58 protein-coding genes and 1 pseudogene (1 of these 59 only partly in view) are annotated in these 55,884 nt (G+C 71.9%); 30 read left to right on the top strand and 29 right to left on the bottom strand.

Annotated features, from left to right (window positions below; genetic code table 11):
* A protein-coding gene (locus ABZ215_RS17555) for a dihydrofolate reductase family protein (protein ID WP_354950286.1) crosses the window boundary here: on the top strand, positions 1-50 show its final stretch. 1,024 nt of this gene lie to the left of the window's left edge; only the last 50 of its 1,074 coding nucleotides appear in the window; its start codon lies beyond the left edge, outside the window; its stop codon occupies positions 48-50.
* Here the strand turns inward: ABZ215_RS17555 and ABZ215_RS17550 are convergent.
* The 5 genes from ABZ215_RS17550 to nadA are packed head-to-tail and all read right to left on the bottom strand — an operon-like array spanning position 47 to position 5,407.
* Positions 47-586, bottom strand: coding sequence for a hypothetical protein (locus ABZ215_RS17550; RefSeq protein WP_354950285.1), 540 nt, complete (start codon positions 584-586; stop codon positions 47-49). The two genes, ABZ215_RS17555 and ABZ215_RS17550, sit on opposite strands and share 4 nt — an antisense overlap.
* Positions 571-1,851, bottom strand: coding sequence for an ATP-binding protein (locus ABZ215_RS17545; RefSeq protein ID WP_354950284.1), 1,281 nt, complete (start codon positions 1,849-1,851; stop codon positions 571-573). Before ABZ215_RS17545 ends, ABZ215_RS17550 begins: the two co-directional genes overlap by 16 nt.
* Before the next feature lie 60 nt (positions 1,852-1,911).
* The gene (gene nadC, locus ABZ215_RS17540; RefSeq protein WP_354950283.1) at positions 1,912-2,760 is read right to left on the bottom strand and encodes a carboxylating nicotinate-nucleotide diphosphorylase; all 849 of its coding nucleotides are present in this window, start codon (positions 2,758-2,760) and stop codon (positions 1,912-1,914) included.
* Positions 2,757-4,403 (bottom strand): L-aspartate oxidase, encoded by a 1,647-nt coding sequence (locus ABZ215_RS17535; protein ID WP_354950282.1) that lies wholly within the window; start codon positions 4,401-4,403, stop codon positions 2,757-2,759. The genes nadC and ABZ215_RS17535 overlap by 4 nt, the downstream gene beginning before the upstream one ends.
* On the bottom strand, positions 4,400-5,407 hold the full coding sequence (nadA, locus tag ABZ215_RS17530; protein ID WP_354950281.1) for a quinolinate synthase NadA: 1,008 nt from the start codon (positions 5,405-5,407) through the stop codon (positions 4,400-4,402). The genes ABZ215_RS17535 and nadA overlap by 4 nt, the downstream gene beginning before the upstream one ends.
* A 110-nt stretch (positions 5,408-5,517) precedes the next feature.
* On the opposite strand from nadA, the gene ABZ215_RS17525 reads away from it, so the two are divergent.
* From ABZ215_RS17525 to ABZ215_RS17515, 3 genes are all read left to right on the top strand, one after another.
* Positions 5,518-6,156, top strand: a complete 639-nt coding sequence (locus ABZ215_RS17525; RefSeq protein ID WP_354950280.1) for an NUDIX domain-containing protein — start codon at positions 5,518-5,520, stop codon at positions 6,154-6,156.
* A 33-nt stretch (positions 6,157-6,189) separates the two neighbouring features.
* A complete protein-coding gene (locus tag ABZ215_RS17520; RefSeq protein ID WP_354950279.1) occupies positions 6,190-6,903 on the top strand; it encodes an LON peptidase substrate-binding domain-containing protein in 714 nt (237 codons plus the stop codon).
* A gap of 246 nt (positions 6,904-7,149) precedes the next feature.
* Positions 7,150-7,410 (top strand): WhiB family transcriptional regulator, encoded by a 261-nt coding sequence (locus ABZ215_RS17515; RefSeq protein WP_017984038.1) that lies wholly within the window; start codon positions 7,150-7,152, stop codon positions 7,408-7,410.
* A 420-nt stretch (positions 7,411-7,830) separates the two neighbouring features.
* On the opposite strand, the gene ABZ215_RS17510 is transcribed toward ABZ215_RS17515, so the two are convergent.
* From ABZ215_RS17510 to ABZ215_RS17495, 4 genes are all read right to left on the bottom strand, one after another.
* Complete coding sequence (locus ABZ215_RS17510; RefSeq protein WP_354950295.1) at positions 7,831-8,376, bottom strand: DUF2567 domain-containing protein; 546 nt, start codon at positions 8,374-8,376, stop codon at positions 7,831-7,833.
* Between the two features lie 172 nt (positions 8,377-8,548).
* The gene (bioD, locus tag ABZ215_RS17505) at positions 8,549-9,283 is read right to left on the bottom strand and encodes a dethiobiotin synthase (protein WP_354950278.1); all 735 of its coding nucleotides are present in this window, start codon (positions 9,281-9,283) and stop codon (positions 8,549-8,551) included.
* Positions 9,284-9,321: 38 nt separating this feature from the next.
* Complete coding sequence (locus ABZ215_RS17500; protein ID WP_354950277.1) at positions 9,322-11,634, bottom strand: bifunctional SulP family inorganic anion transporter/carbonic anhydrase; 2,313 nt, start codon at positions 11,632-11,634, stop codon at positions 9,322-9,324.
* A gap of 906 nt (positions 11,635-12,540) precedes the next feature.
* Positions 12,541-13,167, bottom strand: coding sequence for a MerR family transcriptional regulator (locus ABZ215_RS17495; RefSeq protein ID WP_237338187.1), 627 nt, complete (start codon positions 13,165-13,167; stop codon positions 12,541-12,543).
* A gap of 88 nt (positions 13,168-13,255) precedes the next feature.
* Between ABZ215_RS17495 and ABZ215_RS17490 the strand changes: the two genes are divergently transcribed.
* A complete protein-coding gene (locus ABZ215_RS17490) occupies positions 13,256-13,657 on the top strand; it encodes a hypothetical protein (protein WP_354950276.1) in 402 nt (133 codons plus the stop codon).
* A 4-nt stretch (positions 13,658-13,661) separates the two neighbouring features.
* Here the strand turns inward: ABZ215_RS17490 and ABZ215_RS17485 are convergent, their stop codons facing one another.
* Together ABZ215_RS17485 and ABZ215_RS17480 are read right to left on the bottom strand one after the other, a co-directional pair.
* Complete coding sequence (locus ABZ215_RS17485) at positions 13,662-14,882, bottom strand: cytochrome P450 (RefSeq protein ID WP_354950275.1); 1,221 nt, start codon at positions 14,880-14,882, stop codon at positions 13,662-13,664.
* Positions 14,883-14,954: 72 nt separating this feature from the next.
* A complete protein-coding gene (locus ABZ215_RS17480; protein ID WP_354950274.1) occupies positions 14,955-15,362 on the bottom strand; it encodes an SRPBCC domain-containing protein in 408 nt (135 codons plus the stop codon).
* Between the two features lie 62 nt (positions 15,363-15,424).
* Here ABZ215_RS17480 and ABZ215_RS17475 point away from each other — a divergent pair, with 62 nt between their 5' ends.
* Positions 15,425-16,048, top strand: a complete 624-nt coding sequence (locus ABZ215_RS17475; protein WP_354950273.1) for a uridine kinase — start codon at positions 15,425-15,427, stop codon at positions 16,046-16,048.
* Positions 16,049-16,051: 3 nt separating this feature from the next.
* Here the strand turns inward: ABZ215_RS17475 and ABZ215_RS17470 are convergent, their stop codons facing one another.
* The 4 genes from ABZ215_RS17470 to ABZ215_RS17455 form a co-directional block, all read right to left on the bottom strand.
* On the bottom strand, positions 16,052-17,206 hold the full coding sequence (locus tag ABZ215_RS17470; protein ID WP_354950272.1) for a glycosyltransferase family 4 protein: 1,155 nt from the start codon (positions 17,204-17,206) through the stop codon (positions 16,052-16,054).
* A 111-nt stretch (positions 17,207-17,317) separates the two neighbouring features.
* On the bottom strand, positions 17,318-18,373 hold the full coding sequence (locus ABZ215_RS17465) for a C40 family peptidase (RefSeq protein WP_020421858.1): 1,056 nt from the start codon (positions 18,371-18,373) through the stop codon (positions 17,318-17,320).
* Positions 18,374-19,359: 986 nt separating this feature from the next.
* On the bottom strand, positions 19,360-19,590 hold the full coding sequence (locus ABZ215_RS17460; RefSeq protein WP_020421859.1) for a hypothetical protein: 231 nt from the start codon (positions 19,588-19,590) through the stop codon (positions 19,360-19,362).
* A gap of 134 nt (positions 19,591-19,724) precedes the next feature.
* Complete coding sequence (locus ABZ215_RS17455; protein WP_235716261.1) at positions 19,725-21,095, bottom strand: NYN domain-containing protein; 1,371 nt, start codon at positions 21,093-21,095, stop codon at positions 19,725-19,727.
* A gap of 72 nt (positions 21,096-21,167) precedes the next feature.
* Here ABZ215_RS17455 and ABZ215_RS17450 point away from each other — a divergent pair, with 72 nt between their 5' ends.
* A complete protein-coding gene (locus ABZ215_RS17450) occupies positions 21,168-22,889 on the top strand; it encodes a DEDD exonuclease domain-containing protein (protein ID WP_354950271.1) in 1,722 nt (573 codons plus the stop codon).
* Positions 22,890-22,942: 53 nt separating this feature from the next.
* A complete protein-coding gene (locus tag ABZ215_RS17445) occupies positions 22,943-23,230 on the top strand; it encodes an Lrp/AsnC ligand binding domain-containing protein (protein ID WP_020421862.1) in 288 nt (95 codons plus the stop codon).
* A 58-nt stretch (positions 23,231-23,288) separates the two neighbouring features.
* Here ABZ215_RS17445 and ABZ215_RS17440 read toward each other — a convergent pair whose 3' ends face one another.
* Genes ABZ215_RS17440 through ABZ215_RS17425 form a run of 4 tightly spaced genes read right to left on the bottom strand, consistent with a single transcriptional unit; the run spans position 23,289 to position 27,627 of the window.
* Positions 23,289-24,959, bottom strand: a complete 1,671-nt coding sequence (locus ABZ215_RS17440; RefSeq protein WP_027936433.1) for a cytochrome bc complex cytochrome b subunit — start codon at positions 24,957-24,959, stop codon at positions 23,289-23,291.
* On the bottom strand, positions 24,956-26,119 hold the full coding sequence (locus tag ABZ215_RS17435) for a ubiquinol-cytochrome c reductase iron-sulfur subunit (RefSeq protein ID WP_020421864.1): 1,164 nt from the start codon (positions 26,117-26,119) through the stop codon (positions 24,956-24,958). The genes ABZ215_RS17440 and ABZ215_RS17435 overlap by 4 nt, the downstream gene beginning before the upstream one ends.
* Positions 26,120-26,124: 5 nt before the next feature.
* Positions 26,125-26,943: a cytochrome c gene (locus tag ABZ215_RS17430; protein WP_017984055.1), complete on the bottom strand. Its 819-nt coding sequence runs from the start codon at positions 26,941-26,943 to the stop codon at positions 26,125-26,127.
* 54 nt (positions 26,944-26,997) lie between these two features.
* Positions 26,998-27,627 carry a heme-copper oxidase subunit III gene (locus ABZ215_RS17425; protein WP_039791891.1) on the bottom strand — a complete coding sequence of 210 codons (630 nt, stop codon included), beginning with the start codon at positions 27,625-27,627 and terminating at the stop codon, positions 26,998-27,000.
* Positions 27,628-27,723: 96 nt separating this feature from the next.
* On the opposite strand from ABZ215_RS17425, the gene ABZ215_RS17420 reads away from it, so the two are divergent.
* Genes ABZ215_RS17420 through trpD form a run of 3 tightly spaced genes read left to right on the top strand, consistent with a single transcriptional unit; the run spans position 27,724 to position 29,680 of the window.
* Entirely contained in the window at positions 27,724-28,155 is a 432-nt protein-coding gene (locus ABZ215_RS17420) for a hypothetical protein (protein WP_354950270.1), read from the top strand.
* A 41-nt stretch (positions 28,156-28,196) separates the two neighbouring features.
* Complete coding sequence (locus tag ABZ215_RS17415; RefSeq protein ID WP_354950269.1) at positions 28,197-28,607, top strand: hypothetical protein; 411 nt, start codon at positions 28,197-28,199, stop codon at positions 28,605-28,607.
* 47 nt (positions 28,608-28,654) lie between these two features.
* A complete protein-coding gene (gene trpD, locus ABZ215_RS17410) occupies positions 28,655-29,680 on the top strand; it encodes an anthranilate phosphoribosyltransferase (RefSeq protein WP_237338193.1) in 1,026 nt (341 codons plus the stop codon).
* Positions 29,681-29,762: 82 nt separating this feature from the next.
* Here trpD and ABZ215_RS17405 read toward each other — a convergent pair whose 3' ends face one another.
* Entirely contained in the window at positions 29,763-30,182 is a 420-nt protein-coding gene (locus tag ABZ215_RS17405) for a cytochrome c oxidase subunit 4 (protein ID WP_017984060.1), read from the bottom strand.
* 52 nt (positions 30,183-30,234) lie between these two features.
* Complete coding sequence (locus ABZ215_RS17400; RefSeq protein WP_027936435.1) at positions 30,235-31,176, bottom strand: cytochrome c oxidase subunit II; 942 nt, start codon at positions 31,174-31,176, stop codon at positions 30,235-30,237.
* A gap of 166 nt (positions 31,177-31,342) precedes the next feature.
* Between ABZ215_RS17400 and asnB the strand changes: the two genes are divergently transcribed.
* A complete protein-coding gene (gene asnB / locus ABZ215_RS17395) occupies positions 31,343-33,277 on the top strand; it encodes an asparagine synthase (glutamine-hydrolyzing) (protein ID WP_027936436.1) in 1,935 nt (644 codons plus the stop codon).
* A gap of 349 nt (positions 33,278-33,626) precedes the next feature.
* Here the strand turns inward: asnB and ABZ215_RS17390 are convergent, their stop codons facing one another.
* Entirely contained in the window at positions 33,627-34,616 is a 990-nt protein-coding gene (locus ABZ215_RS17390) for a carbohydrate kinase family protein (protein WP_354709744.1), read from the bottom strand.
* Between the two features lie 140 nt (positions 34,617-34,756).
* Here ABZ215_RS17390 and ABZ215_RS17385 point away from each other — a divergent pair, with 140 nt between their 5' ends.
* A complete protein-coding gene (locus ABZ215_RS17385; RefSeq protein WP_017984064.1) occupies positions 34,757-34,927 on the top strand; it encodes a hypothetical protein in 171 nt (56 codons plus the stop codon).
* Positions 34,928-34,990: 63 nt separating this feature from the next.
* Here the strand turns inward: ABZ215_RS17385 and ABZ215_RS17380 are convergent, their stop codons facing one another.
* Complete coding sequence (locus ABZ215_RS17380) at positions 34,991-35,362, bottom strand: iron-sulfur cluster assembly accessory protein (RefSeq protein WP_017984065.1); 372 nt, start codon at positions 35,360-35,362, stop codon at positions 34,991-34,993.
* A gap of 172 nt (positions 35,363-35,534) precedes the next feature.
* Here ABZ215_RS17380 and ABZ215_RS17375 point away from each other — a divergent pair, with 172 nt between their 5' ends.
* From ABZ215_RS17375 to ABZ215_RS17360, 4 genes are all read left to right on the top strand, one after another.
* Entirely contained in the window at positions 35,535-36,191 is a 657-nt protein-coding gene (locus tag ABZ215_RS17375) for a DUF3043 domain-containing protein (RefSeq protein WP_026153367.1), read from the top strand.
* A 60-nt stretch (positions 36,192-36,251) separates the two neighbouring features.
* The gene (locus tag ABZ215_RS17370) at positions 36,252-37,241 is read left to right on the top strand and encodes an aldo/keto reductase family protein (RefSeq protein WP_020421871.1); all 990 of its coding nucleotides are present in this window, start codon (positions 36,252-36,254) and stop codon (positions 37,239-37,241) included.
* 16 nt (positions 37,242-37,257) lie between these two features.
* A complete protein-coding gene (gene cobT, locus ABZ215_RS17365; RefSeq protein ID WP_354950268.1) occupies positions 37,258-38,301 on the top strand; it encodes a nicotinate-nucleotide--dimethylbenzimidazole phosphoribosyltransferase in 1,044 nt (347 codons plus the stop codon).
* A gap of 71 nt (positions 38,302-38,372) precedes the next feature.
* A complete protein-coding gene (locus tag ABZ215_RS17360) occupies positions 38,373-39,089 on the top strand; it encodes a MerR family transcriptional regulator (protein WP_354950267.1) in 717 nt (238 codons plus the stop codon).
* A gap of 50 nt (positions 39,090-39,139) precedes the next feature.
* Here the strand turns inward: ABZ215_RS17360 and ABZ215_RS17355 are convergent, their stop codons facing one another.
* Positions 39,140-40,243 (bottom strand): branched-chain amino acid aminotransferase, encoded by a 1,104-nt coding sequence (locus tag ABZ215_RS17355; protein WP_020421874.1) that lies wholly within the window; start codon positions 40,241-40,243, stop codon positions 39,140-39,142.
* A gap of 52 nt (positions 40,244-40,295) precedes the next feature.
* Here ABZ215_RS17355 and ABZ215_RS17350 point away from each other — a divergent pair, with 52 nt between their 5' ends.
* On the top strand, positions 40,296-40,613 hold the full coding sequence (locus ABZ215_RS17350; protein WP_354709741.1) for a hypothetical protein: 318 nt from the start codon (positions 40,296-40,298) through the stop codon (positions 40,611-40,613).
* On the opposite strand, the gene ABZ215_RS17345 is transcribed toward ABZ215_RS17350, so the two are convergent.
* The gene (locus ABZ215_RS17345; RefSeq protein WP_354950266.1) at positions 40,582-41,559 is read right to left on the bottom strand and encodes a hypothetical protein; all 978 of its coding nucleotides are present in this window, start codon (positions 41,557-41,559) and stop codon (positions 40,582-40,584) included. The genes ABZ215_RS17350 and ABZ215_RS17345 overlap by 32 nt on opposite strands.
* Positions 41,560-41,658: 99 nt before the next feature.
* Here ABZ215_RS17345 and ABZ215_RS17340 point away from each other — a divergent pair, with 99 nt between their 5' ends.
* Positions 41,659-43,164, top strand: a complete 1,506-nt coding sequence (locus ABZ215_RS17340) for a leucyl aminopeptidase (protein ID WP_354950265.1) — start codon at positions 41,659-41,661, stop codon at positions 43,162-43,164.
* A gap of 156 nt (positions 43,165-43,320) precedes the next feature.
* Here ABZ215_RS17340 and ABZ215_RS17335 read toward each other — a convergent pair whose 3' ends face one another.
* The gene (locus ABZ215_RS17335; protein WP_354950264.1) at positions 43,321-43,908 is read right to left on the bottom strand and encodes a TetR family transcriptional regulator; all 588 of its coding nucleotides are present in this window, start codon (positions 43,906-43,908) and stop codon (positions 43,321-43,323) included.
* On the opposite strand from ABZ215_RS17335, the gene ABZ215_RS17330 reads away from it, so the two are divergent.
* A complete protein-coding gene (locus tag ABZ215_RS17330; protein ID WP_354950263.1) occupies positions 43,907-44,935 on the top strand; it encodes an NAD(P)-dependent alcohol dehydrogenase in 1,029 nt (342 codons plus the stop codon). The two genes, ABZ215_RS17335 and ABZ215_RS17330, sit on opposite strands and share 2 nt — an antisense overlap.
* Before the next feature lie 3 nt (positions 44,936-44,938).
* On the opposite strand, the gene ABZ215_RS17325 is transcribed toward ABZ215_RS17330, so the two are convergent.
* Positions 44,939-45,280: a hypothetical protein gene (locus ABZ215_RS17325; protein WP_020421879.1), complete on the bottom strand. Its 342-nt coding sequence runs from the start codon at positions 45,278-45,280 to the stop codon at positions 44,939-44,941.
* 138 nt (positions 45,281-45,418) lie between these two features.
* On the opposite strand from ABZ215_RS17325, the gene lpdA reads away from it, so the two are divergent.
* The 7 genes from lpdA to lipB all read left to right on the top strand — a co-directional run bounded on the left by lpdA (position 45,419) and on the right by lipB (position 52,563).
* Complete coding sequence (gene lpdA / locus ABZ215_RS17320; protein ID WP_237338200.1) at positions 45,419-46,792, top strand: dihydrolipoyl dehydrogenase; 1,374 nt, start codon at positions 45,419-45,421, stop codon at positions 46,790-46,792.
* Positions 46,793-46,833: 41 nt separating this feature from the next.
* Positions 46,834-48,654, top strand: a complete 1,821-nt coding sequence (gene sucB / locus ABZ215_RS17315; RefSeq protein ID WP_354950262.1) for a 2-oxoglutarate dehydrogenase, E2 component, dihydrolipoamide succinyltransferase — start codon at positions 46,834-46,836, stop codon at positions 48,652-48,654.
* A gap of 66 nt (positions 48,655-48,720) precedes the next feature.
* Positions 48,721-49,791: a serine hydrolase gene (locus ABZ215_RS17310; RefSeq protein ID WP_354709733.1), complete on the top strand. Its 1,071-nt coding sequence runs from the start codon at positions 48,721-48,723 to the stop codon at positions 49,789-49,791.
* 16 nt (positions 49,792-49,807) lie between these two features.
* Positions 49,808-50,260, top strand: a complete 453-nt coding sequence (locus tag ABZ215_RS17305; protein ID WP_354709731.1) for a helix-turn-helix domain-containing protein — start codon at positions 49,808-49,810, stop codon at positions 50,258-50,260.
* 41 nt (positions 50,261-50,301) lie between these two features.
* A complete protein-coding gene (locus ABZ215_RS17300) occupies positions 50,302-51,180 on the top strand; it encodes a TIGR01777 family oxidoreductase (protein ID WP_354950261.1) in 879 nt (292 codons plus the stop codon).
* Complete coding sequence (locus ABZ215_RS17295; RefSeq protein WP_354709730.1) at positions 51,177-51,809, top strand: phosphatase PAP2 family protein; 633 nt, start codon at positions 51,177-51,179, stop codon at positions 51,807-51,809. Before ABZ215_RS17300 ends, ABZ215_RS17295 begins: the two co-directional genes overlap by 4 nt.
* A 1-nt stretch (position 51,810) precedes the next feature.
* Positions 51,811-52,563 (top strand): lipoyl(octanoyl) transferase LipB, encoded by a 753-nt coding sequence (lipB, locus tag ABZ215_RS17290; RefSeq protein WP_157358847.1) that lies wholly within the window; start codon positions 51,811-51,813, stop codon positions 52,561-52,563.
* A gap of 28 nt (positions 52,564-52,591) precedes the next feature.
* Here lipB and ABZ215_RS17285 read toward each other — a convergent pair whose 3' ends face one another.
* Complete coding sequence (locus ABZ215_RS17285) at positions 52,592-53,524, bottom strand: LLM class F420-dependent oxidoreductase (protein WP_020423087.1); 933 nt, start codon at positions 53,522-53,524, stop codon at positions 52,592-52,594.
* A 17-nt stretch (positions 53,525-53,541) separates the two neighbouring features.
* On the bottom strand, positions 53,542-54,132 hold the full coding sequence (locus ABZ215_RS17280) for a TetR/AcrR family transcriptional regulator (RefSeq protein ID WP_237338205.1): 591 nt from the start codon (positions 54,130-54,132) through the stop codon (positions 53,542-53,544).
* 129 nt (positions 54,133-54,261) lie between these two features.
* Here ABZ215_RS17280 and ABZ215_RS17275 point away from each other — a divergent pair, with 129 nt between their 5' ends.
* From ABZ215_RS17275 to ABZ215_RS17265, 3 genes and pseudogenes are all read left to right on the top strand, one after another.
* On the top strand, positions 54,262-54,768 hold the full coding sequence (locus tag ABZ215_RS17275; RefSeq protein ID WP_354950260.1) for a hypothetical protein: 507 nt from the start codon (positions 54,262-54,264) through the stop codon (positions 54,766-54,768).
* 19 nt (positions 54,769-54,787) lie between these two features.
* On the top strand, positions 54,788-55,732 hold the full coding sequence (locus ABZ215_RS17270; RefSeq protein ID WP_354950259.1) for an oxidoreductase: 945 nt from the start codon (positions 54,788-54,790) through the stop codon (positions 55,730-55,732).
* Positions 55,733-55,768: 36 nt separating this feature from the next.
* Positions 55,769-55,884: pseudogene (locus ABZ215_RS17265) on the top strand (lipoyl synthase); the annotation flags it as partial.

Raw genomic sequence — 55,884 nt, 5'->3', positions numbered from 1 at the left:
TGACACCCCTCGTCAAGGCGACGAACGCGCACCTGCCGCTGGGGGACTAGATAGCGCCCGGCAAGGTGAACAAGAGCCGATCGAGCTGCGGCACCGACTGCCGGAGGCGGTCCTTCCAGTGGCGGTGCCGCTGTCGGAGAACTTCCACATCTGCCGCTTTCGGCAACGGCAGCAGTCGCTCGGTCTCAGGCAGCAGGGCTGTGATGTCAGGTTCGAGCGCCTGTGCGCGCGGACGCGGTCGCGGCCAGCAGCCTCTGGACGCCGCCTGTTGCCAGGACTCGTTCGGGCTGCGGAGGCTCCCCAGCACACGCCCGGCGCGCCGCACGTCTGAAGGTGGCTGCCACGAGCCGGGTTCACCCCGCTCCCGGTACTCTTTCGCGGCGAGGATGTCCCGGAGCACCATGACCGGGAGATCGGCAAGAAGGGGCGCGATGCTCTCCGGAGTGGCGTACGGACCGAGGTTGCGCGCAGTGATGTACGCACTCGTGAGCTCCGCACGGTCCTCGAGGTCAATGCTCCTGGAGTGGAACTCCTCGTCGTATTCCTTGGGTAGAGCACGGCTGAGATCGATTAGCGCGGCACCCACAACGTCACCCGCGTGCCGTGGCCTGGTTTGGAGTCGATTCGGCACCAGCCACCGGCCTCGGTGAGGCGCGCTTTCATCGACGAGCTCACCCCGAAGCCCGCCGGGCGTGCGTCCTCGTCGTAGCCGACTCCGTGGTCCCGGATCACCACCGCGATTCCGCCCTCGTGCTCGGCGAGGCGCATCACGACCTCCCGGGTGCCCGCGTGCTTCAGCGTGTTCCGCAACGCCTCGCGCGCCGCGTCGCGGACCGCCGCTCTCCGGGCCTCCGTCAGGGTGTCGTCGGCCAGGTCGGACAGCGCCAGCTGCGCCCGCAACCCCTCCCGCGCCATCTCCGTCGCCAGCCCGGTCAGCTCCCCCGCGAGCCCCTGGCCGCCACCGCCCGGCGTGCCCAGCCCCCGCCGCAGCTCGGCCGCCTGCGCCCGCGCCTGCGCACGCACCCGGTCCAGCTCGGCGGCCGGATCCCCGCCCCGGTGCATCGCCATCGCTTCGAGCGCCTGCAGCACCGTGTCGTGCAGCGCCCGCTCCGTGCGTGCCCGCTCCCCGGCCACGCCGAGCCGCATCCCGATCGCCAGCGCCAAGCGCGTCGCCACCCCGAGCAGCACCAGCGTCCCGGCCGCCGTCACCACCGCGACCAGCATCGTCCCGGTCCCGCTGACCAGCGGTGGCACCCACATCGACAGCTGCCCGCCGAGCGCGAGCGACCCCACCTGGAACGGCACCCCGAGCACCACCAGCGCGAGCCCGGCCGGCACGCCCCGGCACATCGTCCACAACCCGACCGTCGCGGTCAGGTTCAGGAACGGCACCCACGCCGCGGCCCAGTACAGCTCCGCCGGGGCCGTCGCGCTGACCGCCACGCCCGCCGCGACCGCGAACACCAGATCGGCCGCCAGCAGCAACCCCGTGGTGCGGCCGCTGCGGTCCGGCACGCGCAGCACCCACACCAGCGCGGTCAGGTTCGCCAGCACACCCACCCAGGCGACCACCGTCGCCGAGAGCACGAAACCGTGCGCGGCCACCAGCCACACCCAAGCGATCGGCAGCACCCCGATCCGGTAGACCAGCGGCAGCAGCACCGCGTACCGGGTCGCGCGCAGCATCAGCGAGGAGCGCGGCCCGTCGGTGCTGCTCGCCGCGACGGCGTCCATCCGCTTGAGCGCGGACACCGGCTCCGGATCGTCGATCTCCGCCGGCAGCTCGCCCGGCGTGGACGCCAGCACCCCCGCCCCCTTGCGCAGCAAGGTGAGCAGGAAGTTGCCAGCCATGCCCGTTCCTTCCTCCCCCGGACCCCAGTCATAGCAAGCCGGGGGAGGCCGGAACAAGGTTCAGCGGAGATCCATGCCGAGGTCGAGCGCGGGCGAGGAGTGGGTCAGCGCGCCGACCGCCAGGTAGTCCACGCCGGTCTCGGCGTATGCCCGCGCGTTCGCCAGCTTCAGCCCGCCGGAGGCCTCCAGCCGCGTCTTCGGCGACACCTCGTCCTTGCGGCGCACGGCTTCCGCGCACTGCCCTGGCGTGAAGTTGTCCAGCAGGACCTCGTCGGCGCCCGCGGCCAGCGCCTCGTCGAGCTGGTCGAGCGTGTCGACCTCGACCTCGCACGGCAGCGCCGGCGCGTGCTCCCGGGCCGCGGCCAGGGCGGCGGTGACCGAACCGGCGGCCACCACGTGGTTGTCCTTGATCAGCACCGCGTCGCCGAGGCCCATCCGGTGGTTGACGCCGCCGCCGCAGCGCACCGCGTACTTCTCCAGCAGCCGCAGGCCGGGCAGCGTCTTCCGGGAGTCCCGGATCGCGCAGCCGGTGCCGTCCACAGCGGACATCCACGCGGCCGTCGCGGTCGCCACGCCGGAGAGGTGGCACAGCAGGTTCAGCGCCGTCCGCTCCGCGGTGAGCAGCCCGCGCACCGGTCCCCGCACGACGAGCGCGGGCTTGCCCGCCACGAGCCGGGTGCCGTCCTCGGCGCGGTCGAGCACCTCGTACCCGTCGCCGAGCACCGCGTCGAACACCAGCAGCGCCACCGGCACACCGGCGAGCGTCCCGTCCACGCGCGGGGTGATCTCCGCAGTCGCGGTCGCCGACTCGGGCACCGTGGCGGCGGTCGTCGCGTCCGGTCCGTACCGCAAGTCCTCCGCCAGCGCGATCTCCACGACGCGCCGGGCGTCCTCCAGGTCCAGGTTCATGCCACTTCCTCCGTGCACACGGGGTCGGCCAGCACCGGCTGCCCCGACGGGTTGAGCCGGATCAGCTGACTGCGCTGCCACGTCACGTCGTCCCGGCCGGGGTGGTCGGCGCGGACGTGGCAGCCGCGCGATTCGGTGCGGCGCGCGGCCGCGGCCAGCAACGCCTGCGCCACCAAGGTGAGCGACGCGTTCTCGACGTCCGCGTGGGTCCGGAGTGGACCGTCCGATGTCGACAGATCGAGGACCGCGCCGGCCACCGCCAGCCCCTCGGCGTCCCGCCCGATGGCCGCGTAACGGCTCATCGCGCGCTGCAGCGCGTCCCGCTCAGCCATCCGCACCCGCCCCCACGCGGGTGCCGACGCCTGCTTCGGGTCGGCCAGCAGGCCGGCGGCGAGGTCGGCGGCCACCGCCTCGGCGGCGGCGCGCCCGGTGACCAGGCCTTCCAGCAGGCTGTTGGACGCCAGCCGGTTCGCGCCGTGCAACCCGGTCCGCGCCACCTCGCCGGCCGCGTAGAGGCCGGCGACACCGGTGCGGCCGTCGGTGCCCGCGACGATCCCGCCGCACGCGAAGTGCGCCGCCGGGGTCACCGGGATCGGATCACGCGCCGGGTCGACGCCGATCGCCCGGCAGGCCGCGAAGACCGTCGGGAACCGCTTGGGGAACCCGGGCACGCCGGTCGCGTCGAGGAACACGTGGTCGTCGATCCCGCCGGGTGCCGAGGCGAGCCGCCGCGTGATCGCGCCGGAGACGACGTCGCGCGGCGCCAGGTCGCCAAGCGGGTGCACGCCCTGCATGACGGACGCCCCCGCGCCGTCGACGAGCACCGCGCCCTCGCCGCGCACGGCCTCGGTGACCAGCGGGCACCGGCCGCGGGCGCCTGGCGTGTACAGCACGGTCGGGTGGAACTGCACGAATTCCAGGTCCGCGGCCACCGCACCGGCCCGCAACCCGAGCGCGACACCGTCACCGGTGGCGATCTCCGGGTTCGACGTGGCCTGGTAGAGCTGCCCCATACCGCCGGTGGCGAGCAGCACCGCCGGCGCGCGCAGCACACCCGGCCGCCCCTCCGGGTCGAGCACCGTCACCCCGGCCACGTCGCCCCGCGGCGTGCGCAACGCGTCGACCGCGATGTGCCGCTCCAGCACGGGCAGCCGGCGGCCGGTCGCCTCGGCGACGAGCGTCCGCTCGACCTCGGCCCCGGTCGCGTCACCACCGGCGTGGATCACGCGGAACGCGCTGTGCCCGCCCTCACGGGTGCGGGCGAGCAGCCCGGAGGCGCCCGGGTCGAACCGCGCGCCCACCGACCGCAGCCACGACACGGCACGTGGGCCGTCGGCGAGGATCGCCGCGACCGCATCGGCATCGCACAGCCCGGCACCCGCGATCAACGTGTCGTCGACGTGCCGCGCGACTGAGTCGCCCTCGTCGTGCTGGTCCTCCATGACCACGGCGACGCCGCCCTGCGCCCAGCGGGTGTTGCCGTCCTCGACCGCCGCCTTCGTCACGACCAGCACCCGCAGACCGAGCTCCTGCGCGCGGATCGCCGCGGTCAGCCCGGCGACACCGGTGCCGAGCACCACCAGATCCGCGCGAGCCTCCCAGCAGGCGGTTTTCGTCTGTTCGTCGATAACCCGGCCGGTCATTCGCCGCCGCCGGGCTGCCCGATCTCGATCATCCGCTGCACCGAGGCGCGGGCCCTGGCAGCGATCTCCGGGTCGACGTGCACCTCGTCGGCGCCCTCGCGCAGCGCGCGCAGCAGGGCGGCCGGGGTGATCATCTTCATGTAGGCGCACGACGCCCGGTCGTTCACCGCGCGGAAGTCGATGCCCGGCGCGGCCTTGCGCAGCTGGTGCAGCATGCCCACCTCGGTGGCCACCAGCACCGACTTCGCCTTCGTCGCGCGGGCCTCGTGCACCATGTCCCCAGTGGACAGGATCTTCACCTTGTCCGCGGGCACCGCGCCCTCACCGGCCAGGTAGAGCGCCGAGGTGGCGCAACCGCACTCGGGGTGGATGAACAGGTCCGCGTCCGGGTGGTCGGCCGCACGCTGCGCCAGCTCGGGACCGTTGATCCCGGCGTGCACGTGGCACTCGCCTGCCCAGATGTGCATGTTCTCGCGCCCGGTCTTGCGCTTGACGTGCGCGCCCAGGAACTGGTCCGGACCGAACAGGACCTCGCGATCGGCCGGGATCGAGGCCACCACGTCGACCGCGTTGGACGACGTGCAACAGATGTCCGTCTCCGCCTTGACCTCCGCGGTGGTGTTCACATAGGACACCACGACCGCGCCGGGGTGCTGCGCCTTCCACTCGCGCAGCTGGGCGCCGGTGATGGAGTCGGCGAGCGAGCAGCCGGCGCGGGCGTCGGGGATCAGCACCGTCTTGTCCGGCGACAGGATCTTCGCGGTCTCGGCCATGAAGTGCACGCCGCAGAACACGATGGTCGACGCGTCGCTGGCGGCGGCGATCCGCGACAGCGCGAGGGAGTCCCCCGTGTGGTCGGCGATGTCCTGGATCGCCGGAGCCTGGTAGTTGTGCGCCAGCAGCACGGCATCCCGCTCGCGCGCCAGCTTGCGCACCTCTTCCACCCACGCCTCGTCCGGCTCCACGCCGCCGTACGGGGTCAGGTCCACAGTCGCTGCAGTCATCGGCCCTCCTGGACCAGTCGCTGGTTTTCGCCTTACAATCGAAAACCGTGCGAAGCCATATTAACAGCAGCGCCCCCCTGGCACACGAGGTTTTGGCGGCGGTATTGCAGGTGCGTTGCGCCACACTGCAGGTCCTGCTGTGGCGCCGGGCGCTGGATCCGCACGTCGGGCGGTGGTCGCTGCCCGGCGGGCGGCTGCGGCCGGACGAGGACGTGGAGACCTCGATCCGCCGCCAGCTCGCGGAGAAGGTCGATGTCCGGCAGCTGAGCCACGTCGAGCAGCTGGCGGTGTTCAGCGCACCGGACCGCGTGCCGGGGCCACGCGTGGTCGCCACGGCGTTCCTCGGGCTGGTCCCCTCGGACGTCGACCCCGAGGTCCCCGAGGACACGCGCTGGCACCCGGTGGACGACCTGCCGCGCACCGCGTTCGACCACCGCGACATCGTGCTGCGCGCCCGCGACCGCCTGCGCTCCAAGCTGTCCTACACCAACGTCGGCTTCGCGCTCGCGCCACGCGAGTTCACCATCTCGGCGCTGCGCGAGCTGTACTCGGCCGCGCTGGGTTACAAGGTCGACGCGACGAACCTGCAGCGTGTGCTGGCCCGGCGCGGCCTGCTCTCGCCCACCGGGTACACGGCCGCGCCGGGCCGCAGCGGGGGACGGCCGGCTGCGTTGTTCTCCTTCACCGGGAAGGGCATCCAGGTCACCGACCCGTTCGCGGTGTTCCGCCCACCGCCCAAACGACGTTGAGCGAGAACCACCGGATCGACGTACCGTGTAGCCGTGGATGCGGAGCGGCAGGAAAGAACGACAGAGACCATCCCCCTGTTCCCTCTGCAGACCGTCCTGCTGCCCGGCGCGACGCTGCCGCTGCACCTGTTCGAGCCGCGCTACCGGCAGCTCGCGGTCGACCTGCTGACCGGCACGATCCCGGACCGCCGGTTCGGGATCGTCGCGATCCGGAACTCCGCGGTGCGTGAGGTCGAGCACCTAGACCACGTCCACGGCATCGGCTGCACCGCGCTGCTCGGCGAGAGCGAGCGGCTGCCCGACGGCCGGTTCGACATCATCACCCGCGGCGAGCGCCGCTTCCGCGTGCTGGACATCGACAACAGCCGCGCGCCCTACCTCGTCGGCACCGTCGAATGGGTCGACGACGCCCCGCTGCCGCCTGCCGCCGGACAGGCGGTCGCCGGGCTGCGCGACGCGGCCCTGTCCGCGCACGCGGCGTACTGCGAGGCCGCCTGGCACCGCGACTCGTGGGCGGCGCCGGAATCGGAGACCGGGCCGGGCGCGCTGTCGTACCTGCTCGCCGCCGACTGCCTGCTGCCGCTGGCCGACCGGCAGCAGCTGCTCGAAGAGACCCAGCCGCTGCGCCGGCTGCGGATGGTCAGCCGCATGCTGCGGCGCGAGGCCGGCTTCCTGTCGAAGCTGCGCGCGGTGCCCGCTCCCCCACCCGAGCTGATCCAGCTCGGTCTGCCCGCCAGCCTGAACTGAGACGCTGGCCACAACGTTTCCGCAGGTGAGCGGGAACAACGATCTTCCTGGTACCGTTGGACCTTCGGCGCTGGCAACAGCCCCTGCCACCAGCCCGCCGGATCAAGGTGATTGATCCGAGCCCGGCGTGGCAACCCAGATACCGCAGCAAGAAAAACCAGATGGGCCCTGACGCGTGCCTGTCACCCTTGCTGGTGCCTGGAGCGCCAGCTGAGAAACGAAACGCATGGAAGGAGGCGGCACGCCATGAGCCGCGACGTGATCGACTGGCGTACTCGTGCCGCCTGCCGGGACGAGGACCCTGAGCTGTTCTTCCCCGTGTCCGAAATGGGCCCGGGCGCCCGGCAGGTCGCACGGGCCAAGGCGGTGTGCGCAAGCTGTCCGGTGCGCGCCGAATGCTTGGCCTACGCACTGGACTCCGGTCTCGACAACGGCATCTTCGGCGGCACCACCGAGCAGGAGCGGCGCAGCCTGATCCGCTCCCGCCGGCGCGCCGAGGCGGCCTGAGACAAGCCGAACGGCCGGGACCCCGAGCACGGGGTCCCGGCCGTTTCGCGTTTCCAGGAAGTGTCCGGTAAGTCATCGGAGCCAGAGGATGATGGCGGCCAGCCGGGTCGCGGAACTGTTTCAGCCGGTTGAAACAGCGTTCGACCACGTTGCGCCGCTTGCAGGCCTCAGAGTCGAAGGCGGGAGCGGCAGCAGTTGCGGATCGTCACCGGCCTGGCCTCCAGTGAGCAGCACCCGCAGCGGCAGCCCTGTCGACCGCGAGCGCCTCGACGCCGGGCGCGCAGCCCCTGTTGCTAGCCGCCAGCAGCACGAGGTGCGCCCGTACGACGCCGCCACCGCCGACCCCGACCCGACACCGGCAGCAACGCCTCGATCCGCGCCCACGCCCGCACCACAGCTGGATCAACTACAGGACAGGACCTAGCCCAGCCTGCGGCCGAGGTCGTCGCGGCCGTTCCAGCCGGCGAGCAGGCCGTAGGCCAGCGCGGTGCCCAGCGGCTGGGCCACCAGGACCCACAACGACTCGATGCGCGGCGCCCGTTCGATCACGTCGCCGACCGCCGGCGTGGTCGTGACCGCGTAGGCGCTGTTGGCGAAGGCCACACCCATCTGGACGCCGAGCCAGGCAGCGAGCAGGCCGCCGAGCACCGCGGCGATCAGCACCACGGGCCCGCGCCGCTCGCGCAGCATCCACACCGCGGCCCCGGTGACCACACCCAGGCCGAGGCCCAGCAACGCGTAGATCGCGAGGTCGTCGAAGCGGTGCCAGCTCTCCAGCTGCAACGGGATCAGCTGGCCGCCGTCGAACACGCGCACCCGTTCGGGCGGGGCGAGCACCGACCAGAGCCAGCCGAGCGGGATGCCGAGCACGCCGATCAGCGACAGCAGGCTGACCGCGGGCAGCAGGTCGGCCTTCACGACCACCCGCGGCTGGGGTGGCCGCCGGTGGAACAGCACAGCGGACAGCTCCGGACCGGGTGCTCCCGGCCTGGCCTGCACCGGCGACGAGTCGGCCACCGCACCTCTTTCCGTTGCCGCTTGATCCGCCGCACCGAGATTAGCCGGTCACCCCACCCGTGTACGCACCGTGTCGGCCGCGTCGCCGATCCAGCCGCCGGGTTCACCCGGAGAACGCGGGTCAGGACTGGGCGTTCAGGCCTTTTTCGAACCGTTCGGCGTCGAAGTCGCCGCCGAACCACGGCGACAGCCCGGCGCGCGCGGCCTCCAGGAAGGCGTCGCGGTCCAGCCCGCCCGCACCCTCGGCGAGGGCGCCGAGCAGGGGCGATCCGGCGGCCACCGGCAGGTCGGACACGTTGCACAGGGCGGCCAGGTCCGGCTGCGCGGGCCAGGACCCGATGACGACACCGAGCACGTTGAGACCACGCGCGGTCGCGACCTCGGCTGTGAGGGCCGTCGCGTTGAGGGTGCCGAGCCCGGCCTCGGCGACCACCAGCAGCGGCGCGGACAACGACCACGCGACGTCGGCGAGGGTGCCGCCGTCGGCGTCGAAGCGCACCAGCAGTCCTCCGGCGCCCTCGACCAGCACGAGGTCGTGCGTCTCGGCCAGCTCGCTCGCCGCCCCCGCGGCCTCGGCAGGCCCGACCGGCGCGATGCCGCTGCGCCGCGCCGCGGCCTCCGGGGCGAGCGGGTCGGGGTAACGGCGCAGCTCGCGGGCGGTGACCTCCCCGGCCAGGCGGGTCACCTCGTCGATGTCGCCGGGCTCGCCGGGGGCGACCCCGGTCTGCGCGGGTTTCAGCACGGCCACCTGGCGGCCCTCGGCGCGCGCGAGCGCGGCGAGGGCCGCGGTCACCGCGGTCTTGCCGACGCCGGTTCCGGTCCCGGTCACCACCAGCACGCTCACGGGATCCGACATTAATACCGGCGCCGGCCGGCCGGCTTTCCGGTGTGTGGCTACCCGGTGACCATCGGGTTGCTCTCCTCGGTCCCGTTCACGACGCCGTCGACGCTGTCGGCCGAGACGAAGGCGTTCGCCTTCGGGTCGTACAGGTGCACCCGGGCGGCGCCGACCTCGAAGTACATCCCCACCAGGTCGACCTCGCCGCGGGCCTCGGCGGCCGCGACCGTCGGGTACTCCCGCAGCCGGTCCAGCTGCTGCAGGATGTTGTGCAGCGCCAGCTGGTCGGCCTCGGACGCGGGCAGCGAGTCGCCGATCCGGATCGGCGCGTGCGTCTTCGCCCGCTCCACGCTCGGCGAGGCGTGCCGGAGCCAGGACTCCAGCGCGGGCGCGCCCGCCGGCACGCCACCGAGCAGCGCCTTCATCGCGCCGCACGACGAGTGCCCGCACACCACGATCTCGCGCACCTTGAGCACCCCGACCGCGAACTCGACCGCGGCGCCGATGGACGCGTCCGAACCCGCCGCGCACGTCTCATGGTCCGGCACCAGGTTGCCGATGTTGCGCACAGTGAACAGGTCGCCCGGCCCGCTGCTGGTGATCAGGTTCGGCACGATCCGCGCGTCGCCGCAGGTGATGAACAGCGTCTCCGGGTTCTGCGTGTCGGCCAGCTTGCCCAGGATCGGGCGGACCAGCTCCGAGGTGCGCCGCTCGAACTCGACCATGCCGCGCCGCATCGAACTCTCCCGCGGCTGCCGCTGCTCCGGAACCTCGACCGGCTCCTCCTGCTGGGCCTGCTGCCAGTCGGACCAGGGGGCGAACCAGCGCGGCGCGATCCGCTGGGCCTTGGCCTTGTGCACGGTCGGCTCGCCTGCTTTGCCCCGCTCGAACCAGGGGTGCCCGATCTCGTCCACGATCACCTGGCCGCCGGCCTCCTCGTGGGAGTGCTGCCAGGCCGAGAGCGTGTCGAACGCCGCGTGGTCGAGGTAGTCCACGACGAGTTCGAGGGTCACCGTCGCGCCGCGCGGGATGGTGCCCAGTACCGAGGTCAGGCGCGGGATCGAGAGCGCGGACAACGCCCCCTCGACGACGACGCGCCACTTGTCGCCGTCGCGCTCGGCGTGGATGCCGGACCACAGCAGGCGGCGGAGCATGATCAGCGCGGCAGCGGCGACGCCGATCAGCACACCGGTGAGCAGGTCGATGGCCACGACGCCGAGCAGCGTGATCAGGTAGACCGGCAGGTCACCGTGCCGCAGCACCTGCTTGATGTGGTTGAGGTTGACCAGCTTCGCGCCCACGTGCACCAGCAGGCCGGCGAGCGCGGCCAGCGGGATGTTGCGCAGCAGCCCGGCGAGCACGGCGACGAACAGCAGCACCCAGACGCCGTGCAGGACGGCGGAAACGCGGGTGCGGGCGCCGGTCTGCACGTTGGTCGAACTCCGCACGATCACGCCGGTGACCGGCAGGCCGCCGAGCGCGCCCGAGGTCATGTTGGCCGCGCCCTGGCCGAGCAGCTCGCGGTTGAGGTTCGCGCGCGGGCCGGTGTGCATCTTGTCGACGGCGACGGCGGAGAGCAGGCTCTCGACGCTCGCGACCAGCGCGATGGTGACGACGGCGACGCCGAAGTCGAACCAGCCGGTGTCCGGGAAGTCCGGCGCGAAGCTGATGTCGAGCACGTTCGCCGGGATGTCGACGCGCGGCACCTCCAGGCCGGCGACCAGCGAGAACACGGTGACCGCGACGATCGCGGCGAGCGGACCGGGCACCTTCCGCACCGCGGCGGGGAGCTTGCCCCACACGAGCAGGATGCCGATGGTGATCAGGCCGATCAGGGTGGCGGGGCCGTGCGGGTCGAGGATCTGCGCCGGCAGCTGCAGCAGGTTGTCGATCGGCGAGCTCTGCGCGCTGCCGCCCAGCACGATGTGCAGCTGGGCCAGCACGATCGTGACCCCGATGCCGGCCAGCATGCCGTGCACGATGGCCGGGGACAGGGCGAGCGCGGCGCGCGCGATCCGGCTCAGGCCGAGCAGGATCTGCAGCGCGCCCGCCAGGACGGTGATGGCGCAGGTGGCGGCCCAGCCGAACTCGTTGATGGTCTCCGCCATGATCACCGTCAGGCCCGCGGCGGGGCCGCTGACCTGCAGCGGCGCGCCGCCGAGCGCGCCGGCCACGATGCCGCCGACGATCGCGGCGATCAGCCCGGCGACGATCGGCGCCCCGGAGGCCAGCGCGATGCCCAGCGACAGCGGGATCGCGACGAGGAAGACGACCAGCGAGGCCGGCACGTCGTGGCGGAGGTTGTCCAGCGCGGACCGCCACGAGCGGGGCGGAGCGTGCTCACGCTCCTGAGCAGAGTTGTCAATCATTCACGCCTCCGGTGCGGAAGTGCCCGAACTTGGGGATGAACCGAGGAAGACCGGCCCCAGTGACGGCCTGTAGCACCAGAGATACCGAAAAACGCCCGGGATGTCCGGTATGCAAAGAAAATCTCACGTTTTGTTCACAAAGGGTCATGACTGATGAGTAACGGCGTATTGACGTCAGGCCATCAGTGTGCGTGACACAGGTCACCGAGCAGCTTGATGATCGACACGAAACGTGACTGAGGGTGCACGACGGTGGGCTGAGTGTCCCCGGTCACACTGGATTGGGTGAATTATTCACGGTGGCAGGTATTAGCGCTTCAGACCACCCTCGCGACTGGTCCCCCAGCCGCGCTCGACGCCGTGCGCGGCTGGGGACCGGACCAGGGTGCGGCGGACGCGGGATGACCGCGGGTGAGCGCACGGCTCGGTGCGGCACGTCCGGGGTCCCCCGTCCCCGTGAGCCGGCCCTACCCGGAGAACTGCCGCCGCGAGACCGATCACGGCACCCTCGACGACCGCCTCGGTGGCGCCCCACCCGGTGCGGCACATCCCGGGATCCCCGCCCCCGCGAGCGGCCCCACCCGGACAACTGCCGCCGCGAGACTGACCACCGCACCCTCGACCACCGCCTCGATGGCGCCCCACCCGGCGCGACACATCCCGGGCCTCGTCCCCGTGAGCCGGCCCCACCCGGACAACTGCCGCCGCGAGACCGACCACCGCACCCTCCACCACCGCCACGGCAGCCCCCACCCGGCGCGCACAGCCCGGGATCCCCGTCCCCGCGAGCGGCCCCACCCGGACAACTGCCGCCGCGAGACCGACCACCGCACCCTCCACCACCGCCTCGGTGGCACCCACCCCGGCGCGGCACATCCCGGGTTCCCCCGTCCCCGCGAGCCGGCCCTAGCCGGAGAACTGCCGCCGCGAGACCTCCGCGTGCGCCATGCGCCGCAAAGCTGCGAACAACGCGTCGCCGAGAACAGTGCCGACCACCGCACCCTCGACCACCGCCTCGGTGGCGCCCAGCCGGGCCACCGCCGACACATCCCTCTCGGCGACCGAGGCCGCCGCCTCGGCGTAGCTGTCGAGTTCGTCCAGCACCCACTCGTGCCCGACCTCCCGGAGCGCGCACAGCACACCCACCAGCGACTCGACCACCGGCGATCCGGCGTGCACCTCCCAGCCCCGCCGCCGAGCCACCTCCTCGATGCGGCTCAGCGCCCAGGCGCGGTCGTCGGCCGTCACCTCCGGCTTCGCCACCGGCAGGCCGTGCTGAGCCAGGCCGAGGATGTCGTGCGTCGACGTGGCCGGGTCGTCGATCGCGCTCAGCACCTCGCCGACCGCGGCCACCGACAGGCCGCCGATCTCCAGCAGGGCACGCACCAGTTTCAGCCGCCGCACGTGCGCGGGCCCGTAGCGGGCCTGGTTGGGGCTGGTCAGCTCGCCGGGCGGGAGCAGGCCTTCGCGCTGGTAGTACTTGATCGTCGCGACCGGGACGCCCGACTCCCGGCTCAGCTCCGCCATGCGCATCCGGCGTTCCTCCCTCTGGACACAGCCTCATGGGTAGAGTAGCTTCCCATTTCAGATAGTACAGCTATCCGTTCTGGAGGCGATGAGGATGACCACCCTGTCCCTGCGCTCGTCCACCACCCGGCGGGCCGTGCTGCACTATGCCGAAATGTGGATCGCCATGGGCCTGGGCATGGCGATCCTCGGACCGCTCGTTCGGCTGGGTTTCGACGCGGCGGGCTGGTCGGCGGTCCTGGACCGCACCGACTGGCGGGCGATGATCATGGCGACCGAGATGGCCCTGCCGATGGCCACGTGGATGCGGCTCCGGCGGCACAGCCGGCGCTCGGCGTTCGAGATGACCGTGTGGATGTACGTGCCGTTCGCGGTGCTGCTCGTGCCGTACTGGGCCGGCGTGATCTCCGGCGGCGCGCTGATGGGCATCGGTCACGGCCTGATGGGCGTGGCCATGGCGGTGGTCGTCTACCGGCACCGCCACGACCACCACTGACGCTTCAGCGGACCACCACCGGCAACGTGTTCAGGCCGTGCACGAGCGTGCTCTCCCGCCAGCGGAGCTCGCCCGGGTCGCCGTCGAGCTCGATCACCGGGAAGCGCTCGAGCAGGCGGCCAAGGGCGACCTCCGCTTCGAGCCGGGCGAGCGGCGCCCCGACGCAGTAGTGGATGCCGTGGCCGAAGGCCAGGTGACCACCGGCCGGGCGGGTGACGTCCAGGCGGTCCGGCTCCGGGAACCGCTCGCCGTCGCGGTTGGCGCCCACCAGCGAGACCATCACGAACTCGTTCGCCGGGATCTCCACGTCGCCGATCGGCACCGGTTCCACCGTGAACCGCAGGGTCGCGATGTTGATCGGCCCCTCGAACCGCAGGAACTCCTCGACGGCGCCGGGCAGCAGCGATGGGTCGGCCCGGAGAGCCGCCATCTGGTCCGGGTGCCGCAGCAACGCCAGCACGCTGTTGCCGATCAGGTTGACCGTCGTCTCGTGCCCGGCGACGAGCAGCAGGAACGCCATCGCCACCAGCTCTTCCGGCGACAGCTGGTCACCCTCGTCCGACACGTGCACCAGGTCGGACAGCAGGTCCTGGGTCGGCGCCGCGCGCTTGGCCGCGACCAGCGCCGTGAGGTAGCCGGCCATCGAGCGGGCCGCGGCGTGGAAGTCGTCCTCGGGCCCGGAGTTGAGCAGCGTGTTCGACCACTCGCGGAAGTCGCCGCGCTCCTCCTCCGGGATGCCGAGCAGCTCGCAGATCACCGTGATCGGCAGCGGGTAGGCGAACGCGTCCAGCAGGTCCACCCGGCCGCGCGCGGCCACGGCGTCCAGCAGCTCGTCGGTGATCTGCTCGATGCGCGGCCGCAGGGCGGCGACGGTGCGCGCGGTGAAGGCCTTGTTGACCAGCTTGCGCAGCCGCGTGTGGTCCGGCGGGTCGCTGTTGAGCATGTGGTGGCGCAGCAGGCTGCCCGACGGGTCGTCGCCGCCCGTCCCCCCGGTCGCCGTCAGGCGCATCTGGAACAGCTCCTGCGCCCGGTTGGCGTCCTTGCTCAGCCGCGGGTCCGCGAGCAGTGCCTTGGCCTCCGCGTACCCCGAGACCAGCCAGACCCGCAACCCGCGAGGCATGATCGCGGGCCGGACCGGGCCCTCCTCGCGCAACGCGCGGTAGAGGGCGTGCGGGTCCTGGATGATGTCGTCGTCGAGCTCGATCGGTTCGTCCACCACGCGCATTTCGTGGTCCTCCCAGTGGCGTTCGTGCTCCGGCAAGTCGTCAACGGGCAGCGGGCGCGATTGGTGCCCGGCTCACCGGGCCGCGAGCGCGTCGGCGACCCGGTCCACCACCCCCTTCCAGTGCTCCCGCTGCGCGGCGCGCTCCTCGGCGTCAGCCAGCCATTCCTGGTGGAAGCGCACGACCGTCCGGTCGCCCGACGGCGAAACCGTCACCTGCACCGTCGAGTCGTGGTCCCAGTCCTTCGGCCGCCAGGTCAGCCGGATGCGGTCCAGCTCGCGGTAACTGCGGACCTCGCCGGTCGTGCCGCCGGCCGTCTCGTAGCGCTCCCCCTTGCCACCGGGGACGACGGCGCCGAGCCAGATCTCGGCGCCGGCCCTGCTGGTCAGGAACTCCCAGACGGCGGCGGCCGGGTACGGCAGCGTCCGGGAGACGCCGACCTGCCAGCCCGCGTCGGCGGTCCGGCCCACTTCCTTGGTCATGGGCTCATGATGGCAGGAGGCACCGACAGTTCCGGCCCGGTCATGGGGCACGATGGGAGATCGTGCGGTATCGCCCCATCACCTTCGAACGCCTCGCCGGGGAACTGGCCGAGCGGGTGCTCGTGCTGGACGCGCCGTGGGTGCGGATCGCCGTGGACGGCCCGTCGGGCACCGCGGCACTCGCCGACGCGCTGGTCGACCCGCTGCGGCTCGGCGGCCGCGCGGTGCAGCGCGTGTCCACTGTGGACTTCATGCGGCCCGCGTCGCTGCGCTTCGAGTACGGCAGGGAGAACCCGGACTCCCGCTACTGGTCCTGGCTGGACGAAGGCGCGTTGCGCCGCGAGGTGCTGGACCCGTTGGGGCGCAACGGAAGCGGCGAGGTGCTGCCCGCGCTGTGGGACGCGGCTCGCGACCGCTCGACAAGGTCCGCGCGGGTGCCGCTGCCCGCGCCGGGCGTGCTGGTCGTGGACGGCGAGATGTTGCTCGGGCGTGGCCTGCCGTTCGAGCTGACCGTGCACCTGCAGCTGTCCCCGGGGGCGTTGCGGCGCCGCCTGCCCGAAGACGAGCAGTGGGCGCTGCCCGCGTTCGAGCGGTACGAGGAAGAGGTGCGGCCCGCGGAGATAGCCGACGTGGTGGTGCGCGCCGACGACCCGCGGCACCCGGCAGTGCTGGAGCGGACCGCGTGACGGTCAGGGGGCGACGGCAGGCTCTCCGCTGAGGAACGCGCGCAACCGGGCGCCCAGCAGGTCCCACCGCCACTGCTCGGTCACCCAGTTCCGGCCCGCGACGCCCATCTTGCGGGCGCGCGACGGGTCGTTGAGCAGCGGGGTGAGGGTCTCGACCAGCTGGTGGACGTCGCGGCCGTCGACGACGTGGCCGGTCACCTCGTCGAGAACGGTTTCCGGGGCGCCGCCCGAGTTGCCCGCGACGACCGGCAGGCCCGTCGCCGAGGCCTCCAGGTAGACGATCCCGAGGCCTTCCACGTCCAGTCCCTTGCCGCGGGTGCGGGCGGGCATGGCGAAGACGTCGCCGGCTGCGTAGTGCGCGGGCAGCTCGGGCCACGGCACCGAACCAGTGAACACGACATCGTCGGCGACACCCTGCGCCTCGGCGAGCCGTTCCAGGGACTTCCGGTACGGGCCGCCGCCGACGAGCAGGAGTGCGACGTCCGGGACGCGGCGGCGCAGTTCGGGGAGGGCGTGGATGAGCATGTCCTGGCCCTTGCGCGGCACGAGCCGGGACACGCACACGACGGTCGGCCGGTCGCCGAGGCCGTGCCGGGCGCGGATCTCGTCGCGGGCGGCGGGGTCCGGTTTGAACACGTCCGGGTCGACGCCCGGCGGCAGCAGCTCCAGCCCGGCGGACGGGCCGAACGCCGACGCGAACCGGCCGCGGGTGTACTTGCTGACGTAGGTGATCACGTCGGTGGTGTCGCCGATGCGGCGCAGCGCCTGGCGGGCCAGCGGCAGCATCGACCAGCCGACCTCGTGCCCGTGCGTGCTCGCGACGACCCAGTCCGCGCCCGCGGCCCGCAGCGGCTGGGCGAGCAGCGCCAGCGGGGCCGCGGCGCCGAACCAGACGGCCTGGCAGTCGTGTGCGCGCAGGATGTCCTTGGCGCGGCGGAGCACGTCCGGGGTGGGCAGCATCAGCGAGGTGGGGTGCCGGGCCACCTCGAACGGCGCGGCGGCGTCGAACTCGGGGTGCGAGCCGGAGGGCTTGTCCCAGGAGGGTGCGTAGACGACGAGCTGGTCCGGCGGCAGCAGGCGCGCGAAGGAGTTCAGGTAGTTCTGGATCCCCCCGGGCCGCGGCGGGAAGTCGTTGGTCACCAGCAGGGTCCGAAGCACGGGCTGGAGACTACTAGGGAGCGCCGGGACGGTTCCGGGTGCGGCGGCCCCCGGAACGAGTCAGGGGCGGCTCCGGTTGTGGCCGGTGCCGCCCCTGACGTGTTGCCGAACTCAGCTCACCGCGACGCGGCGGGCCGAGACGTAGTTGTTCTGCAACGGCGAGATCTTGACGACGTCCCCGGTCTCGGGGGCGTGCACCATCTTGCCGTCGCCCAGGTAGATGCCCACGTGGTGGATCGGCGAACCGAAGAACACCAGGTCGCCGGGCTGCAGCTGGGCCCGCGAGACCGCGACACCGGCCGTGGCCTGCTGCTGGCTCGTGCGCGGCAGGGTGATGCCCGCCGCCTTGTAGGCGTACAGCGTCAGGCCCGAGCAGTCGAACGAGCTGGGGCCGGTGTCGCCCCAGCCGTACGGGCTGCCGAGCTTGCTCAGCGCGACGTCGATCGCCTCCTGGGCGGCCGCCGTCGGGGCGGGCACGTTCGGCGCGAGGCCGCCCGTGTCCTTCTGCGCGGCCCGCTCGGACGCGGTGAGCCGCTGGCGCACCTGGTCCAGCTGGTCGAGCTGCGCCTGCAGCGCGGCCTGCCGGGCGTGCAGGTCGTTCAGCAGCGTCGCGGCCGCGTCCTTGGCGACCTGCGAGCGCGTCTGGGCGTCGGCTGCCGCGGCCTGGGCGTTGGCAGCCGCCTGGATCGCCGCGTTGTAGTCGGCGAGCGCCTTGTTCTTCTCGTCGGCGAGCACTTCCAGAGCGGAGGAGCGCTCCAGGAAGTCCTGCGCCGAGGTGCCGTTCAGCAAGGCGGACAGCTTGTTGAACTGCACGCCGCCGACGAACGAGGCGTCGGCGAACTGGTCGACCACGCCCTGGTACTGGTTCTTCGCGATGAGCGCCTGCTCACCGGCCGCGTTGGCGGCTGCCAGGTCGGCGTTGGCCCGGTCCAGGTCGGCCTGCTTGGCGTCGAGGTCGGCCTGCGCCTGCATGGCCTCCTCGTTCAGCTGCTCGGCCTGCGCGGCGAGCTGCCGGTACTGCGCCAGGGCGTCCGACGAGGTGGCGGGCTGCTGTGGGGCGGGGAGGGGGACCGCGCCGGCCGGAGCCGTGGGGAAACCACCGACCGCGAGTACCGCGGCGGCGGCGAGGGCTCCTGCGACCACGCGCTTGATGGGTTGCGACTGCACGCCGCGCGTGTCTCCTTTGCACTCATGTCGCCGCCGGCCGTCGCAGGAGGTCGGGGGACCCTCCACACTGCACCGGCGCGGGCGGACACAAGCACCCGAACCGGTCTACGACGGTAACCCGGCATGTCCAGACGCAGGGGGTAGCGCACCTGGGTCCATGCGTGGGTCCGGCACAGCTCCCCGACAAGCTGCTACGGCGACAATCTCGCGTCGCCGCCGCGGGCGCGACGGCTGCCGGGCGCGAGATCTCGGCCAGGTTACGAAACGACCGCCGTCGCGTCCACCAGGCACCAGGTAAAAACTTTGCGTAATCACCTCTCTTCCCGTTCGGACCAGCGGTTCCCCTGTGGGTGTGACCAAGGCAACAGTCGGCAGGATCACGACTACTGACCGTTTGCCGCTCGAAGCGACCGTTTGTCTTCTTCGGCGTGTCGGGGCGCGGTGGGTGCCCGGCCGCCGTGGTTCGGCCATTTCGGGCGCGGAACGGCCGGCCGGAACGACGGCGCACGCACGCCGCTCGAACCGCGACCGGAGGTTCCGTCTGCGCGTGGGGACGCGCGGTCGGCCCCCGGCCCCCGTAGAGGGGGTCATTCACGCGCGGAGGGGCCGGCCGGAACGACGACACGCACACGCTTGCCACTTGAACCGCGACCACGGTTCCGCCGCGTGTCGGCTTGCGGTCGCCCCGGCCACCCCTGTCGGGCTCTATCCGCACGCAGCCGCCGCCCGCCACGACGGCATGCGCACGGTTGCCACTCGAACCGCGAGCGCAGAATCCGTCCGCGCGTGTCGGGGACGCGGTCGGCCCCTGGCCGTCGCGGTGGGGCTCTATCCGCGCACGCGGGCGCCGCCTACCACGACGGCGCGCGCACAATTTCCGCTCGAAACCGCAACCAAGGTTCCCTTGCCGTGCCGGGTCGCTCCCCCATCCACCCCGAGGCGCCCGAGTATGTCCGGCAGCCCCCGAGACCGCCCGAGCGCGTGGGTCAGCCCGCGCGGCGCTCGGGCAGCCGCACATGCGGGCGCCGGCCTCGGGAGATCGTTCGGGGCGGCGGCACCAGGCCCGCGTCGGCGAGCAACTCGACCGCGGCGAGTTCCTCGAAGTCGAGTTCGACGACCGGCGGGGCGTCGACCACGGCGCTCAGCACGCAGTCGCCGCAGGCGCGGCCCCTCAGCGTGCACCGGTTGCACTCGATGATCACGGTGTTGTCGTTCATGGCGTGCCTCCTCGTTGCTACTGGGATGCACGGTACGAGTGACCACCGACAATTTCGGGCTCGCGTATCGAACGAATGGACCAACGGTGTGCGAGAAAACCGCTGACCTGCGGAAACACCGCCGAAAAAAATCTCTAGACCCGTCCGAGACGCGCCAGCAGCACCGCCGACGCCACCGGGTGCGCCCCCGATCGCCGGACCGAGTCGGCCACTCCGCGGTCGGTCGAGGCCACGACCAGCGGGCGGCCCTGCGGCTCGGCCGCGACCAGCGACCGGATCACGTCGTCCGCGATCACGCCGGGGTCGGAGAACAACACGCGCACCCCGCGGGCGCTCACGGTCGGCACCGACATCACCTCGGCGCCGTCGAACACCACGGTGATCTCCGCGCCCGTCCGCGCCGCCAGCGCGCCGAGCTGCTGCACCAGCCGGTTCCGCTGGTCGGCCAGCGTCAGCTCCGGGTAGCCGGTCTTGGTGACGTTGTAGCCGTCGACGATCAGGTGCACGCTCGGCAACGCGAGCAGCCGGTCCAGCACCGCCGGGTCCCGCACCTGCCGCCCGGCCCCGGTGCCCGATGTAGCACCCAGCACGGTGTCCGCCGGGCGCCGCGCGCTGGTGTCCAGCGCCAGCTCCCGCCGCAACCCCGTGACCGCGCCCTGCAGGGTGTCGACGAGCAGCGACAGGCGCACCTCGTCCGCCTCGCGGGCCTCCTTCGCGGACTGGCGCGCGATCTCCGCGTCCGCCGCCGCCCGCTCGGCCCGCGCCCGTTCGGAAGCCGCGCGCTGGCGCTCACGCTCCAGCTGAGCGGTCACCGCGGCCACCTCTTGCTCCCGCCGCACGTCGGCCTGCGCCAGCAGCTCACGCGCCTCCTCGGCGGCGTCCTTGGCCTGCCGCAGCTGCGTGCCCTGCTCCCGGAGCCGGTTGCGCAGCTTCGCCAGCTCCTCCTCGCGCTCCACGCGGGCGCCCTCGATCGCCTCCCGCGCCTCCGCCAGCTCCTCGCGCACGCGCGCGAGCTCCGCCTCCAGCCGCTGGCTGCGCGCCACCGCCGCGTCGCGCTCGGCCCGCAGCGCCGTCTCCGCGGCGTTCTTGACCACCAGCCGCACACGCGTCGCCGCGCTGGCCTCGCCGAGCAGGACGGCCGCCACCGCGGCGGCCACCGGGTCCGGGTCGTTCGGGTCGAGCGCGTCCGGCCGGTACTCGCGCACCCACTCCAGGACGGCGGTGCGGAACGCGGTCGAATCCTCCAGGGTTGTGAGGAGCGCCGCACCGCCCAGCTTCGCGCGCTTGGCCGGGGCGAACTTCGCGACCGGCCGCAGCTGCTGCGGGATGTCGATGCGCGGGATCTTCCCCAGTGCCTCGGCGGCCAGCTCGGCGAGCCGGCCGCGCACCGGCTCCGGCAGATCGCGCCAGTTCACGGACTTGGTGTCCGGCTCCGGGCGCGCGCTCGCCGCGGGCGCCCGGAGACCGGGGTCTTCGGGCTCTTCGGCGTGCACTGAGGGAAACATCCGTTCAGGGTAGTCCGCTTCGGTAACGATCACCGTTCGTGCCGTGATCCGGGATTGTCGGTCCCCCTCCTTATGGTGCCGATCATGCAACTCGCGGACGGCGCGCAACTGACCTTCGACGAACTCGGCACGCCGCTTCGGGACACCACGTTCGTCGTGTTCGACCTGGAGACGACCGGGACCAAGCCGGGCCCGGACGGCATCACCGAGATCGGCGCGGTCAAGGTCCGTGGCGGCGAGGTGCTGGGTGAGTTCGCCACCCTCGTCGACCCCGGGATGCCCGTCCCGCCGCAGATCGTGGCGCTGACCGGCATCACCTCGGCGATGCTGCACGACGCGCCGAAGATCGACCGCGTGCTGCCCGCGTTCCTGGAGTTCGCCAGCGGCGCGGTGCTGGTCGCGCACAACGCGCCGTTCGACACGTCGTTCATGCGGGCGGCCTGCCTGCACCACGGCTACCCGTGGCCGAAGCCCGCCGTGGTGTGCACGGTCCGCCTCGCCCGGCGCGTGCTGACGCGGCAGGACAGCCCCAGCTTCCGGCTGTCCGCGCTGGCGGCCCTGTTCGGCTCGCCGGTGACGCCGAACCACCGCGCGCTGGACGACGCCCGCGCCACCGTGCACGTGCTGCACGCGCTGCTGGAGCGGGTCGGCAACGTCGGGGTGCAGTCGCTGGAGGAACTGCTCGACTACCTGCCCGAGGTGACGTCCGCCCAGCGGCGCAAGCGCGGGATGGCGGCCCACCTGCCGGAATGCCCTGGCGTCTACCTGTTCCGCGGGCCGGGCGACGAGGTCCTGTACGTCGGAACGGCGAGCAACCTGCGCCGCCGGGTGCGCCAGTACTTCACCGGTTCGGAAAGCCGCGGCCGGATCCGCGAGATGGTCGCCCTCGCCGAGCGGGTCGACGGCATCGAGTGCAGCCACGCGCTGGAGGCCCAGGTCCGGGAGCTGCGGCTGATCGCCGCGCACCGGCCCTCCTACAACCGGCGCTCCAAGAACCCGCGCAAGTCGTGGTGGATCGTGCTCACCGACGAGGCCTTCCCGCGCCTGTCCGTGGTGCGGCTGCCCAAGGACGGCGCCCTCGGCCCGTTCTCCTCGCAGGTCACGGCCAAGATCGCGGCGGACGCCCTGGCCGGCGCCGTCGGCCTGCGCACGTGCACCCAGCGGATCTCCGCGCACTCGCCGTCCGGCCGGCCGTGCGCGCTCGCCGAGCTCGGCCGGTGCGGCGCGCCGTGCGCCGGCAGGCAAAGCGTCGAGGAGTACTCCCCTGGCGTGCACGCGATCGTCGACCTGGTCGCCGGGCGCGGCGCCCGGCCGCTGGAGTCCGCGCGCCGCCAGCTCGACGACCTGGCCGGAGCCGAGCACTTCGAGCAGGCGGCGCGGCGGCGGGACGAGCTCGCCGTGCTGGTGCGCGCCGTCGACCGGGCCCACCGGCTGTCGTCGCTGGCCGCGATCCCGGAGCTGGTCGCGGCGGCCCCGGACGGCAACCGCGGGTGGGAGTTCGCGGTGATCCGGCACGGCAGGCTGGCCTCGGCCGGCGTGGCCCGCCGCGGTGTGCCGCCGATGCCGGTGGTCGAGCAGCTCGTGGCGTCCGCGGAGACGGTCGAGCCCGGCCCGGGGCCCCTGTACGGGGCGCCGCCTGAGGAGACGTCGATCCTGCTGCGCTGGCTCACCCGGCCCGGCGTCCGCCTGGTGCGCACGGCCGTGCCCTGGTCGGAGCCCGCGCACGGCGCCGGTCCGTGGCGCGGCTGGCTGGAGCAGGTCGCCACCGCCGTGTCGCTCGAGCAGGCCGGGTAGGGACGCGGGGAGCTACGATCGCCGCGCTACCCAATTACGCGAGGAGGACGCGAGTGATCACCGCGATCGTGCTGATCCATGCCGTGGCGGACAGCATCCCGGAGACCGCGCAGGCGATCGCCGACATCGACGGCGTGGCGGAGGTGTACTCGTGCGCCGGGGACGTCGACCTGATCGCGATCGTGCGGGTGCACGCCCACGAGGAGCTCGCCGACCTCATCCCGGCCAAGATCGGCAAGGTGCCGGGCGTGATCGACACCGACACGCACATCGCGTTCCGGTCCTACTCCACCGCCGACACCGAGTCCGCGTTCGCGATCGGCGTCGAGGACGCCGACTGAACCCAGGAACGAGGAAGGGCCCCCGGATCGCTCCGGGGGCCCTTCTCGTGACCGTGACTTAGTGGTCCGGCGTCTTCCAGCCCGAGGGGACCTCACCCTTCTCGGGCAGCTCGCCGGGGACGTGGCCGTTGCCGTGCCCGTTGCCGCGGGCCCGGTCGAGCGCCGCGGTCTCCTCGACCGGGTCCGGCGCCAGCATCGTGCCCGGCACCGCCCGCCCGGCCGCGCCGAGCTTGTTCATCTTCTTCGGCACCGCCGCGCCCTGGTACTCCAGCGGGATGGCGTGGCCGTGGTCATCCACACCGCCCAGCGGCTGGTGGATCTCGATGAACTCACCGTGCGGCAGGCGCTTGATGATGCCGGTCTCGATGCCGTGCTCCAGCACCTCCCGGTCGGACCGCTGCAGGCCCAGGCAGATCCGGTAGGTGATGAAGTACGCCAGCGGCGGCAGCACCAGGATGCCGATGCGGCCGGCCCACGTGGTCGCGTTCAGGGAGATGTTGAACTTGTCCGCGATGATGTCGTTGAACCCGGACAGCTCGATCACCATGAAGAACGCCAGCGCCATCATGCCGATCGAGGTGCGGACCGGTGCGTCACGCGGGCGCTGCAGCAGGTTGTGGTGCGCGGTGTCGCCGGACAGCTTCCGTTCGATGAACGGGTAGCCGATCAGCAGCGCGAACAGGATCGGCATCCAGACCGCGCCTGCGAAGAACACCGCCGGGACCGTGTAGTTGCCCAGGTAGAGCTCCCACGCGGGGAAGATCCGGAGCATGCCGTCGGCCCAGGCGAGATACCAGTCCGGCTGCGAGCCCGCCGACACCTGCCCCGGGTTGTACGGGCCCAGGTTCCAGATCGGGTTGATCTGGAAGATGCCCGCCATGATCGACAGGATGCCGGTGACGATGACGAAGAACGCACCGGCCTTCGCGGCGAACACCGGCATGATCCGCACGCCGACGACGTTGGTCTCCTTGCGCCGCACGCCAGGGAACTGGGTGTGCTTCTGGTACCAGACCAGCGCCAGGTGCACACCGACCAGCGCGAGCATGATGCCCGGCAGCAGCAGGATGTGCAGCGTGTACATGCGCGGCACGATCTCGTCGCCGGGGAACTCCCCGCCGAACAGCGCCCAGTGCAGCCAGGTGCCCATGATCGGCACCGAGAGCACGATGCCCGACAGGGTGGCGCGGATACCGGTGCCCGACAGCAGGTCGTCCGGCAGCGAGTAGCCGAAGAAGCCCTCGAACATGCCCAGGATCAGCAGCAGCGCGCCGATGACCCAGTTGGCCTCGCGCGGCCTGCGGAACGCTCCGGTGAAGAAGATCCGGAACATGTGCACCATCATCGCCGCGACGAACACCAGCGCGGCCCAGTGGTGCAGCTGGCGGACGAACAGACCGCCGCGGACCTCGAACGAGATCTCCAGGGTCGTCTGGAACGCGCGGGACATCTCGACGCCCTGCAGGTTCTTGAACGGCCCGTTGTAGACGACCTCGGACATCGACGGATCGAAGAACAGGGTCAGGTAGACACCCGTGATGATCACGACGATGAAGCTGTAGAGCGCGATCTCACCGAGCAGGAACGACCAGTGGGTCGGGAAGACCTTGTTCATCTGGTGCCGCAGGCCCTTGGCCAGGCGGTACCGCTGGTCCATGTTGTTCGCGGCCTCGGCGGCGTGCCGCTCCAGCATGCTGGAGCCCCGTGTCGGCGTGGTGAGTGAACTCATGACTTGCGCTCCCAATAGGCGGGGCCGACCGGCTCGATGAAGTCTCCCCGCGCCACGAAGTACCCCTCATCGTTGACCGTGATGGGCAACTGCGCAAGCGCGCGGGTCGCCGGGCCGAAGATGGGCTTGGCGTAGTGCAGGGCGTCGAACTGCGACTGGTGGCACGGGCACAGGATCCGGTTGGTCCGCTGCTCGTACAGCGAAGTCGGGCAGCCGACGTGGCTGCAGATCTTCGTGTAGGCGTAGTAGTCGCCGAAGTTGAAGTCCTCCTGCCCCTCACGCTTGACGACCCGCTGGGCGTCCTCGGGACGCAGGCGGATCAGCATGACCGGGGCGTCCGCGCGCATGAAGACCGCGGCCAGCTTCTCGTGGTCGCCGCGCTCGCTCTCCCGGAACGGGTAGACCGTCTCCATCGCGCCCGCGTCCAGGTCCTCCGGGCGCAGCAGGACGACCTCGCCGGTCTTGCCGGTGTAGCGGCGCAGGTAGACGACCTCGCCCGGGTACTCCGGCTTCCACGGGGTGTGGGCCAGGTTGTCCTTGGACTCGGGGTCCTTCCACGGGTTCTTGATGAACGACGCCACCGGCAGCGCGACCAGACCGAGGCCCATCACGCCGGCGCCGAGGCCCGCGGTGCGCTTGACCAGCGAGCGGCGGCCGATGGTGCTGCGGTTACCGGCGTCGGCAAGCTGCGCGACGATCGTCTTGCGGTCGATCTCGGCCGAGCCCTTGCCGTCGCCGTCGTGGCGCTCCTGCACCGCGAGCTCGTTCGGGATGAACCGCTTCGTGTAGAGCAGCACGCCGATGCCCAGCGCGAGGATCGACAGGCCGAGCGTGAAGCCCAGGACGGGCGTGTAGAGCGCGTACCGCTCGTACTCGCCGGTGTCCGGGGCCTTGTACTCCCACCACTCCGGCCAGCAGATGGTCACCAGGAAGCCGAGACCGGCCAGCGCCGCGATGGTGAACCACAGCGCCACGACCCGCTCCGCGCGCTTCTCCGCTCGGGTGCCCTTGACCGGCCACGGGTCCGGGTAGTCGACCAGCTCGACGCCGTCGAGCTTGGTGCCCAGCTTGACCAGCTGGTCGCGGTCCATCTCGGCCAGTTCGGCCTCGGAAGGCTGGGGAACCCCCGGCTCGCGCCCGGCGCCCGGGTGCTCTTCCATGCTAGTCATGCCCTCGATCCAATCCACAAAGTCACGCCGACGATGGCGCCGATGCCGACGATCCACGCGACGAGCGCCTCCGAGGCCGGCCCAAGGCCGCCCAGGCCGTTGCCACCGGGGTTGTTGTTCCCGTCGGACACGGACTTGACGTAGGCGACGATGTCCCGCTTCTCCTCGGGGGTGAGCTGCCGGTCGGAGAACTTCGGCATGTTCTGCGGACCGCTCAGCATCGCCGTGTAGATCTGCTCTTCGCTGGCCGGGCCGAGCTCCGGCGCGAACTTGCCCGCGGACAGGGCGCCGCCCTGGCCGGTGAAGTTGTGGCACGACGCGCAGTTGAGGCGGAACAGCTCGCCACCGCGCGCCGGGTTGTCACCGCGCAGCGCCTCGCCGGACTCGGCGGGCCGCTCCGGGCCGCCGCCGTTGGCCTGGATGTAGGCGCCGACCGCGTCGATCTCCTCGGGGGTCAGCTTGGCCGGCTTGCGCTCGGCCTGCGCCTCCTGGCGGACCGCGGGCATGCGGCCGGACGAGGTCTGGAAGTACACCGCCGCGTCACCGACGCCGATCAGGCTCGGGCCGCGGTCCTCGACGCCCTGCAGGTTCGCGCCGTGGCAGCTGATGCAGCTGTTGTTGTAGACCTGCTGGCCGAGGCGCAGCTGCGCCGGGTCGTCCTGCGCCTGCGCGGTCTGCGGCTGCGGCACCAGGAGGGCGTAGCCCAGGCCGGCGCCGACCAGCGCCACACCGAGCGCGAGCGCGCCGGCGATGCGGCGGCGCAGCTTGGTGCGGGCGCCGAAGCGGCGCCTGGAGGTGTTCTTGCTGGTGGTCATTCTTCGGCAACCCTTGCTGTCAGTTCAGGCCGGTCCATGGGGTGGCTGGCGCGGTCACGGGATGATGTAGATGACCGCGAACAGGCCGATCCACACGATGTCGACGAAGTGCCAGTAGTAGGACACGACGATCGCCGAGGTCGCCTGCGCGGGGGTGAACTTGCTCAGCTTGGTGCGGATGAGCAAGAAGACGAAGGCGACGAGACCACCGATCACGTGCAGACCGTGGAAACCGGTCGCCAGGAAGAACACCGTGCCGAAGGCACCGGACGGGATGGTCACGCCCTCCTCGACAAGCGTGACGTACTCACCAGCCTGACCGGCGACGAAGATCGCGCCCATGATCAGGGTGATGACGTACCAGCGGCGCAGCCCGTAGACGTCACCGCGCTCGGCGGCGAACACGCCGAGCTGGCAGGTGAACGACGACGCCACCAGGATGATGGTGAAGGGCAGCGCGTACGGGATGTCGAGGTGGATGGGCTCGTCGGTCGCCGGGTTGATCGGCGGCCAGACCCCCGTGTCGTTCTGCGCCTTGACCGTGAAGAACATCGCGAACAGCCCGGCGAAGAACATGAGCTCGCTGGAGAGCCACACGATCGTGCCGACGCTGACCATGTTCGGCCGGTTCAGCGAGTGCACCCGCTGGCTGATGGTGGGAGCTGCCGTTGTCACGGGTCGCATTATGTCTCCCTGCGAAGCGACCTGCTTGGTCGGGTCCGGCACGCCGCGCCGGGGGTGTTGGTCACAGTGACGAACGCGGAGGGTGAGGATCAGGGCGTGGGAATCATCGATCGGGTTCGTGACCTGCTGCGAAAGCGTGGCGGACCGGACCTCACCGTGGACACCGAGGGTGTCGTGGTCGTGGCCGAGGCCTTCGACGTCGCCGAAGCCGACTCGGCGGTGCTGGGCAGATCACACCGCTGGCGGCCGGACGAGCCGGCGATTCTGCGCCACCACCTGGTGCTGCCACCGGATCGGGTCACCGAGGCCGCGTCGGTGCTCGCCCAGGACGGGTGGGAGCTGCGCCCCGTGCCCGGCGGCGAAGGACCCGTCCGGGTGCACGCGCTGCGCGTGCAGAAGCTCGACGCGCTGCACTGCGCGCAGGAACGGGCCCGGATGGCCGGGCTGGCGCAGCGGCTGGACGGCGACTGGCTCGGCTGGGACGCGCTACAGCCGATGGGCCTGGGTGGAACCGGCCGGGACGGCTAGCATCGACACGACCAGTACAGCGACGGAGCCGGAGGGTCGACTTGTCCGAACAGTCCACGCGGATCCTGGTGTTCAGCCACCGTCCCGAAGTGCGGGAGTCGATCATCACGGCGGTCGGCCGCAGGCCCGCCACCGACCTGGGCCAGGTCGACTACGTCGAGGCCGCCGGAGTGGCCGACGTGCTGGCCGAGATGGACGAGGGCGCGGTCGATCTGGCGATCCTGGACGGCGAGGCCCAGCCGACCGGCGGCATCGGGCTGTGCAGGCAGGTGAAGAACGAGATCGACGACTGCCCGCCCATCGTGATCGCCGTGCGGCGCAAGGACGACCGCTGGCTGGCGACCTGGTCGCAGGCCGACGCCGTCCTGGTCCATCCGCTCGACCCGCTGACCGCGGCGGAGACGGTCGCGGACGTGCTGCGGGCCCGCCGGGTCCCGGTCGTCCGGGGCTGAGGCGCCGCGACCGAATGAGGCCGGTTCGCCGGCCGTGAAAGGTGACCATGGGCACGCAGACTTGGCCCACGCTGCTCAACCAGCTGATCGCCGGCGCCGACCTCTCCGCGGAGGACACCGCGTGGGCGATGGACCAGGTGATGTCCGGGGAGGCCACGCCGGCCCAGGTCGGCGGTTTCCTGGTCGCGCTGCGCGCCAAGGGCGAGACGCCGGCCGAGATCACCGGCCTCGCGGACGCGATGCTGTCGCACGCGCGCCGGGTGCGGATCGCGCGGGACGCGGTGGACATCGTCGGCACCGGCGGTGACCGGTCCGGGTCGGTGAACATCTCGACGATGGCCTCGCTGGTCACCGCGGCCGCCGGGGTGCCGGTGGTGAAGCACGGCAACCGGGCGGCGTCGTCGAAGGCCGGGACCGCGGACGTGCTGGAGGCCCTCGGGGTGGCGATCGACCTGCCGCCGGAGGGGGTCCAGCGGTGCGTCGACGAGCTGGGCATCGGGTTCTGCTTCGCGCCGGTGTTCCACCCCGGGTTCCGGCACGCGGGCGCGCCGCGCCGCGAGCTGGGCGTGCCGACCGCGTTCAACCTGCTGGGGCCGCTGACCAACCCGGCGCAGCCGACGGCCGGGCTGATCGGGTGCGCGTTCCCGGACAAGACCGAGGTGCTGGCACGGGTGTTCGCCGGCCGCGGCACGTCGGCGCTGGTGGTCCGCGGTGACGACGGCCTCGACGAGCTGACCACGACGACGACCAGCTCGGTCTGGGTCGTGTCCGGCGGATCGGTGCGGGCCGAGTCGCTGGACCCGGCCGAGCTGGGCATCGCGCGCGCCACCGCGGAGGACCTACGGGGCGGCGACCCGGCGGCCAACGCCGAGGTGGTGCGTGAACTGGTGGCGGGCAAGCCGGGGCCGGTGCGGGACGCGGTGCTGCTGAACGCGGCCGGGGCGCTGGCCGCGCACGCCGGGTTCAGCTCGTCGCTGACGGACGATCTCGCCGCGGGGTTGTCGCGGGCCGCGGAGGCCGTGGATTCCGGCGCTGCGGCGGATCTGCTGGCCCGCTGGGCGGCTTTCCGGTGAGCTGAGGGGCTGAAAATCCCGCGCTCTACAACGAAAAGGGCCCGCCCGGTGGAAACCGAGCGGGCCCTTTTCGCGGATCAGGTCACTCGTGGTTGGGGCCGGTGTGGTACTCGAACACCAGGCCGCCGACCGTGAGCAGGATCAGGATGCCGCCGACGACCAGCATCCAGATGTGGAAGAACGCCAGTCCGAGACCGACGAACGCGGCCGAGGCGGCCAGTCCGATCGGCCAGTAGCTGCCCGGGCTGAAGAAGCCCATCTCGCCCGCGCCGTCGCTGATCTCGGCGTCGTCGCGGTCCTCCGGACGCGGTTCGATCCGACGGCCGACGAACCGCATGTAGCTGCCCGCCAGGAGGGACAGCCCGCCGGTCAGGATCAGGGCGACCAGGCCGACCGGCTCGACGCCGTAGCCACTGGCCAGGCCGGTCCACACGCCGTACACGATCGCGATGAAGAACGCGAAAGCGGTGACCAAGTCGAAAATCCGGGCTTCGACCTTCATGACGCTGTCCTCACTGTGTTCATGCTTCCAACACCCACGGGAACCAACCGGCTCAGCCGGACTGCGTCCGCAGCGTGCGGTCGGTGTTGAACGGCTTCGTCGTGGTCGCCTGCGGCGCGCACAGCTCGCCGCAGTTCAGCGCGGCCAGCGCCTCGGCGGTGGTGTTCGGCTGCCCGGTGGCCGGGTTGATCTGGGTGCGCAGCTGGATGTAGCGGTCGAACTGGTCGGCGGGCAGCGCCCGGACCTCGAAGTTCATGCCCGAGTGGTAGGTGCCGCACAGCTCGGCGCAGCGGCCGACGAACGCACCGGTCCGGTCGATCGTGTTCTGGAACGACGGGTCCTGGTTGTTCTTCTCCGGGTCCGGGAACACGTCCCGCTTGAAGTGGAACTCCGGCACCCAGAACGAGTGGATGACGTCGGCCGAGCGCAGGTTGTACTGGATGCGCTTGCCTGCGGGCAGGACCAGGATCGGGATCTCGCTCGAGCTGCCGACGGTCTTGATGACCTGGCCGTTGGCGTCCTTCGGGGCGCTCGGGTAGTCGAACTCCCAGTTCCACTGGAACGCGATCACGTCGACCGTGACGTCCGGGTCCGGCTCCTCGGCGAGCACCTTGCTCTCGGTGGTCGCGGTGAAGAAGAACAGCACGCAGACCATCACGAGCGGCAGCACGACGCAGAACAGCTCGAGCGGCACGTTGTACTGGAACTGCCGCGGCAGGTCGCCGGGGCCGTCGGTCTTCTTCTTCCGGTGGAACGCGACCGACCAGAAGATCAGGCCCCACACGATCACACCGACGACGAGCGCGGCGATGACGGACCAGGTCCAGAGGACGCGCATGTCCTCGGACTCCTTGGTCACGCCGACGGGCCACCCGAACCGCAGCACCTCGTCACCGGAGCACCCGGTCGCCAGGAGCGCGACGAGCCCGGCCAGCGCGGCGACCTTACCCACTTTCGCCGAACGTGATGCCGGAGTGCGCTCATCCCTGCCCACTGCGCAGCGCCCTTTCAACCCAGGCCTCCTTGACGATTTCTGGCTTACCAGCGGGAGCCTAGCCGAGCTACCGCGATCCGCAGCCCAAGGGGTGACCGTTCGTGGCGGGGGCTGCGGGCATACTGGGCGCTCGACATCCGGCCACGACCTCGAGGTGTGAATATCCGTGTGCGGCCTGCTTGGACTGGTGTGTGCCACTGAGAACGACGCGGTCAACGCGCGTGACGCGGTCGGCGAAGCCATGCGCTGCCAGCGTCATCGCGGTCCCGACGAGCGCGACACCTGGACCGACGGCGAGGTCGTCTACGGCTTCAACCGGCTCGCGTTCATCGACGTCGAGCACGCCCACCAGCCGCTGACCTGGGGCCCGCCCGAGTCGCCGAACCGGTACACGCTGAACTTCAACGGCGAGATCTACAACTACCGTGAGCTGCGCGAACAGCTCACGGAGGAGCACGGTGCGAAGTTCGCCACAGAGGGCGACGGCGAGGCGATCGTCGCGGCCTACCACCACTGGGGCCGCGCCGCGGTGTCCAAGCTGCGTGGGATGTTCGCGTTCCTGATCTGGGACGCCGAGGAGAAGGTGATCTTCGGCGCACGTGATCCGTTCGGCATCAAGCCGCTGTTCTACACGCACGGGCCGGGCGGTACGGCGTTCTCCAGCGAGAAGAAGTCGCTGCTGGAGCTCTCCGGCGTGCTGGGGATCACCAAGCAGCTGGACCGGACCGCGCTGCAGCACTACCTGACGCTGCAGTACGTGCCGGAGCCGGAGACGCTGCACACGCGCATCCGCCGCATCGAATCCGGCACCTCGTTCACCGTCTCCCCCGGCGGCGCGCCGAAGATCGAGCGCTACTTCTTCCCCGAGTTCGCCGCCAAGCCGGTCCGCGGCGAGGCCGAGGCGAAGATCCTGCACGAGCGGATCCGCGACGTGATGCGCGACTCGGTCGGCAAGCACATGATCGCCGACCCGGACATCACCGTCGGCACGTTCCTCTCCGGCGGCATCGACTCGACCGCGATCGCGGCGCTGGCCAAGGAGCACAACCCGAACCTGATCGCGTTCACCACCGGGTTCGAGCGCGAGGGCTACTCCGAGGTCGACGTGGCGGCCGAGTCCGCGGCGGCGATCGGCGTGAAGCACGTCATCCGGACCGTGTCGGCCGACGAGATGATGGAGGCGCTGCCGCTCATCGTCTGGTACCTCGACGACCCGGTGGCCGACCCGGCGCTGGTGCCGCTGTGGTTCATCGCGCGGGAAGCGCGCAAGCACGTCAAGGCGGTGCTGTCCGGCGAGGGCTCGGACGAGCTGTTCGGCGGCTACACGATCTACAACGAGCCGCTGTCGCTGGCGCCGTTCGAGAAGGTGCCGGGCAGCCTGCGCAAGGTCATCGGCAAGGTGTCGGAGCGGATCCCGGAGGGCACGCGCGGCAAGGACCTGCTGCGCCGCGGCGCGCTGCCGCTGGAGGAGCGCTATTACGGCAACGCCCGCATCTTCCGCGACGACCAGCTGCGCGGGGTGCTGAAGACGTTCCAGGAGGGCGTCGGCCACAAGGACGTCACCGCCGAGCACTACCGCACGTCGGCGAACTGGGACCCGGTCGCGCGGATGCAGCACGTGGACCTGTTCACCTGGCTGCGCGGCGACATCCTGGTCAAGGCCGACAAGATGACCATGGCGAACTCGCTGGAGCTGCGGGTGCCGTTCCTCGACGCGGAGGTGTTCAAGGTCGCGGCCGGCATCCCGCTGGACCAGAAGATCACCAAGGAGACGACGAAGTACGCGCTGCGCCGCGCGCTGGAGGGCATCGTCCCCGCGCACGTGCTGAACCGGCGCAAGCTGGGCTTCCCGGTGCCGATCCGGCTGTGGCTGCGGGACGAGATGTACGACTGGGCGCGCGGCATCATCGCCGACTCGCAGACCGGCGAGCTGCTGGACAAGCAGGCCGTGCAGCGCCTGCTGGACGAGCACAAGGCGGGCACGCTGGACCACAGCAGGCGCATCTGGGCGCTGCTGGTGTTCATGATCTGGCACGGCATCTTCATCGAGCACCGGATCAAGCCGGAGATCCCGGAGCCGGTCTACCCCGTGCGCATCTGAGACGAGTGTTGAACGGGCCGCAGCCGCCGGGCTGCGGCCCGTTTTTGTTTGGTGGTCGGGTAAGCAGCACGGGGCTTCGTTGTGCTGCGGCGGCGGCCGGTGACGGGTACGTTGCGCTGGCGGGCAGTGCCGCCGGGCGTGGGGCCGCGGCCAGTCAGGTGGGCAGCGCGGGGCCTGATGGTCCCGCACCGCCGACCGCCAGGGGCGGCGGACAGGTCGTGCTGCCAATGGCGCGCTTGGGGCCGTGACCAGTCGGGGCGGGGCCAGATCGTCCTGCCTCGCCGGCCGCCGGGTGTCCGCGGTCGGCGGTGGGTGGTCGTTCAGACCCGACCAGTTCCCGCGGCTGCGGTCAGGCGGGCAGCGCGGGGGCGATCTCCGCCGCGGCGTCGGGGCCGAACGCGGCGCCGATGCGGGTCAGCGCGGACTCCCGGTCGAGCGTCCACTCCTGCGTGCCGACGGTCTCCAGCACCAGCACGGCGATCATCGACCCCAGCTGGGCGGACCGCTCCAGGCTCAGGTCCGCGTTCAGGCCGGCCAGGAAACCCGCCCGGAAGCCGTCGCCGACGCCGGTCGGGTCGGCCTTCGCCAGCTCGGGCACCGCGCCGACCTCCAGGGCCAGCCCGTCCTTGCCCACGATCTCCACACCCTTCTCGCCGAGGGTGGTGATGCGGATGCCGACGTGGTCCAGCACGTCGGCCTCGGACCAGGCCGTCTTCTGGAGCAGCAGCTCCCACTCGTAGTCGTTGGTGAACAGGTACTTCGCCCCGTCGACGAACCGCCGCGCCTGCTCGCCGTTCATGCGGGCCAGCTGCTGCGACGGGTCCACCGCGAAGTCGATCCCGCGCTGGCGGCACTCGTCCGCGTGCCGGAGCATGCCGTCCGGGTCGTCCGGGCCGATCAGCATCAGCCCGATCCCGCCGACGCGGTCCGCGATCGGGCCCAGCTCGATGTTGCGGGCCTCGGCCATCGCGCCGGCGTAGAAGGTGGCGATCTGGTTGAGGTCGTCGTCCGTGGTGCACACGAACCGCGCGGTGTGGGCCAGCTCCGAGATCAGCACGCCGGACGCGTCCACGCCGTGGCGCTCCAGCCAGGACCGGTAGTCGGCGAAGTCCGCGCCCGCCGCGCCGACCAGCACCGGCTTCGCGCCGAGCACCCCGAGGCCGAACGCGATGTTGGCGCCGATCCCGCCGCGGCGGACCACCAGGTCGTCGGCCAGGAAGCTCAGCGAGACGCGGTGCAGCTGGTCGGCGACCAGCTGCTCGGCGAACCGGCCGGGGAAGTGCATGAGATGGTCGGTTGCGATGCTGCCGGAAACGGCGATGCGGGCGTTGATGGCCACCGGTGCTCTGCTCCCTCTGGCTGGCTCGAACTGAAGTTACCGACGGGAAATACCCCGTCGGAGCTAAATCTGACCCGCTGACCGACACTACTAGCTGGTAGACCTGTCCGGCGCGCGCCGGTCGCCCTAGCGTCGCCTGCGTGAGCACCGTGACGGAACCGGAGACCATCGCCGAGCTGATCGACGACTGCGCCGACATCCCCGCCGAACTGCGCGCGGCACACGCCTCAGCGCCCCGGCCGCCTGCGCCGCGGGGCTGGGCGGTCGACGACGCCTGCCACGCACAGGTAGTCGGGCTGGAGGACTATTAGTTACGCGGACACGCGAAAAGGGCGCCGGTCGAAGCTCGACCGGCGCCCTTCACGTGTACTGGCTCAGTGGAACGAGTCGCCGCAGGCGCAGGAGCCCGTGGCGTTCGGGTTCTCGATGGTGAAGCCCTGCTTCTCGATCGAGTCGACGAAGTCGATCACCGCACCCTCGACGTACGGCGCGCTCATGCGGTCGACCGCCACGCGCAGGCCGTCGAAGTCGCGGAACAGGTCGCCGTCGAGCGTGCGCTCGTCGAAGAACAGCTGGTAGCGCAGTCCCGCGCAACCACCGGGCTGGACCGCGATGCGCAGGTGCATGTCGTCGCGGCCTTCCTGCTCGAGCAGGGCCTTCGCCTTGCTCGCCGCGGCGTCGCTCAACGTGACGCCGTGGGTGGCCTCGGCCTCGGCCTGCGTGCTGGTCTGCTCAGCGGCAGTCATAGCTCTCCCTCGGGGTCTTGCCGTGCACCGGGTGGGGGGTGCTCCTCCCTACTGGAACACCGGTGCCACCCGATCTGTTCCCGGGCTGGTTCCCGCCTTGGCGCTGATCCCATGGTTACACATCGGCGAGGGGGTTGAACACGCACGCCGCTGTCTGGAATAAGCTGGTTGGGTGAGGTTTCTCCGTCGTAACAGCACGACCACCGCAGACAGCCCCGAGATCGAGGCGGCCGAGGTGGCCGAAAGCGTCGAATCTCACACCCGTGGCTACACCCCGGGCAAGGGCAGGCCGACGCCGAAGCGCAAGGAGGCCGAGGGCAAGCGCCGCGGCCCCGTCGCGCCCCCGCCGAGGACCATGCGGGAGGCGATGAAGCGCAACCGCGAGCTGCGCAAGTCGAACCCGGTGGACAAGGAAGAGCGCCGCAGGCTCGCCAAGGAGCGCCAGGAGCGGATGGCCGCGGGCGACGACCGCTACCTGCTGCCGCGCGACAAGGGCCCGGTCAAGGCGTACGTGCGCGACCTGGTCGACTCGCGCCGCCACTTCCTCGGCGCGTTCATGCCGCTGGCGATCCTCGTGTTCGTCGTGCTGCTGGTGCCGTACCCGGTGATCCAGCAGTACGTGACGCTGCTGTGCATGGCCGCGCTGCTGGTCATGGCCGTCGAGGGTTACTTCAACGGCCGCCGCATCGCGCGGCTGGCCAGGGCGAAGTTCCCGAAGGAGAACATCAGCGGCCGGTCGCTGGGCTGGTACGCGTTCGTCCGGGCGAGCCAGATCCGCAAGCTCCGGATGCCCAAGCCGCGCGTGAAGGTCGGCGACACGGTCTCCTGACCGGCTGGAGCGCACTCCAGGTCGTTAGCAAGGCGAACCATTTCCGGTAGGCTGCCGGACATGGAGTTTCGCCGTCTCGGCCGCAGTGGCCTGTCCGTCAGTGAGATCGCCTACGGGAACTGGCTCACCCATGGTTCCCAGATCGACGAGGACCAGGCCCAGGCCTGCATCAAGGCCGCGCTCGACGCGGGCATCACGACCTTCGACACCGCCGACGTCTACGCCAACACCCTGGCGGAGTCGGTGCTCGGCCGCGGTCTGGCCGGTCAGCGCCGGGAGAGCCTGGAGATCTGCACGAAGGTGTTCTGGCCGACCGGCCCCGGCGGCCCGAACGATCGCGGCCTGGGCCGCAAGCACATCATCGAGTCCTGCCACGCGTCGCTGAAGCGGCTGCAGACCGATCACATCGACCTCTACCAGGCACACCGGTTCGACCCGACCGTGCCGCTGGAGGAGACCATGTCGGCCTTCGCCGACCTGGTCCGCCAGGGCAAGGTGCTCTACATCGGGGTGTCGGAGTGGAACGCCGAGGAGATCACCCGCGGCGCCGCGCTGGCCCGCGAGCTGCGGATCCCCTTCGTGTCGAACCAGCCGCAGTACAACATGCTCTGGCGCGTCATCGAGGCGCAGGTCGTGCCCGCCAGCGAGCGCGAGGGGCTGAGCCAGATCGTCTGGTCGCCGATCGCGCAGGGGGTGCTGACCGGCAAGTACAAGCCGGGTCAGCCGCCGCCCGCCGGGTCGCGCGCCACGGACGAGCGGGGCTCGCAGTTCGTGCAGCGGTTCCTGCGGGACGAGGTGCTCGAGCGCGTGGCCCGGCTGGAGCCGCTGGCCGCGCAGGCCGGGCTGACGCTGGCGCAGCTAGCGGTGGCGTGGGTGCTGCAGAACCCGAACGTCGCCTCGGCGATCGTCGGCGCGTCGCGGCCGGAGCAGGTGCACGAGAACGTGAAGGCGGCGGGCGTGAAGCTCGACGCCGACCTGCTGACCGAGATCGACTCGGTGCTGCTGGGCGTGGTCGAGGACGATCCGCGCCTGACCGCCCGCGCCGGCTGACGATAGGTTTGGCGCCGTGACTGACGTGTCGTTCGCCGATGTCCCCCAGCCCGACGAAGCCGCCCGCGCCGAGGCGGTGCGGCGGCACGCGGAGCTGCTCAAACCGGTGTCCGCGCTGGGTGAGCTGGAGGCGCTCGGCGCGTGGGTCGCGGCCTGCCAGGGCTCGGCGCCGCCGCGGCGGTTCCAGCGGCCCCGGGTGATCGTGTTCGCCGGGGACCACGGGATCGCCGCGAAGGGCGTCTCCGCCTACCGGCCGGAGGTCACCGGGCAACTGGTGGACAGCCTGCTCAAGGGCGCCGGGCCGGTCGCGATCGCCGCCGCGGTGGGCGACGCCGGGCTGCGCGTGGTGGACATCGCGGTGGACGGGGAGACGCCGGTCGCCGAGTACAAGGTCCGGGCGGGCTCCGGGTCGATCGACGTCGAGGACGCCCTCACCGACGACGAGGTGCGGGCTGCCCTGCGGGCCGGCATGGCGATCGCGGACGCCGAGGTGGACGAGGGCGCCGATCTGCTGGTCGCGGGCAGCGTCGGGGTCGGGGCGACCACGCCGGCCGCGGTGCTGGTCGCCGCGCTGACCGGCGCCGAGCCGGTGGCCGTGGTCGGCCGTGGTTCGGGCATCGACGACAACGCGTGGATGCGCAAGACCGTCGCGATCCGGGACGCGCTGCGGCGGGCCCGGGCGGTGCTGCCCGACCCGGTGGCGCTGCTGCGGACCGCGGGTGGCGCGGACCTGGCCGCGTTGACCGGGTTCCTGGCGCAGGCCGCGGTCCGCCGCACGCCGGTGCTGCTGGACGGGCTCGCGGTCGGCGCGGCGGCGCTGGTGGCGGAGGAACTGGCGCCCGGCGCGCGCTCCTGGTGGCAGGCCGCGCACCGCGACGCCGAGCCGGCGCACCAGATGGTGCTGGAGCACCTCGACCTCAAGCCGCTCGTCGACCTGGGCATCCGCCTCGGCGACGGCACCGGCGCCGCGACGGCCCTCCCGCTGCTGATCACGGCCGCCCGGCTGCTCACGGACCTGCCGACGCACGCGGAAGCCGGGGTCACGCCGCCGAACGCTTGATCCTGACGCGACGTCAGGTCCTAGCGTCGTCCACACCGGCGCAAAAGCGCTGGTGGAAGTGGGTGAACGGCATGTTCTACAAGGTCGGCGAGCTGGCACGGGCGACCGGTCTGACGGTGCGCACGCTGCACCACTACGACCACGTGGGTCTCGTGCGCCCGTCCGGGCGGACGCAGTCCGGGCACCGGCTCTACGACGAGTCCGACGTCCGGCGGTTGTACGAGGTGCTGGCCCTGCGGCAGCTGGGCCTGCCGCTCGAGGACATCGGCGCGGCCCTGGAGGGCACGTCCGACCTGGGCGAGCTGCTCACGCGGCACCGGGACCACGTCGACCGGCAGCTGGTGGCGATGCGCACGCTCCGGGCGCACCTCACCACGATGCTGGCGGCCGTCGACGAACCGGCCGGCGTCACCGGCTTCCTGGCTCTGATCCGGGAGGTGACCACCGTGGACGAGACGGTGAAGCAGTACTTCAGCGAAACCCAGCTGGCGGAGCTGGCCGAGCGCCGATCGCGGCTCGGCGAGCAGGAGGACGTCCAGCGGAGGTGGCAGGACCTGATCCCCCGCGTGCAGCGGGCCGTCGAGACCGGGGTCGACCCGGCGTCGGCGGAGGGGCGCGCGCTCGCGGCCGAGTGGATGGGCCTGCTGGAGGCCTTCCACGGTGGCGACACCGGGCTGCGGGACTCGCTCTACCGCATGCAGGCGGACAACAGCGCGCGGATCCAGCGTGAGCACGGCGGGCCGTCGCCGGAGCAGCTGGAGTTCATCCGGCGCGCCAGCGCCTCCTGACGACGAAGGGCCACCCCGCCGGAACGGGGTGGCCCTTCATGTCGAAGTGATCAGGACAGCTTGTGCATCCAGCCGTGCGGGTCGGGGCGCGTGCCCTCCTGGATGCCGGTCAGTTCGGCGCGCAGCTTCATCGTCACCTCGCCGGGCTCGCCGCCCGCGATGGTGAACTCGCCGCCCGCGTGCTTGACCCGGCCGACCGGAGTGATGACCGCCGCGGTGCCGCACGCGAACACCTCGGTCAGCTCACCGGACGCGGCCGCCTTCTCCCACTCGTCGGTGGAGATCCGGCGCTCCTCGATGCCCATGCCGTGGTCGGCGGCCAGCTTGATCAGCGAGTCGCGGGTGACGCCGGGCAGCAGCGAACCGGACAGCTCCGGCGTGACGATCCGGGCGTCCGAACCCGAGCCGTACACGAAGAACAGGTTCATGCCGCCCATTTCCTCGACGTAGCGGCGCTCCACCGCGTCGAGCCACACCACCTGGTCGCAGCCCTGCTCCACGGCCTGCGACTGCGCCACGAAGGACGCCGCGTAGTTGCCGGCGAACTTCGCCGCGCCGGTGCCGCCCGGGGCCGCCCGCACGTACTCGGTGGACAGCCACACGCTCACCGGCTTCACGCCGCCGGTGAAGTACGAACCGGCGGGCGAGGCGATCACCAGGTACAGGTACTCGCTGGCCGGCGCGTTCACGCCCAGCCCCACCGAGGTGGAGATCATGAACGGCCGCAGGTACAGCGTGTCGCCCGGGTTGCTGGGCACCCAGCGCTCGTCGGCCGCGATCAGCTCCTGCAGCGAACCCAGGAACAGCTCGTCGGGCAGCTCCGGCATCGCGATGCGGGCCGCCGACCGGCGGAACCGGGCCGCGTTGGCGTCCGGGCGGAAGGCCGCGACCGACCCGTCCGGCTGGCGGTAGGCCTTGAGGCCCTCGAAGATCGCCTGCGCGTAGTGCAGCACGGAGGTGGCGGGGTCGAGCGTGACCGGCTCGTAGGGGCCGACGTTCGCGTCGTACCAGCCGCGGTCCTTGCTGTACTTGATCGTGACCATGTGGTCGGTGAAGAACGTCCCGAAGCCCGGCTTCGCCAGTACCTCGGCTACACGCTCCGCCGAAGCGGGAGACGGGTGCGGGGTACGGGTGAAGGGCAACGTGGTCGTCATTCGACCAGGATAACTGTTAGTTGGACTTCCGAGAATCGCCTACTCCCCTACCATGGCGGGCGTGACCGCCAACGTGCCGCAGCCCGCCACGCCGAACTCCGTCTCCGCCGGACCGGCGTCCGACGTCAAGACCTTCGTGACCGCCATCCTGCTCACCTTCGCGGTGGGCGAGCTGACGCTCCTCGGCTACGCCCTGCTCGGCGTGTTCGGCGGGATCATCGGCCTGGTCGGCGGCATCTTCGGCGTCGTGTGGTGGCGCAGCGTCCACGACAAGCAGGTGTTCCCGCGCGACCTGCCGGTGAAGTCGGTGATCATCCTCGCGGTCGCGACCGCGCTGATCACGCTGCTGGCGTTCCTGCTCGTCGCGTGACGGCGGCGCCTGCCGCGACGGCGGCCACCGTCCCCAGTAGATAGACCGGCGGCAGCCAGGCCAGCAGCGTCACGGCCAGTACCGCCGCGATCACGGCGCGCGCGGTGATCCCGGTGATCATCGACAGCACCGCGGTCACCAGCACCTCGGCCAGCGCGGCCGCCGCGGCCAGCAGCAGCGCCTGGTCCGGGTCAAGCAGCACGGCCGCGACCGCGGCGATCAGTCCACAAGCGACGGACGCGCGCGGCCACGCCAGCTCCTCGCGGGCGCCGCCGATCGCGAGCAGCGCGGCGGGCACAGTGGACAGCACGACGACCCCGGCCAGCAACGGGTCCAGGACCTGCCCGTCCAGGGCGGCCAGCGCGTCCCGCACGGGCACCCCGGACAACGCCAAGCGCACCGGGCCGAGCTGGTAGAGCGCGCCCGCGCCGATGGCCAGCACCACCATGACCGAACCCGCGAGCCAGGACGGGTTGTGCCGCGGCAGCAACGGGAACAGCACCGCGCCCGCCGCGAACAGCCCGCCGATCGTGAAGTGCGGCGCGGTCACCGGTTGCGCGGGCTCGATCGCGAAACTCAGCGCCACGAAACCGGCCCCGGCGACCAGCAGGATGCCCAGCAGCCACGCCCGCGCGTACCTCGCCAGCCGCAGCCCGGCCGCGTCGGCGGCGGTGACCACCAGTGCGACGACCGCGGCCGCCAGCGGCTGTCCGGGGAACAGGTAGGCGGCGAACACCGACGCGAACAGCGGCACCAGCGCGAGGCGGGACACCAGGCGCGTGGCGGCCACCAGCCGGGCGGGGTTCTGCTCCAGCGCGGGAGGCTCGGGCACGCAGAACGCCAGCAGCGCCGCGACCACGGCGCCACCGAGCAGCCACCAGCCGCCCGCCTGCGCGCCGACGGCCAGCGCGATCAGCAGTCCCGCCGCCAGCCGCACGCCCACCACCTGCCTCTCCTGCCGGGCTCCGTCCTCATTAGCATGGCTCACTACCTGGCCGGGTACCCCACCCGGCACGACCGTCGATGGATGCGCGAGGAGCCACAAGTGACCGTGCCGAAGTTTGCCCTGATCGAGAACACCGGCGCCGCGCTCGGCAAGAGCCGGGCCGAGGTCGTCGTGATCGGGACGCTCCAGGGCGACAAGGCCGTGACGCTGGCGCCGGGTGCGGAGGCCGTCGACGAGGCCTTCGACGGCTCGCTGGCCGAGCTGCTGGCCACCGTGGGCGCCTCCGGCAAGGCCGAAGAGGTCGTGAAGCTGCCCACGCTGGGCAAGCTGCCCGCCGCCGTCGTGCTGGCGGTCGGCCTCGGCCGCGCCGACGGGGACGGCACCGTGACAGCCGAGCAGGTGCGCCGCGCCGCGGGCGCCGCCGGGCGCGCGCTGGCCGGGACCGCGCGGGCGGTGTCCACGCTGTCCGCTGTGGACCTGCAGGCCGCGGTGGAGGGCACCGCGCTGGGCGCCTACAAGTTCACCGAGTACAAGTCCGAGCCCGGTGACGCGCCGGTCGCCGCGGTCGACTTCGCCACGCCGGCCGAGGGCACCAAGCGCGCGCACACCGCGACGCTGAAGGCCGCGACCGCGATCGCCGAGGCCGTGATCATCGCCCGCGACCTGATCAACACCCCGCCCAACGACCTGTTCCCGGCCTCCTTCGCCGAGCGCGCCCGCAAGCTCGCCGAGGCCAACGACCTCGACTTCGAGGTGCTCGACGACAAGCAGCTCAAGCGCAAGGGCTTCGGCGGCATCCTCGGCGTCGGCGGCGGCTCGTCCCGCCCGCCGCGGCTGGTGCGCGTGTCGTACAAGGGCCCGAAGGCGGCGAAGAAGGTCGCGCTGGTCGGCAAGGGCATCACGTTCGACTCGGGCGGCATCTCGATCAAGCCCGCCGCGAACATGGACGACATGACCTCGGACATGTCCGGGGCCGCCGCAGTGCTCGCCTCGGTCGTGCTGGCGGCCAAGCTCAAGTACCCGCTCGAGGTCACCGCCAACATCCCGCTCGCGGAAAACCTGCCGTCGGGCACCTCTTACCGGCCGGGTGACGTGCTGAGCATGTACGGCGGCAAGACCGTCGAGGTGCTCAACACCGACGCCGAGGGCCGCCTGGTGCTGGCCGACGCGATCGTGCGCGCCGCCGAGGACGACCCGGACTACCTGATCGAGACCTCGACCCTGACCGGCGCGCAGATGGTGGCGCTGGGCAACCGAACCGCCGGGATCATGGGGTCGGACGAGTTCCGCGACCGGGTGGCGGCGATCGCGCAGGCGACCGGCGAGGGCGGCTGGCCGATGCCGCTGCCCGAGGAGCTGCGCGGCGACCTGGACTCGCGGCTGGCCGACCTGGCGAACGTGACCGGGCACCGCTGGGGCGGGATGCTCGCCGCGGGCATCTTCCTGCGCGAGTTCGTCGCCGAGGGCCTGCCGTGGGCGCACATCGACATCGCGGGCCCGTCGTTCAACACCGGGGCGCCGTGGGGCTACACCGGCAAGGGCGGCACGGGCGTCCCGGTGCGCACCATCGCCGCGGTGCTGGCCGACATCGCCGACCAGGGCTAGTTTCTGTTTCCTGAGCGGCGGAGCCGCTTGCGGTGGGCCGTCAGCCGGCACCGCCGCGGATTGGAACGGGCGGAGCCGCGCGCAGCGTGTCCGTTGAGGGTGGTGGCGGGCTGGCGGGAGGGGCCGTTACCCGCACCGCCACGCAGGCCATGCGCACTAGTCCGGCGTCACGGCGCGGCGGACGGTTTCGCGGAGGAGGGCCCGGCGGCGGTCGTGGACGTCGCCGGGCTCCTCGGCCGTCGCGGCGTAGACGTTGCTCACCGGGGACCACGCCATCGACAGGGCGATCACCAGCGCCATGATGTCGAACGGGTCCCCGGGCACCACCTTGCCCGCGGCCTGCGCCTCGGCGATCGCGCGCAGCTTGTGGTCGTCGAGGCGGTCAGCGTCCTCCACGAGGTGGCCGGCGGGCCGGCGCTCCAGCCGCGCCCAGGTGGCGAGCCGGATGAGGTCGGGCCGGCGGAGGTACTCGTCGTAGAGCCGCACCGCCCAGTCCGCCAGGTCGCTCGCGTCGATGGGCACGACGTTCACGATCCGTTCCAGTGAGGCGGAGAAGATCGCGTCGAACAGCCCTTCCTTGCTCCCGAAGTAGCCGTAGAGCTGCGCCTTGTTGGTGCGCGCCGCGGCCACGATGCGCTCAACGCGGGCACCGGCGATCCCGTGCTCGGCGAACTCGCGGGTCGCCTCCTCCATGATGCGCTGACGGGTCGCGGCGCCACGGGCGGTGGCGGGCAGATCGGGCATGGCACGGACGACGACGGGATGGCACGCGGTCGCGGGGACGCTACGACGGGCGCCTCTCCAGCGGCGGGAGCTGCGGCCCGACGACCTGGCGGTCCGGGTCGACCACTGCGGCGTCTGCCACTCCGACCTGCACGCGGTGCGAGCGGGCGGCACTCCGCTCGTGCCCGGCCACGAGTTCACCGGCGTGGTCACCGCGATCGGACCCGCGGTGTCCGCCTTCGCCGCCGGGGACGCGGTCGCCGTCGGCAACATCGTGGACTCCTGCGGGACCTGCGCCATGTGCCTCGCGGGGCAGGAGAACTTCTGCCACGACTTCCCCACCCTCACCTACGGCGGCACCGACCGCCACGACGGCTCCACGACGCTGGGCGGCTACTCGCGGGAGCACGTCGTCCGCGACCGGTTCGCCTACCCGCTCCCGGCAGGCATCGACCCCGCGGGCGCCGCACCACTGATGTGCGCCGGGATCACCGTGTGGGAACCGCTGCACAGCCTGGGCGCCGGGCCGGGCACCCGGGTCGCCGTGGCCGGGCTGGGCGGGCTGGGTCACCTCGCGGTCAAGTTCGCGGTGGCGGTCGGCGCCGAGACCACGGTGATCAGCCGGTCGGCGGACAAGGCGGGGGAGGCGCGCCGGCTCGGCGCCGCCGACCTGCTCGACTCGACGGACCCGGCCCGCATGGCGGACGCGCGGGGGCGGTTCGACATCCTGATCGACACCATCTCCGCGCCCCACGACCTTGGCCCCTACCTGCGGCTGCTGGCGCTGGACGGCACGCTCAGCCACCTCGGGCACCTGGGGCCGGTCACGGTGGAGACCCTCGACCTGCTCGTCGGGCGCAAGAAGCTCAGCTCGGCGGGCAGCGGTGGCAGGCCCGCGACCGCCGCCATGCTCGCCTTCTGCGCCGCGCGCGGGATCACCGCCGACGTGGAGGTGCTCCCGTCGGCCGCGGTGAACGACGCGCTCGAGCGCCTGGCGCGGGGCGACGTCCGCTACCGGTTCGTGCTCGATCTGTCCGACCTGGACTGATCCTCAGCCCTGCGCGCGCTTCTGCCGCTCTGTGTATTCGCGCATGCGCTTCGGGTAACCGACTTTCGCGACCTCGTACACTGGGATCGAATGCTTGCGCCCGAACTGCTGCGCGGCGTCCAGGCTGCCGATCCGCCGTCGTGTCCATTCGCCGTCGTGCGCGATCAGGACGACCGTGGTCTCGGTGACCGTCGTCCGCGGCTCGACGAACGCCTCGACGCCCCGCCGCGCGGCCGCCCAGCCCTCCAGATGACGCAGGTCAGCGTCACTGGCACGGCGCAGCGTGCCCGGTTTCCCGGCGCCGCGTCTGCGCTTCAGACCGTCGAACAGACCCACCTCGACCACCTCATCTCCGCCTGCCCTCCCCCGCCATTATCGCGGGGATCAGAAGTGCGCCGATTAACACACCCGGCTACCTCGCAGGGCCGGACTACGTAGTGACAAGATGATGAGGGTTTGGACGTAAAACGAGGAGTAAACGACGTGAGCGACGCTGGCGCCGACCTGGTGATCCTCGGTGGCGGATCCGGCGGCTACGCCGCGGCCTTCCGCGCCGCGGAGCTGGGCCAGTCCGTCATCCTGATCGAGAAGGACAAGCTGGGCGGGACGTGCCTGCATCGCGGCTGCATCCCGACCAAGGCCCTGCTCCACGCGGCCGAAGTCGCCGACACCGCCCGCGAGGGCGAGCAGTTCGGCGTGAAGACCACCCTGGAGGGCGTCGACATCGCCGGCGTCCACAAGTACAAGGACGGCGTCATCAGCCGCCTCTACAAGGGGCTGCAGGGCCTGGCCAAGGCCCACAAGGTGACCGTCGTCGAGGGCACCGGCACGTTCGTCGGCGGCACCACCGTCGAGGTCGACGGCACCCGGTACACGGGCAAGAACCTGGTCCTGGCCACCGGCTCGTACTCGAAGACCCTGCCGGGCCTGGAGCTGGGCGGCCGGATCATCGCCAGCGACGAGGCGCTGACCCTGGACTGGATCCCGGAGAAGGTCGTCGTGCTCGGCGGCGGCGTCATCGGCGTCGAGTTCGCCAGCGTGTGGGCCTCCTTCGGCGTGGACGTGACGATCGTCGAGGCGCTGCCGCGGCTGGTCCCGGCCGAGGACGAGTTCGCCAGCAAGCAGCTCGAGCGCGCCTTCCGCCGTCGCAAGATCAACTTCAAGACCGGCGTGAAGTTCACCGGCGCCAAGCAGGACGAGAACGGCGTGACCGTGTCCCTGGAGTCCGGCGAGACGCTGGAGGCCGACCTGCTGCTGGTCGCCGTCGGCCGCGGCCCCAACACCGCGGGCCACGGCTACGAGGAGGCCGGCGTCAAGATGGAGCGCGGCTTCGTCATCACCGACGAGCGCCTGCGCACCAACCTGCCGAACGTCTACGCCGTCGGCGACATCGTCCCCGGCCTGCAGCTCGCGCACCGCGGCTTCGCCCAGGGCATCTTCGTCGCCGAGGAGATCGCCGGCCTGGAGCCGAAGGCGATCGACGAGGCCGGCATCCCGCGCGTCACCTACAGCCACCCCGAGGTCGCCTCCGTCGGCCTGAGCGAGGCGGCTGCCAAGGAGCGCTACGGCTCGGACGTGCAGACCTTCACGTACGACCTGGCCGGCAACGGCAAGAGCCAGATCCTCAAGACTTCCGGCGCGATCAAGGTGATCAAGGCGCCGGACGGGCCGGTCGTCGGCCTGCACCTGGTCGGGGACCGGGTCGGCGAACTGATCGGCGAAGCCCAGCTGATCTACAACTGGGAGGCCTTCCCGGAGGACGTCGCTCCGCTGATCCACGCCCACCCGACCCAGACCGAGGCCCTCGGCGAAGCACACCTTGCCCTGGCCGGCAAGCCACTGCACGTGCACAGCTGACCGGACCGCAGCCGACAAAGATTCAAGGGAGTCAATTCACGATGGCCTTCTCCGTCACACTGCCGGAGCTCGGGGAGAGCGTTACCGAGGGCACCGTCACCCGCTGGCTCAAGCAGGAGGGTGACACGGTCGCGGTCGACGAGCCGTTGCTGGAGATCTCGACCGACAAGGTCGACACCGAGGTCCCGTCGCCGGTCGCAGGCACGCTGCAGAAGATCGTCGCCCAGGAGGACGAGACCGTCGAGGTCGGCGGCGAGCTCGCCGTGATCGACGACGGTTCCGGCGGCGGTTCCGCCCCCGCTCAGGAGCAGGCGCCCGCGCAGCAGGCCCAGCCCGAGCCGGAGCCCGAGCCCGAGCCGCAGCAGTCCGCGCCGCAGCAGTCCGCGCCGCAGCAGCAGTCGGCCCCGGAGGCCCAGCCCGCGCCGAGCGGGTCCGCTCAGGGCACGCCGGTCACGCTGCCCGAGCTGGGCGAGAGCGTCACCGAGGGCACCGTCACCCGCTGGCTGAAGTCGGTCGGCGACACGGTCGAGGTGGACGAGCCGCTGCTGGAGATCTCCACCGACAAGGTCGACACCGAGGTCCCCTCGCCGATCGCCGGCACGCTGCTGGAGATCAGCGTCGGTGAGGACGAGACCGTCGAGGTCGGCGGCACGCTCGCCATCATCGGCGACGCCAGCGCCGCGCCCGCCCCGCAGCAGGAGCAGCCGAAGGCGCCGGAGCCCAAGCCCGAGCCGAAGCCGGAGCCGAAGCCCGAGCCCACCCCGGCCGCGCAGGCCCCCGCGCCCCAGCAGGCGGCTCCGCAGCAGGCTCCCCAGAAGCCCGCGCCGCAGCAGCCCGCGCCGCAGCAGCCGGCCCCGCAGCCGCAGGCCGCCCCGGCCGCGAGCGACGGCAACGGCAGCGGCCCGTACGTCACCCCGCTGGTGCGCAAGCTCGCCACCGAGCACGGCATCGACCTGGCGTCGGTGACCGGCAGCGGTGTCGGCGGCCGCATCCGCAAGCAGGACGTGCTGGCGGCGGCCGAGGCGAAGCAGAAGCAGAGCGCTCCGGCCGCTCAGGCGCCCGCCGCGCAGGCCCCGGCCGCCGCGCCGAGCGCCCCCGCCGCCAAGGCCCCGGCGGCCCCGTCGCCGGAGCTGGCCGCGCTGCGCGGCACGGTGCAGAAGGCGAGCCGGATCCGCCAGGTCATCGCGCAGCGGACCCGCGAGTCGCTGCAGAACTCGGCGCAGCTGACCCAGGTGTTCGAGGTGGACGTCACCAAGATCGCCCGGCTGCGCCAGCAGGCGAAGGCCGCCTTCCAGGAGCGGGAGGGCGTGAAGCTCACCTTCCTGCCGTTCTTCGCCAAGGCGACGGTCGAGGCGCTCAAGCAGCACCCGAACATCAACGCCTACCTGGACGAGGAGAAGAAGGAGATCACCTACTTCGGCGAGGAGCACCTCGCCGTCGCGGTGGACACCGACCGCGGCCTGCTCTCCCCGGTCATCCACAAGGCGGGCGAGCTGAACCTGGCCGGCCTGGCCAGGGCGATCGCGGACGTCGCGGCCCGCACCCGCGCGAACAAGATCAAGCCGGACGAGCTGTCGGGCGGCACCTTCACGGTGACCAACCTGGGCAGCAACGGCGCCCTGTTCGACACGCCGATCATCAACCAGCCGCAGTCCGGGATCCTGGGCGTCGGCGCGGTGGTGAAGCGGCCGGTCGTGGTCACCGACGCCGACGGTCAGGACACCATCGCCATCCGGTCGATGGCCTACCTGGCCCTGACCTACGACCACCGCCTGATCGACGGCGCGGACGCCGGCCGGTTCCTGACCACGATCAAGAACCGCCTCGAAGAGGGCCACTTCGAGGACGAGCTGGGTCTGTAACCGCTTGACCGGAGACCCCCTCCCCCGGTATTCCGTAATTACGGAAAACTGGAGGAGGGGGTCTTCGTGCTTTCCCGGCGCACTCTGCTCGGCTCCGCGGCGCTCGCCGGCGCGGCGACGCTCGCCGTGCCCGCGACCGCGGTCGCCGACACGTCCACCCCGCAGGGCTGGTTCGACTGGATCGCCCGGCACCGCGACCGGGTCGGCGCGCTGGCCGTGGACGCCGACGGGCGCCGGGTGGCGCACCGGCCGCACGCCCCGCAGGTCCTGGCGTCCACGATCAAGGTCGTGCACCTCGCCGCATACGCCACCGCGGTCGAGCGCGGCCTGGACCCGGACGAGCCGGTGCGGCTCGGCGACTGGGAGGCGTTCTACCCGTTCGGCGGCGACGGCGGCGCGCACCTGGCCGCCCTCCAGGAACTCGGCATCCCGCACACCGACCGGGGCAACGCGCTCGACCCGGACGTGACCGTCCCGCTGGACCGGCTGGCCCGCGCGATGATCGTCTTCAGCGACAACTCCGCCGCCGACTACCTGCGCGACCGCCTCGGCGACCGGGCCCTGACCGCGGCGGCCGCCCGGGGCGGATGGCTCCGGCCGGACCTCCGGTCGTTCTGCGGCGAGGTGCTCCTGCTGCTGTTCCCCGAGTTCCTGCCACGCTCCCCCGCGCTGCGGCCCGGCGCGGGCGACCGGCTGGCGCGCCGGTTCGCCACCGAGCCGGCGTTCCGGGACGAGGTGCTCGCCCGCTTCCAGACCCCGCCGGCTGCCGAGGCCCAGGTGGCCTGGACGCGCGGGCACGGGCGCGGGAGCGCGGCCGGGTTGTTCGCGATGCACCGCGCGCTCGCGGCCGGCCGCTTCGGCGAGACCGTCGTGCGGCGCCACCTGGAGGAGCCCTTCGCCGCGCTCGTCCCGCCCGGCGCCGCAGCGGTCGCGTTCAAGGGCGGAAGCCTGCCGCGCGTGCTGACCACTGGGATGACCGTGCGGTGGCCGGACGGACGGGCCGCGACCCTCGCGCTCCTGCTCGACGACGTGGCCGACGCGGATTTCGCCAACCAGGGGCCGTTCCTGCGCGCCGGGCTCGCCGCACTGTCCACGCGGGAGGGTTTCGACGGGCTCGTGCGGGCGCTGCGCGGCTGACCGTCATGCTGGGCCCGTGAACGACGACGTGCTCAACCGCCTGGCGGACCTGGAACGCCGGGTGGCCGCGCTGGAAAGCGGCGTCAGGGCGGACGGGACGGGGGTGGTCGGTTACCGCGGCCGCACCGAGGAGCCACTCGAACTCGAGTGGGAGATCACCGTCACCCCGGCCCGCGCGCTGGCCCTGGACGACGGTCCCCGCGCGGAAGTGCTGGCGGCGCTGGGCAATCCGGCGCGCCTGGCGATCGTGCGGACGCTGGCCGCACGCGGGCCGCAGCCTGCCGCCGCGCTCCAGGAGGCCGCCGGGCTCGGCTCGACCGGGCAGCTCTACCACCACCTCAAGGCGCTCACCGGAGCCGGGATCGTCGAGCCGGACAAGCGCGGCAGCTACCGGTTGCCCGCCCGTGCCACGATCCCGGTGCTCGTGCTGCTGACCGCGGCCGCCGACGTCGCCGGGCAACTGCGGTGAGGGAACGTGCGCGAAGCGGCGGTGTGAGCAACGATCGGGGTATGCGAGTACTGATCGCCGGATCCAGCGGGCTACTCGGCTCGGCGCTCGTCGCCACGCTGCGCGACTCGGGGCACGACGTGCGACGGCTCGTCCGGCGTCCGGCCAGGGCCGCGGACGAGCACTCGTGGGACCCGCCGGCGGGCCGGATCGACGACCGCGCGTTCGAGGACGTCACGACGGTCGTCAACCTGTGCGGCTCGCCGATGGGGCTGCGGTGGAGCGCGGCCCGCAAGCAGATGATCCGCGACAGCCGGATCGAGCCGACCGAGGTGCTGGCCGAGGCCGTCGCCGAGTACCGGATCCCGGCCCTCGTCAACGCCTCCGGCATCGGCTACTACGGCGACACCGGCGACGCGGTGGTCACCGAGGAGTCGCCGCGGGGCGCGGGTTTCCTGGCCGAGCTGTGCGAGGCGTGGGAGGCGGCGACCGCCCCGGCCGCGGAGGCGGGCTCGCGCGTGGTGAACCTGCGCACCGGTCTGGTGCTGTCCAAGGACGGCCTGCTCGGGCCCCTCAAGCCGCTGTTCTGGCTCGGCCTCGGCGGCAGGCTCGGCGACGGCAGGCAGTACATGCCGTGGATCAGCGTGCGGGACCACGTGTCCGCGATGCGGTTCCTCATCGAGCACGAGACGTTGTCCGGCCCGGTGAACGTGTGCAACCCGGAACCGGCGACCAACGCCGAGTTCACCCGCGCGCTGGGGCACGCGCTGCGGCGGCCTGCCCCGTGGTGGGTACCCGGGTTCGCGTTGCGGACCGCGCTCGGCGAAGTGGCCGACGAGATGGCGCTGATCTCGCAGCGGGCGGTGCCCGCGGTGCTGGAGAAGGCCGGGTTCACGTTCGTGCACACCGACCTCGACGGCGCACTGGCGGTCGCCCTTTGACCAGGTGGCTTCCGCTCGGCGGCGCGTTCTTCGTCCTGTTCCTCGGGCTGGGCGTGGCCGTGGCGCGGCCGCCGTACGCCGTCGACCTGGCCGTGGCGGGACTGGTGCAGGGCTGGTGGCGCGACACGCCGGGCCGGGTGGCGCAGGTGGTCAGCGACGCGTTCGGACCGGTCGTGCCCGCGACCTTCGCGATCGCGCTCGCGATCGGGATCGTCGTGTGCTGGCGGCGCGGCATGCGCTACCAGGCGGGCGTGGCGCTGCGGGTGCTGGCCGTGCTCGCCACCACCCGGCTGGTGAGCGTGGTCTTCAAACCGCTGTTCGTGCGCGACCGGCCGCGCGAGTACCCGGAGTTCAGCTACCCCAGCGGGCACGTGGTGTCGATCTCCAGCACCGGCCTCGCGGCGGCGCTGCTGTGCCTGTGGCTGGCGCCGAGGCTGACGAAGTGGGTCGTGGTGTTCTTCTCGGTCGCGACGGTGCTGTGCGCGGCGAGCCGCGTGGTGCTCGGGGTGCACTGGGTCAGCGACACCGTCGGCGCCGTGCTCGGTGTGCTGGGCGTGGGTTTTCTCACGGGGTGGGCAGTGCGGTTGCTACCGCCACAGCCTGTCCCGTCGGCGCCGCGGTCGGCGTAACCTGCCAGACGTGAGTCCAAAGTCCTGCCGCGCCACCAGCACGCCCGTCACCGTCAAGAACGTCGGCACCATCGACTACCTGCAAGCCTGGGAGCTGCAGCGGGAGCTGGTGAACGCGCGGGCGGACTGCTCGGAGGCCCCGGACACGCTCCTGCTGCTGGAGCACCCGTCGGTCTACACCGCGGGCAAGCGCACCGAGGACGCGGACCGACCGACCGACGGCACCCCGGTGATCGACGTCGACCGCGGCGGGAAGATCACCTGGCACGGGCCGGGGCAGCTGGTCGGCTACCCGATCGTCAAACTGGGCGACCCGATCGACGTGGTGCACTACGTGCGGCGCCTGGAGGAGGCGCTGATCCGGGTGTGCGACCAGTTCGGCGTCTACACCGGGCGGGTCGAGGGCCGCAGCGGCGTGTGGGTGCCGGCCGACGAGCGCGGCCCGGAGCGCAAGATCGCGGCAATCGGCATCCGGGTGCAGCGCGGTGTGACGATGCACGGCTTCGAGCTGAACTGCAACGCGGACCTGACGGCGTTCGACAAGATCGTGCCGTGCGGGATCCGGGACGCCGGCGTGACGTCGCTGTCGTTCGAGCTGGAGCGGGACGTCCCGGTCGCCGAGGCGCTCCCCCTGGCCCGCGACGCGGTGCTGGCCGCGCTGGACGGCGAGCTGGCGGTGTCGGACGACCGGTGGCTGCGCCGTGAGGATTCGGCGCCCTCGGCGCCGGGCGTGACGTTCGCCCTCCGGCCCTGAGCCACGCCCAGGACCGGAGGACGCGCGGTCACAGCTGCGGGGCGACCTTCGAGGCGATCAGCTCGAGGTGGTCCAGGTCGGACAGGTCCAGCACCTGCAGGTAGAGGCGGGTGACGCCGGTGGCCTCGCGGTAGCGGCCGATCTTGTCGACCACCTCGTCCACCGTGCCTGCCAGGCCGTTCTGCTTCACCTCGTCGGTCTCGCGGCCGATCGCGGCGGCGCGGCGGGCGAACTCGGCGTCGTCCTTGCCGACGGCCACCACCTGGGCCGCGGAGCGGATGACCGCCTTCGGGTCGCGGCCGATCTCGCGGCACGCGGCGTCCACGCGCTCGAACTGGGCGGCGGCGGTGTCCGCGTCGACGAACGCCGCGTTGAACTCGTCGGCGAAGCGGGCCGCCAGGGCCGGGGTGCGCTTCTTGCCGCCACCGCCGATGATCACCGGCGGGCGCGGCGACTGGGCCGGCTTGGGCAGCGCGGGCGCGTCGGCGAGCTGGTAGTGCTTGCCGTCGAAGGAGAACGTCTCGCCCTCGGGGGTCTCCCACAGGCCGGTGATGATCTCCAGCTGCTCGGCGTAGAGGTCGAAGCGCTCCTTGATCTCCGGCATCGGGATGCCGTAGGCCTGGTGCTCGGCGTCGTACCAGCCGGAGCCGAGGCCGAAGTCCACGCGGCCGCCGGACATCTGGTCGACCTGCGCCACGGAGATCGCCAGCACCGACGGGTGCCGGAACGTCGCGGCGGTGACCAGCGTGCCCAGCCGGATGCGGGAGGTCTCGCGGGCCAGCGCGCCGAGGGTCACCCAGGCGTCGGTCGGGCCGGGCAGCCCGGAGGCGGAGCCCATCTTCAGGAAGTGGTCGGAACGGAAGAAGGCGTCGAAGCCGTTGTCCTCGGTCGCCTTGGCGACGCGCAGGAGATCGTCGTAGCTCGCGCCCTGCTGCGGTTCGGTGAAAATCCTCAGGTCCACAGCCCCACCATATCGATTCAGGTGCGCCGGACGCGGTGCAGCAGCTGCACGATCACGCTCTCGATCTGGGCGCCGACCTTCTTCGGGTCCGGTGAGCTCGCGATCTCGGTCGCCGCGCTGTGCAGGGCCCCGAACAGCAGCCGCGCGGTGATCTCGACCGGGACCTCGTCCACCTCGCCCGCCTCGATCAGGTCCTCCAGGCTCGACCGGATCAGCCCGAAGCTCGCCCTGTCCTCGGCCTCCCGCCAGCGCTCCCAGCCCATCACCACCGGAGCCTCGTGGATCGCGATCCGCTGGTAGGCCGGGTCGAGGCAGCTGGAGATGAACTCCCGCAGCCCCGCCAGCGCCCGCTCCCACGGCGCGCCGCTGCCGCCCATGATCTCTTCCAGCCGCCCGAAAACCCGGCTCTCCACCTTCTCGAACGCCGCTTCGAAGAGCGCCTGCTTTCCACTGAAATGGTGATACAGGGCACCTTTCGTGACCCGGGCGCGCTTGGCGACCTCGTCGAGCGAAGTGCTGGCGTAACCCCGTTTGGTGAACAGCTCCACCGCGCTGTTCACCAGGGCCGACCGCGTGGACTCCGAATAGTCGAGACGCCTGGACCGCATTGTCACCACGCTCACAAGCTTACGCCGGTTCCCGTTTCCATACCCGTGGTATGTTCGCAGTGTCGGCACCATACCGACGGTATGCTTCAAACCCAGAGTATGGCCGGGGTCACAACTTGGGGAGGACCCGTGAGCTGGAACGACTTCTACCGACGGCGCGACATCCTGGACGCCGTCCTGACCGCGGCGGCCCGCGACCCGCGGGGCCCGCTGCCCTTCGACGAGATCCCCGGTGCCGAAAAGGCCTTCGGCACGCGTGAAAACCTCATGCTCGCGCTGCACTACCGGTGGACCCAGCTGCTCAGCGGCCACCTGCGCGCCGCGGCCGAGGGCATCGACGAGCACAGCGACCACGTGGACGCCGTCAAGCGAGCCTGGACCGCGGCGGTCCGGCGCAACCGCGCGCTCTACGAGGTCGTCGCCGCCCACCGAGACGAATACTCCGCGCTCAAGGCCGCGCACCGCGCCGAGCAGGCGATGCTCGCCATCGCGGCCGGGCTGGCCGAGCCGGACGAGCCGGTGGACGAGGTGGCCAAGGTCGGCGCCGCGTTCGAGGCCCTGCTGAGCGAAGGCCCCGGCCTGCGTCCGGCGCGCCCGTTCGACCGTCTGCTGCGAATGCTGGCCCCGAGCGCGTGATCTTCCCTAATATCCGGGCATGAAAACCTGGACCGAGGCCGACATCCCCGACCAGACGGGCCGCACGGTGCTCGTCACCGGCGCGAACTCCGGCCTCGGTCTGCAGACCTCCCTCGTGCTGGCCGCCAAGGGCGCGCGCGTGCTGATCGCCTGCCGCAACGCGGAGCGCGGCGAACAGGCGCTGCGCACCGTCTCGGCGGGCGCGGCGGCCGCTCCCGAGTTGATCTCCCTCGACCTCGCCGACCTCGCGTCGGTGCGCGCGGCGGCGGCCCGCGCCGAGGAGCTCACCGGCGGGAAACTCGACGTCCTGATCAACAACGCCGGACTGATGGCCGCTCCGAAGGGCCGCACCAAGGACGGCTTCGAGCTGCAGTTCGGCACCAACCACCTGGGCCACGCCGCGCTGACCTGGCTGCTCATGCCCGCCCTCCGGCGCGGCACGAACGCCCGCGTGGTGACGCTGTCCAGCCTCGCCGCCACCGGCGGCCGCGTCGACTTCGACGACCCCGGCTTCGAGCACCGGCGCTACAACCCGGCCGCGGCGTACAGCCAGTCCAAGATCGCCAACCAGATCTTCGCGCTGGAACTGGACCGCCGCCTGCGTGCCGCCGGTGACGACGTGATCAGCGTGGCCGCCCACCCGGGCTACACGGCCACCAACCTGAACTCGAACATGGCCAACGCGCAGGGCCACCCCATCGTGCGCAAGCTCGTCGGCGGCGTGACCTTCCTGGGCGATCTGCTGGTCGCGCAGGGTGTCCGCACCGGCGCGCTGCCGTCCCTGATCGCGGCCACCGCGCCGGACGTCAACGGCGGCGACTACATCGGCCCGAGCCTGTTCCGCGGCATCCGCGGCAACCCCACCGTGGTGCAGCCGCTGCGGGCCGCGCTGGACCGCGAGAACGGCCGCAAGCTGTGGGACCTGACGGCCAAGCTGACCGGCGTGACCCCCGACCCAGCGTAGGTCATCCGCCCCGTCCGGGGGCGTACGCTGGGGCGCGTGACTGTTGTGCCTGAAGGTCGGAAGCTGCTGCGGCTCGAGGTCCGCAACAGTGAGACGCCGATCGAGAAGAAGCCGTCCTGGATCAAGACCCGCGCGAAGATGGGGCCGGAGTT

The organism is Amycolatopsis sp. NPDC006131 (assembly GCF_040614175.1).
Classification (GTDB): domain Bacteria; phylum Actinomycetota; class Actinomycetes; order Mycobacteriales; family Pseudonocardiaceae; genus Amycolatopsis_E; species Amycolatopsis_E tucumanensis.
This window is presented reverse-complemented; position numbering and strand designations above follow the sequence as displayed.

Bases quoted from the DNA above. Each gene is read 5' to 3' on its own strand.
- ABZ215_RS17300 (WP_354950261.1), top strand. From the start codon at position 50,302: ATGCGAGTACTGATCGCCGGATCCAGCGGGCTACTCGGCTCGGCGCTC.
- ABZ215_RS17450 (WP_354950271.1), top strand. From the start codon at position 21,168: ATGGTGCCGATCATGCAACTCGCGGACGGCGCGCAACTGACCTTCGAC.
- ABZ215_RS17280 (WP_237338205.1), bottom strand. From the start codon at position 54,132: ATGCGGTCCAGGCGTCTCGACTATTCGGAGTCCACGCGGTCGGCCCTG.
- ABZ215_RS17485 (WP_354950275.1), bottom strand. From the start codon at position 14,882: ATGCGCGTGGTGGACGAACCGATCGAGCTCGACGACGACATCATCCAG.
- ABZ215_RS17360 (WP_354950267.1), top strand. From the start codon at position 38,373: ATGTTCTACAAGGTCGGCGAGCTGGCACGGGCGACCGGTCTGACGGTG.
- sucB (WP_354950262.1), top strand. From the start codon at position 46,834: ATGGCCTTCTCCGTCACACTGCCGGAGCTCGGGGAGAGCGTTACCGAG.
- ABZ215_RS17535 (WP_354950282.1), bottom strand. From the start codon at position 4,403: ATGACCGGCCGGGTTATCGACGAACAGACGAAAACCGCCTGCTGGGAG.
- ABZ215_RS17455 (WP_235716261.1), bottom strand. From the start codon at position 21,095: ATGTTTCCCTCAGTGCACGCCGAAGAGCCCGAAGACCCCGGTCTCCGG.
- ABZ215_RS17500 (WP_354950277.1), bottom strand. From the start codon at position 11,634: ATGATTGACAACTCTGCTCAGGAGCGTGAGCACGCTCCGCCCCGCTCG.
- ABZ215_RS17490 (WP_354950276.1), top strand. From the start codon at position 13,256: ATGACCACCCTGTCCCTGCGCTCGTCCACCACCCGGCGGGCCGTGCTG.
- ABZ215_RS17270 (WP_354950259.1), top strand. From the start codon at position 54,788: ATGAAAACCTGGACCGAGGCCGACATCCCCGACCAGACGGGCCGCACG.
- trpD (WP_237338193.1), top strand. From the start codon at position 28,655: ATGGGCACGCAGACTTGGCCCACGCTGCTCAACCAGCTGATCGCCGGC.
- ABZ215_RS17430 (WP_017984055.1), bottom strand. From the start codon at position 26,943: ATGACCACCAGCAAGAACACCTCCAGGCGCCGCTTCGGCGCCCGCACC.
- ABZ215_RS17515 (WP_017984038.1), top strand. From the start codon at position 7,150: ATGAGCCGCGACGTGATCGACTGGCGTACTCGTGCCGCCTGCCGGGAC.
- ABZ215_RS17370 (WP_020421871.1), top strand. From the start codon at position 36,252: ATGGAGTTTCGCCGTCTCGGCCGCAGTGGCCTGTCCGTCAGTGAGATC.
- ABZ215_RS17380 (WP_017984065.1), bottom strand. From the start codon at position 35,362: ATGACTGCCGCTGAGCAGACCAGCACGCAGGCCGAGGCCGAGGCCACC.
- nadC (WP_354950283.1), bottom strand. From the start codon at position 2,760: ATGAACCTGGACCTGGAGGACGCCCGGCGCGTCGTGGAGATCGCGCTG.
- ABZ215_RS17440 (WP_027936433.1), bottom strand. From the start codon at position 24,959: ATGAGTTCACTCACCACGCCGACACGGGGCTCCAGCATGCTGGAGCGG.
- ABZ215_RS17350 (WP_354709741.1), top strand. From the start codon at position 40,296: ATGGCGGGCGTGACCGCCAACGTGCCGCAGCCCGCCACGCCGAACTCC.
- ABZ215_RS17435 (WP_020421864.1), bottom strand. From the start codon at position 26,119: ATGGAAGAGCACCCGGGCGCCGGGCGCGAGCCGGGGGTTCCCCAGCCT.
- ABZ215_RS17405 (WP_017984060.1), bottom strand. From the start codon at position 30,182: ATGAAGGTCGAAGCCCGGATTTTCGACTTGGTCACCGCTTTCGCGTTC.
- ABZ215_RS17355 (WP_020421874.1), bottom strand. From the start codon at position 40,243: ATGACGACCACGTTGCCCTTCACCCGTACCCCGCACCCGTCTCCCGCT.
- ABZ215_RS17330 (WP_354950263.1), top strand. From the start codon at position 43,907: ATGGCACGGACGACGACGGGATGGCACGCGGTCGCGGGGACGCTACGA.
- ABZ215_RS17495 (WP_237338187.1), bottom strand. From the start codon at position 13,167: ATGCGCATGGCGGAGCTGAGCCGGGAGTCGGGCGTCCCGGTCGCGACG.
- nadA (WP_354950281.1), bottom strand. From the start codon at position 5,407: ATGACTGCAGCGACTGTGGACCTGACCCCGTACGGCGGCGTGGAGCCG.
- bioD (WP_354950278.1), bottom strand. From the start codon at position 9,283: ATGTCGGATCCCGTGAGCGTGCTGGTGGTGACCGGGACCGGAACCGGC.
- ABZ215_RS17460 (WP_020421859.1), bottom strand. From the start codon at position 19,590: ATGAACGACAACACCGTGATCATCGAGTGCAACCGGTGCACGCTGAGG.
- ABZ215_RS17425 (WP_039791891.1), bottom strand. From the start codon at position 27,627: ATGCGACCCGTGACAACGGCAGCTCCCACCATCAGCCAGCGGGTGCAC.
- ABZ215_RS17545 (WP_354950284.1), bottom strand. From the start codon at position 1,851: ATGGCTGGCAACTTCCTGCTCACCTTGCTGCGCAAGGGGGCGGGGGTG.
- ABZ215_RS17335 (WP_354950264.1), bottom strand. From the start codon at position 43,908: ATGCCCGATCTGCCCGCCACCGCCCGTGGCGCCGCGACCCGTCAGCGC.
- ABZ215_RS17480 (WP_354950274.1), bottom strand. From the start codon at position 15,362: ATGACCAAGGAAGTGGGCCGGACCGCCGACGCGGGCTGGCAGGTCGGC.